This is a genomic window from Polaromonas sp., from assembly GCF_030680935.1.
GTDB lineage: Bacteria > Pseudomonadota > Gammaproteobacteria > Burkholderiales > Burkholderiaceae_C > Polaromonas.
The window spans coordinates 1-48936 of the sequence record NZ_JAUXUP010000039.1; the positions used below are offsets into that span (position 1 = coordinate 1).

The 48936-nt window shown below is 60.9% G+C and carries 42 protein-coding genes and 1 tRNA gene; 36 read left to right on the forward strand and 7 right to left on the reverse strand.

Annotated elements, in window-relative coordinates; all coding sequences use genetic code 11:
- Both Q8L50_RS10320 and msbA read right to left on the reverse strand, forming a co-directional pair.
- A partial coding sequence (locus tag Q8L50_RS10320) for a glycosyltransferase (protein WP_305348587.1) occupies positions 1-868 on the reverse strand: 868 nt, incomplete at its 3' end.
- Entirely contained in the window at positions 865-2778 is a 1914-nt protein-coding gene (msbA, locus tag Q8L50_RS10325) for a lipid A export permease/ATP-binding protein MsbA (RefSeq protein WP_305348588.1), read from the reverse strand. The genes Q8L50_RS10320 and msbA, both read right to left, overlap by 4 nt.
- 108 nt (positions 2779-2886) lie before the next feature.
- Between msbA and Q8L50_RS10330 the strand changes: the two genes are divergently transcribed.
- The 8 genes from Q8L50_RS10330 (at position 2887) to Q8L50_RS10365 (ending at position 11126) form a co-directional block, all read left to right on the forward strand.
- Positions 2887-3651: a glycosyltransferase family 2 protein gene (locus Q8L50_RS10330; protein ID WP_305348589.1), complete on the forward strand. Its 765-nt coding sequence runs from the start codon at positions 2887-2889 to the stop codon at positions 3649-3651.
- A 52-nt stretch (positions 3652-3703) separates the two neighbouring features.
- Positions 3704-4954 carry a Tol-Pal system beta propeller repeat protein TolB gene (tolB, locus tag Q8L50_RS10335; RefSeq protein ID WP_305348590.1) on the forward strand — a complete coding sequence of 417 codons (1251 nt, stop codon included), beginning with the start codon at positions 3704-3706 and terminating at the stop codon, positions 4952-4954.
- Positions 4955-5006: 52 nt separating this feature from the next.
- The gene (gene pal, locus Q8L50_RS10340; protein WP_305348591.1) at positions 5007-5552 is read left to right on the forward strand and encodes a peptidoglycan-associated lipoprotein Pal; all 546 of its coding nucleotides are present in this window, start codon (positions 5007-5009) and stop codon (positions 5550-5552) included.
- 15 nt (positions 5553-5567) lie between these two features.
- Complete coding sequence (ybgF, locus tag Q8L50_RS10345; protein WP_370869781.1) at positions 5568-6341, forward strand: tol-pal system protein YbgF; 774 nt, start codon at positions 5568-5570, stop codon at positions 6339-6341.
- Positions 6342-6464: 123 nt separating this feature from the next.
- Positions 6465-7580, forward strand: a complete 1116-nt coding sequence (locus tag Q8L50_RS10350; RefSeq protein WP_305348592.1) for a YeeE/YedE family protein — start codon at positions 6465-6467, stop codon at positions 7578-7580.
- Positions 7580-8353, forward strand: a complete 774-nt coding sequence (locus Q8L50_RS10355; RefSeq protein WP_305348593.1) for a tRNA threonylcarbamoyladenosine dehydratase — start codon at positions 7580-7582, stop codon at positions 8351-8353. The genes Q8L50_RS10350 and Q8L50_RS10355 overlap by 1 nt, the downstream gene beginning before the upstream one ends.
- 89 nt (positions 8354-8442) lie before the next feature.
- Positions 8443-8518: transfer RNA gene (locus Q8L50_RS10360), tRNA-Lys, on the forward strand.
- Positions 8519-9173: 655 nt separating this feature from the next.
- Positions 9174-11126, forward strand: coding sequence for a propionate--CoA ligase (locus Q8L50_RS10365; protein ID WP_305348594.1), 1953 nt, complete (start codon positions 9174-9176; stop codon positions 11124-11126).
- 97 nt (positions 11127-11223) lie between these two features.
- Here the strand turns inward: Q8L50_RS10365 and Q8L50_RS10370 are convergent, their stop codons facing one another.
- Complete coding sequence (locus tag Q8L50_RS10370; RefSeq protein ID WP_305348595.1) at positions 11224-13344, reverse strand: glycosyltransferase family 41 protein; 2121 nt, start codon at positions 13342-13344, stop codon at positions 11224-11226.
- A 55-nt stretch (positions 13345-13399) separates the two neighbouring features.
- On the opposite strand from Q8L50_RS10370, the gene Q8L50_RS10375 reads away from it, so the two are divergent.
- Entirely contained in the window at positions 13400-14419 is a 1020-nt protein-coding gene (locus Q8L50_RS10375; RefSeq protein ID WP_305348596.1) for a glycosyltransferase, read from the forward strand.
- Here Q8L50_RS10375 and Q8L50_RS10380 read toward each other — a convergent pair.
- Positions 14409-15806, reverse strand: a complete 1398-nt coding sequence (locus tag Q8L50_RS10380; protein ID WP_305348597.1) for a FecR family protein — start codon at positions 15804-15806, stop codon at positions 14409-14411. The two genes, Q8L50_RS10375 and Q8L50_RS10380, sit on opposite strands and share 11 nt — an antisense overlap.
- 78 nt (positions 15807-15884) lie before the next feature.
- A complete protein-coding gene (locus tag Q8L50_RS10385; RefSeq protein ID WP_305348598.1) occupies positions 15885-17222 on the reverse strand; it encodes a porin family protein in 1338 nt (445 codons plus the stop codon).
- A gap of 259 nt (positions 17223-17481) precedes the next feature.
- On the opposite strand from Q8L50_RS10385, the gene Q8L50_RS10390 reads away from it, so the two are divergent.
- The 13 genes from Q8L50_RS10390 (at position 17482) to Q8L50_RS10450 (ending at position 32232) form a co-directional block, all read left to right on the forward strand.
- Positions 17482-17877, forward strand: coding sequence for a helix-turn-helix transcriptional regulator (locus tag Q8L50_RS10390; RefSeq protein WP_305348599.1), 396 nt, complete (start codon positions 17482-17484; stop codon positions 17875-17877).
- Positions 17878-17895: 18 nt separating this feature from the next.
- The gene (gene soxC / locus Q8L50_RS10395) at positions 17896-19221 is read left to right on the forward strand and encodes a sulfite dehydrogenase (protein WP_305348600.1); all 1326 of its coding nucleotides are present in this window, start codon (positions 17896-17898) and stop codon (positions 19219-19221) included.
- Positions 19205-20344: a c-type cytochrome gene (locus tag Q8L50_RS10400; protein WP_305348601.1), complete on the forward strand. Its 1140-nt coding sequence runs from the start codon at positions 19205-19207 to the stop codon at positions 20342-20344. The genes soxC and Q8L50_RS10400 overlap by 17 nt, the downstream gene beginning before the upstream one ends.
- Positions 20345-20459: 115 nt before the next feature.
- Complete coding sequence (gene soxY, locus Q8L50_RS10405) at positions 20460-20927, forward strand: thiosulfate oxidation carrier protein SoxY (RefSeq protein WP_305348602.1); 468 nt, start codon at positions 20460-20462, stop codon at positions 20925-20927.
- 36 nt (positions 20928-20963) lie between these two features.
- The gene (gene soxZ / locus Q8L50_RS10410) at positions 20964-21275 is read left to right on the forward strand and encodes a thiosulfate oxidation carrier complex protein SoxZ (RefSeq protein WP_305348603.1); all 312 of its coding nucleotides are present in this window, start codon (positions 20964-20966) and stop codon (positions 21273-21275) included.
- 30 nt (positions 21276-21305) lie between these two features.
- Positions 21306-22106 (forward strand): sulfur oxidation c-type cytochrome SoxA, encoded by an 801-nt coding sequence (soxA, locus tag Q8L50_RS10415; protein ID WP_305348604.1) that lies wholly within the window; start codon positions 21306-21308, stop codon positions 22104-22106.
- Between the two features lie 16 nt (positions 22107-22122).
- A complete protein-coding gene (soxX, locus tag Q8L50_RS10420) occupies positions 22123-22770 on the forward strand; it encodes a sulfur oxidation c-type cytochrome SoxX (RefSeq protein ID WP_370869782.1) in 648 nt (215 codons plus the stop codon).
- Between the two features lie 108 nt (positions 22771-22878).
- Positions 22879-24594 carry a thiosulfohydrolase SoxB gene (gene soxB, locus Q8L50_RS10425; RefSeq protein ID WP_305348628.1) on the forward strand — a complete coding sequence of 572 codons (1716 nt, stop codon included), beginning with the start codon at positions 22879-22881 and terminating at the stop codon, positions 24592-24594.
- 242 nt (positions 24595-24836) lie between these two features.
- Complete coding sequence (locus tag Q8L50_RS10430; RefSeq protein WP_305348606.1) at positions 24837-27713, forward strand: 2-oxoglutarate dehydrogenase E1 component; 2877 nt, start codon at positions 24837-24839, stop codon at positions 27711-27713.
- A gap of 57 nt (positions 27714-27770) precedes the next feature.
- The gene (gene odhB, locus Q8L50_RS10435) at positions 27771-29036 is read left to right on the forward strand and encodes a 2-oxoglutarate dehydrogenase complex dihydrolipoyllysine-residue succinyltransferase (protein ID WP_305348607.1); all 1266 of its coding nucleotides are present in this window, start codon (positions 27771-27773) and stop codon (positions 29034-29036) included.
- A gap of 10 nt (positions 29037-29046) precedes the next feature.
- A complete protein-coding gene (gene lpdA / locus Q8L50_RS10440; protein WP_305348608.1) occupies positions 29047-30474 on the forward strand; it encodes a dihydrolipoyl dehydrogenase in 1428 nt (475 codons plus the stop codon).
- 19 nt (positions 30475-30493) lie between these two features.
- Positions 30494-31591, forward strand: a complete 1098-nt coding sequence (zapE, locus tag Q8L50_RS10445; protein ID WP_305348609.1) for a cell division protein ZapE — start codon at positions 30494-30496, stop codon at positions 31589-31591.
- Positions 31588-32232: a hypothetical protein gene (locus Q8L50_RS10450; RefSeq protein WP_305348610.1), complete on the forward strand. Its 645-nt coding sequence runs from the start codon at positions 31588-31590 to the stop codon at positions 32230-32232. The genes zapE and Q8L50_RS10450 overlap by 4 nt, the downstream gene beginning before the upstream one ends.
- 2 nt (positions 32233-32234) lie before the next feature.
- Here the strand turns inward: Q8L50_RS10450 and Q8L50_RS10455 are convergent, their stop codons facing one another.
- The gene (locus tag Q8L50_RS10455; protein WP_305348611.1) at positions 32235-32993 is read right to left on the reverse strand and encodes a PP2C family serine/threonine-protein phosphatase; all 759 of its coding nucleotides are present in this window, start codon (positions 32991-32993) and stop codon (positions 32235-32237) included.
- 84 nt (positions 32994-33077) lie between these two features.
- Here Q8L50_RS10455 and Q8L50_RS10460 point away from each other — a divergent pair, with 84 nt between their 5' ends.
- Positions 33078-33281 (forward strand): DUF465 domain-containing protein, encoded by a 204-nt coding sequence (locus Q8L50_RS10460; protein WP_305348612.1) that lies wholly within the window; start codon positions 33078-33080, stop codon positions 33279-33281.
- Positions 33281-35332: an ATP-dependent DNA helicase gene (locus Q8L50_RS10465; RefSeq protein ID WP_305348613.1), complete on the forward strand. Its 2052-nt coding sequence runs from the start codon at positions 33281-33283 to the stop codon at positions 35330-35332. The genes Q8L50_RS10460 and Q8L50_RS10465 overlap by 1 nt, the downstream gene beginning before the upstream one ends.
- Here Q8L50_RS10465 and Q8L50_RS10470 read toward each other — a convergent pair.
- Entirely contained in the window at positions 35250-36071 is an 822-nt protein-coding gene (locus Q8L50_RS10470) for an outer membrane protein assembly factor BamD (protein ID WP_305348614.1), read from the reverse strand. The genes Q8L50_RS10465 and Q8L50_RS10470 overlap by 83 nt on opposite strands.
- Before the next feature lie 17 nt (positions 36072-36088).
- On the opposite strand from Q8L50_RS10470, the gene Q8L50_RS10475 reads away from it, so the two are divergent.
- From Q8L50_RS10475 to der, 12 genes are all read left to right on the forward strand, one after another.
- Positions 36089-37126, forward strand: coding sequence for an RluA family pseudouridine synthase (locus Q8L50_RS10475; protein ID WP_305348615.1), 1038 nt, complete (start codon positions 36089-36091; stop codon positions 37124-37126).
- A 114-nt stretch (positions 37127-37240) separates the two neighbouring features.
- Positions 37241-37930: an SMC-Scp complex subunit ScpB gene (gene scpB / locus Q8L50_RS10480; protein WP_305348616.1), complete on the forward strand. Its 690-nt coding sequence runs from the start codon at positions 37241-37243 to the stop codon at positions 37928-37930.
- Between the two features lie 10 nt (positions 37931-37940).
- Positions 37941-39623, forward strand: coding sequence for a pseudouridine synthase (locus tag Q8L50_RS10485; protein WP_305348617.1), 1683 nt, complete (start codon positions 37941-37943; stop codon positions 39621-39623).
- Between the two features lie 307 nt (positions 39624-39930).
- The gene (ndk, locus tag Q8L50_RS10490; protein WP_305348618.1) at positions 39931-40356 is read left to right on the forward strand and encodes a nucleoside-diphosphate kinase; all 426 of its coding nucleotides are present in this window, start codon (positions 39931-39933) and stop codon (positions 40354-40356) included.
- A 19-nt stretch (positions 40357-40375) separates the two neighbouring features.
- A complete protein-coding gene (gene rlmN / locus Q8L50_RS10495) occupies positions 40376-41521 on the forward strand; it encodes a 23S rRNA (adenine(2503)-C(2))-methyltransferase RlmN (protein WP_305348619.1) in 1146 nt (381 codons plus the stop codon).
- Complete coding sequence (gene pilW / locus Q8L50_RS10500; protein ID WP_305348620.1) at positions 41518-42330, forward strand: type IV pilus biogenesis/stability protein PilW; 813 nt, start codon at positions 41518-41520, stop codon at positions 42328-42330. The genes rlmN and pilW overlap by 4 nt, the downstream gene beginning before the upstream one ends.
- Entirely contained in the window at positions 42323-43303 is a 981-nt protein-coding gene (locus tag Q8L50_RS10505; protein ID WP_305348621.1) for a helix-turn-helix domain-containing protein, read from the forward strand. The genes pilW and Q8L50_RS10505 overlap by 8 nt, the downstream gene beginning before the upstream one ends.
- A complete protein-coding gene (gene ispG, locus Q8L50_RS10510) occupies positions 43303-44571 on the forward strand; it encodes a flavodoxin-dependent (E)-4-hydroxy-3-methylbut-2-enyl-diphosphate synthase (protein ID WP_305348622.1) in 1269 nt (422 codons plus the stop codon). Before Q8L50_RS10505 ends, ispG begins: the two co-directional genes overlap by 1 nt.
- Before the next feature lie 8 nt (positions 44572-44579).
- A complete protein-coding gene (gene hisS, locus Q8L50_RS10515; RefSeq protein WP_305348623.1) occupies positions 44580-45881 on the forward strand; it encodes a histidine--tRNA ligase in 1302 nt (433 codons plus the stop codon).
- A gap of 57 nt (positions 45882-45938) precedes the next feature.
- The gene (locus Q8L50_RS10520; RefSeq protein ID WP_305348624.1) at positions 45939-46625 is read left to right on the forward strand and encodes a tetratricopeptide repeat protein; all 687 of its coding nucleotides are present in this window, start codon (positions 45939-45941) and stop codon (positions 46623-46625) included.
- Entirely contained in the window at positions 46622-47788 is a 1167-nt protein-coding gene (gene bamB, locus Q8L50_RS10525; protein ID WP_305348625.1) for an outer membrane protein assembly factor BamB, read from the forward strand. The genes Q8L50_RS10520 and bamB overlap by 4 nt, the downstream gene beginning before the upstream one ends.
- A gap of 197 nt (positions 47789-47985) precedes the next feature.
- A partial coding sequence (gene der / locus Q8L50_RS10530; protein WP_305348626.1) for a ribosome biogenesis GTPase Der occupies positions 47986-48936 on the forward strand: 951 nt, incomplete at its 3' end.

The following is a 48936-nucleotide window of genomic DNA, read 5'->3' on the forward strand; positions in this document are numbered from 1 at the left end:
CCACCAGCTTGAAGTGTTTGCGGCTGAAGTCCAGGCCGCTCCACAACTCCAGCCTGCGCATCAGGTGGTACTTGTTTTCCTTGCGGGTAGGCCGGTAAGCCGGGTCTATGCGCAGCTCCTGCTCGGCACCGGTTTGCAGCCATGCCTGCACCGCCTGCGGGTGTGTGCCGGTGAAAGCCTCCAGCGCCCGTGCGTCGAACTGGCTGTACTGAATTTTCAGCGTGGTCGAGCTTGCCCAGTATTTGCTGACCTGATCCAGCTTTTTCTGCATGTCCTCGTTGCGCCGGATCCAGCCGTAGTGGTAGATGTGGGCGTTGGCCAGCGCCGCCTGCGGGTTGCGGGGTCGTTTGTGGTCGGTGGTCACCAGCCAGTACTGGCCGTCGGGCGCGTAGCTGCGGATGGTGTTTCTGATCAGGCGGCACTCGCGCCGGTACCAGCCGGGACTGACCGAGACCCACTGGGCAGAGCCGTAGAAGTGGTGGTAGTCAAACACCAGAGCTTCCACCGCTGGATTGCCATGGTGCTGCTCCACACTGGCGCGTATCGCGGCCAGGTCCTCCTCGTGCACCACCTCGTCGCCTTCCAGATAAAAAGCCCAATCGCCGGTGCAGGCGTACTGGGCGATCATTTTTTGCTGGGCATACACAAACCCCCGGTCGGCCATGCGTTCGTTCCAGAGGGTTTCAATCACGCGGATTTTGGGATCACCAATGGCCAGCACCCGCGCCAGCGTGTCATCGTTGCCACGGCCCACGGCCACCACAAACTCGTCGACCAGCGGCAGCAGCGAGCGGATAGAAGCCTCAAACGGAAAACCCAGTTCGACACCGTTGCGGATAAAGGTAAAACCACTGATGGAAATTGTCATGACAGTTGCGCTGTAACCGGTTTCTGCGAAAGATCTGCGTCGTACAGACCGAGCTTGTACAGGCGGGAGTAGGGGCCGTCGCGTGTGATCAGGCCGGCATGTGTGCCGGTCTCGACAATCCGGCCTGCGTCCATCACCACAATCCGGCTGGCATGCTGAACGGTGGACAGCCGGTGCGCAATCACCAGCGTGGTGCGGTCGCGCATCAGGCGCTGCAAGGCTTCCTGTACCGCACGCTCCGACTCGGTGTCCAGTGCCGAAGTGGCCTCGTCCAGAATGAGGATGGGCGCGTCCTTGTACAGCGCGCGGGCAATCGCCAGGCGCTGGCGCTGGCCCCCTGACAACTGGGTGGCGTTGTGGCCGGCCAACGTGTCTATGCCGCGCGGTAGCTCGGCCACAAAACGCTCCAGGTTGGCGGCCTTCAGGCAGGCCAGCACCTTGTCCCGGTCAATTTCCAGGCCCAGTGCCACATTGGCGGCCACCGTGTCATTGAGCATCACCACATGTTGGCTGACCAGTGCAAACTGGTTGCGCAGCGAGTCGAGCTGCCAGTCACGCAGTTCGTGGCCATCGAGCGCAATCAAGCCGCCACTGGGTTCAATGAAACGTGGCAGGAGGTTGACCAGGGTGGTTTTGCCGGCACCCGATGCGCCGACCAGTGCTACCGTTTCCCCAGGCGCAATCTGCAGCGTGAGAGAGTCAACGGCAGGTGCGCCGTCTTCGCTGAAGGTCACACGTACGTTCTCAAACCGGATATCGCCGCTGGCCCGCACTTTGGAGAAATCACCGCCGGGCTCGTCTGGCGTTTTTTCCATCAGGTCCAGGCCGCGTTCCAGTGCCGCCAGCCCGCGTGTGATCGGGCTGGCAACCTCTGACAGATGTTTGATGGGCGCCACCAGCATCAGCATGGCGGTGACAAAGGCCACGAAAGAGCCGACCGAGGTATCGTCGCTGGCGCTTTGCAGCAAGGCGACCGATATCACCGCGGACAAGGCCGCAGCCGCCAGCATTTGTGTGGCGGGTGTCATGGCGGCCGATGCGGCAATTGACTTCATCGACAGCCTGCGCAGTGCATCGCTGAGCTGGGCAAAGCGCAAGGCCTGCCCCTCCTGCGCGCCATGCAGCCGGACATCGCGGTGCGCCAGCACGTTTTCTTCCACTACGTAAGCCAGTGAGTCGGTGGCAGCCTGACTGGCCTTGGTCAGGCGGTACAGGCGGCTGGACAGCACCCGCATCACCCAGGCAATGGCAGGTATGAGCAGCGTGACGATGAGCGTGAGGCGCCAATTCAGATACAGCAGGTAACTCGACAGCGCCAGCAAGGTCAGGGTATCGCGGGTCAAGCCCATGACCGAAGTGACCAGCATGGAGGAGCCGTTTTGCACCTCGTACACCACGGTATTGGCCAGCGTGCTGGCGGACTGGCTGGAAAACAGGTCCAGCCGCGCGGTCAGCAGCTTTTTGAACATGGCTCGTCGCAGTTCCAGCAAGCCAAGATTGGTGACCTTGGCCAATGCAATTTGTGCCAGAAAACCGGCAAAGCCGCGCACTCCGAACAGCAGCATCAGCGACACCGGCACCACCCAGATATCAATGCCGCCCTTGCGGAAACCCTTGTCCAGCAAGGGCTGCAGCAGGGCTGGTATCAAGGGCTCGGTGGCCGACGCGACCACGGTGGCGCCAATGGCAACGGCCCAGGCGCTGGGGGATCGGCTGAAATAGGGCCAGATACGGCGCAGGCGTTGGCCTATGGGCGCCGGCGAAATATTTTCGCCAGCCGGCGTGCCGGTGCTCGTCAAGCGGCAGACCCTGACAGAGCCGCCGGGGCGCGGGTAAAACAGGCTGATAAAGCTGACATCGAAGTTGGCATGGAATCCGCCGGAGGCCCGGTAGAGTAAGCAAGCCTGCATTATCGTGGAACAATTGGCGGCCAATTCCTACAAACCAGCCTGGGTCCGGCTCCCACAATGGGACGTGATCACCAATGTGGCTCCGGGCTCAACCACAGCACCCCACCCATGAGCCTGTCCGTCATCATCATCACCAAAAACGAAGAGGCCAATTTGCAGGCATGTCTGGAGTCCGTCAGTTTCGCCAACCAGTGGGTTGTGGTTGACAGCGGCAGCAGCGACAACACGCGCGAAATTGCCACGGCGTTCGGCGCAGAAGTGACCCAGACCCAGACTTGGCCAGGTTTCGGCGCACAAAAAAATCTCGCCCTGAGTCTGGCCACTGGTGAGTGGGTGCTGTCGATAGACGCCGACGAACGTGTCACGCCCGAGCTGGCCGTTGAGATCCTGCAAGCCATTGCTGATCGCGGTACAGATGCGCTGGAGATCCCTCGCCTGACACAGTTCTGCGGGCAGTGGATTCACCACTGCGGCTGGAACCCTGACTTTGTGCTGCGACTGTTTCGGCGCGGGCAGGCGAGGTTCAGCGACGACCTGGTGCACGAGCGCGTGCTTTTGAGTTCGGGTGCGCGTGCGCGCCTGAAGGGACGCCTGCTGCACTACAGCTACCCGACCCCCGCACACTACTGGCGAAAACTGGAGCAATACAGCATGGCCTGGGCCCAACAAGCCCACGCGCGCGGCAAGCCCAGCTCCATGCCACGGGCGGTAATATCGGGGCTGATCGCGTTCATCAAAAGTTATTTTTTCCGGCTTGGTTTTCTCGATGGCAGCATGGGCTTTGCCGTGTGCGCCATGCAGGCCCAGGCCGCCTTTGGCAAATACTTCACTCTTTACTGCCTGAATCAGCAACATGTATCCAAAAAATCCTGACCTTTATTTGTGGACCCGACTGCCGTCGAGGCGACGCGGCTTTCTTGCTGGCATGTCAGGGGGTGTGGGCGCCCTGGCAGCGCTGCCCGCCTGGTCCCAATTCCGGGTCGAGGTGTCGGGCGTGGGCTTGACCCAGTTGCCCATCGCCATTGCCCCCTTTCGGGGAGACCCGCAATCGCTACAAAAAATCGCTGCGATTGTGCAGGCCGATCTGGAGCGCAGCGGCCAGTTTCGCGCGGTCGATGCCAGCGGTAACACCCTCGATGAAAGTGCCAGACCCGATCTCTCCCTTTGGCGCCAACGCGCTGCCGACTCCTTGCTGACCGGGAGCGTGACGCGGCTGGCCGACGGCCGCTTTGACGTACGCTGCCGTCTGTGGGATGTAGTGCGTGGCGCCGACCTGGGGGGGCAGAGTTACGTGGTGCCCCCGGGGGATTTGCGTTTGTCGGCGCATCGCATCGCGGATTTTGTGTACGAAAAACTGACCGGCGAGAAGGGCGTTTTTTCCACCCGGATTGCCTACGTCACCAAGGCAGGTCAGCGGTTTAACCTGTGGGTGGCCGACTCTGACGGCGAGGGGGCGCAGTCCGCGCTAACCAGTCCCGAGCCCATCATTTCCCCGGCATGGTCACCCAACGGTGCCCAACTGGCCTATGTGTCTTTCGAATCGCGCAAGCCGGTGATTTATGCCCACGATGTGGCCTCCGGCAAGCGCAGGCTGCTGGCCAATTTTCGCGGTTCCAACAGCGCACCGGCCTGGGCACCCGACGGCAACCAGCTGATCGCCACCTTGAGTCGTGACGGCGGCTCGCAGCTGTATGCGATTTCCGCAGCCGGAGGTGAGCCGCGCCGCTTGACCCAGTCCTCCAGCATAGACACCGAGCCGGCCTATTCGCCGGATGGGCGATCGGTTTACTTTGTCAGCGACCGGGGCGGATCGCCGCAGATCTATCGCATGAGCGCCAGCGGCGGAAATGTGGAGCGCGTGACCTTTACCGGGAGTTACAACATATCGCCTGCCGTCAGCCCTGATGGGCGCTGGCTCGCCTATATTTCACGCATAGGTGGCGCTTTCAAGCTGCATCTGATGGAGCTGGCCAAGGGAACTGCGGTGGCCATCACCGACACCAACGCCGACGAAAGTCCGAGTTTTGCGCCCAACAGCCGGCTGATTGTTTATGCCACCCAGCAGCAGGGCAAGGAAGCACTGCTCACCACCACGCTGGACGGCAAGATCAAAGCCCGTCTGACAGGCGCCATCGGCGACATCCGCGAACCTGACTGGGGACCTTTCCAGAGGTAGCCCATGCACATCTGGCTCCATCCTTTTATTTTCTTTGAAGAAAGAGTTCCTCATGAAACGCATCCTCCTTTCCCTCGCCAGTACCCTTGTCCTCAGCGTCGCCGTGGTTGGTTGCAGCTCGGGCGTCAAACTCAATGAGACCCCTGTCGAAAACAGGACGGCCACCGCTGTCACACCAGCGGGCGGAGGCGATTCGACCGGCGTAGCTGCGCGCGACGTGGCACCCGTGCTGATTGGCGCTACCGACCCTTCCCTGGCTGGGCCGGCCGGCGCCGCCAAGGTGATCTACTTCGATTACGACAGCTTCGTCATCAGGCCAGAAGCGCAGGGTACGGTCGAAGCCCATGCCCGTTTTTTGAGTTCCAACAAAACCAGAAAACTGGTCATTGAGGGCAGTACCGACGAACGTGGGGGGCGCGAGTACAACCTGGCGCTCGGTCAAAAGCGTGCAGAGGCCGTGCGCCGTGCGCTGGCGCTTCTGGGTGCCGCCGACAGCCAGATCGAAGCCGTGAGTTTTGGCGAGGAGAAGCCTGCGGTGTCGGGCTCCGACGAGGATGCGTTCGCCAAGAACCGCCGCGCCGAGTTCAACTACCGCTAAGCCGGAGCATTGATCTTGAAGACCTTACGGAGCACCTTTGGCGCAGTTGCCTGCGCGCTGGCATGTACCGTGTCGCCGCTTGCCCACGCCGGCCTGTTCGAGGATGACGAGGCCCGCAAGGCCATTCTGGATATGCGCCAGCGGCTGGACGCCTCGCAGCTTCGCCTGACGGAAGAACTGCGCAAATCCAATGAAGACAATGCGCAGCTACGCCGCAGCATGCTGGACTTGTCCGGTCAGATCGAGATGTTGCGCGGTGAACTGGCCAGAATGCGCGGCCAGGGTGAGCAGTACGCGCGCGAGCTCGCTGAGGTCCAGCGGACGCAGAAGGATCTGTCGCAAGGCGTGGACGCCCGGCTAAGCAAGTTCGAGCCCTCCAAAATTACGGTGGACGGCAGGGAGTTTGTGGCCGATCCGGCAGAAAAGCAGGAGTTTGACGCCGCGCTGGCGGTGCTGCGCAAGGGTGAATTTGGACCCGCGCAAACGGCGTTCCTCAATTTTTTGAAGCGTTATCCGCAGAGCGGCTACAAGGCTCCAGCCCTGTTCTGGCTTGGCAATGCGCAGTACGCTTTGCGCAATTACAAAGACGCAATCACCAATTTTCGTTTGCTGGTGGCCACCGACTCAGAGCACGTGCGCGCGCCTGAGGCGGTTCTGGCGATTGCCAATTGTCAGGTCGAGCTCAAGGACACCAGGGGCGCCCGCAAGACCCTGGAAGACCTGATCAAGGCCTACCCCCAGTCGGAAGCCTCGTTGGTGGCCAAGGACCGCCTGACGAAGCTGAAATAGAGCCCCAACGCTTGTCGCTTCGCGTGCCTTCGGCGGTCGTGGCGCCTTGCACGACGAAGAGGGGCGCCGCGATGGGAAGGCAGTTGTGGCGCATCGCCGATAGACAGCCCCTAAAATCGGTGGATGGACATTACCCAGCTCAATACGCTTACCACCCAGGTTCTCTGGGCGGCCTTCATTCTTGCCGCACTGTTTGGCGCGATTGCACAACGCACGCACTTCTGCACCATGGGCGCCGTCAGCGACATCCTGAACATGGGCGACTGGACGCGCATGCGCATGTGGGGCATGGCCATCGGTGTCGCCATGATTGGTTTTTACGGCATGGCTGCGGCCGGGCTGATTGACCCGTCCAAAACCCTGTATGCCTCAAACCGGTTTATCTGGCTGTCGGCGCTTGTGGGTGGCGGAATGTTCGGCTTTGGCATGGTGCTGGCATCGGGCTGCGGCAGCAAGACATTGGTGCGCATAGGTGGCGGTAGTCTCAAGTCACTGGTGGTTTTCGTGGTGATGGGTGTGGCGGCGTTTGCAACCCTTAAGGGCATCACGGCTGTGCTGCGTGTCGCCACGGTGGACCGTGTTGCGATTGATTTCTCCAGTAACGCTGCTCTGTCCAACTGGGCCGCCGCGGTGTCTGGCTGGTCGCCGGCGGTGGCGGGACTGGTCATCGCTCTGGTGCTAGGTGGGGGATTGATTGTCTGGGCCCTGGCAGGCCCGGATTTCCGCCGCCCGGACAATCTGCTCGCAGGTTTGGGTATTGGCGCCGTGATTGCCGGGATGTGGTGGGTCAGCGGCCACCTGGGTTATGTGGCCGAGCACCCCGATACCTTGCAGGAGGCTTTCCTCGCCACCAATTCCGGTCGCATGGAAGCGTTGAGTTTTGTCTCGCCCGTGGCCTATACAGTGGACTGGTTCATGTTTTTCAGTGACAAGGCCAAGCTCTTGACCATTGGCATCGTGTCTGTGTTTGGTGTGGTTGTTGGCTCGGCGCTTTATGCGCTGCTGTCACGCAGCTTCCGCTGGGAAGGTTTCCGTGATGCCGAAGACACCGGCAACCATCTCGTGGGTGCTGTCCTGATGGGCGTAGGCGGCGTCGCAGCCATGGGTTGCACCGTCGGGCAAGGCCTGTCCGGTATTTCGACGCTGAGCGCCACCAGCTTTGTCGCGGTGGCAGCGATTGTGGCCGGCTGCGTGGCCGGTGTGCGTTATCAGGTGTGGCGCCTTGAGCGCAGTGTCTAGTGGATGCTGATCTGGAGCGCCGCTTCGGCGGGCTGGCGCGCCTTTACGGCGCAGTGGGCGCACAAAAAATTCGCGCATCGCACGTGGTGGTGGTGGGCCTGGGCGGGGTCGGCTCCTGGGCTGCTGAAGCCCTGGCGCGCAGTGGCGTGGCGCGGCTGACGCTGATTGACCTGGACCACATCGCGGAGTCGAACATCAACCGGCAGATCCACGCGCTCGACACCACTGTGGGCCAGGCCAAGGTGCTGGCCATGCAGGAGCGTATCGCCCACATCCACCCTGGTTGCGAAGTCTGTTGTGTGGAAGAGTTTGTGGATGCGACCAACTGGCCGGCGCTGGCCGGATTGACAGTTGGTGCCGAAATTTCAGTGATCGACGCCTGTGACCAGGTCAAGGCGAAAGCCGCGTTGGCCGCCTGGGCTATCCAGAACAAAATCAACTTCATCAGCGTAGGCGCTGCAGGCGGCAAACGGCACGCGCACAAGGTTGATATTGAAGACCTGTCATTGGTCACGCACGATCCCCTGCTGGCGCAATTGCGCTACCGCCTGCGTAAAGAGCAGGGCGCTGCACGCACCGGAAAAATCGGCGTTGCCTGCGTATTCAGCCGCGAGGCCGTCATGCAGCCAGTGGCGTTGGCGGAATGCGAGGTCCCGGATGGTGCACAAGTCGACGGTAGCCTCAATTGTCACGGCTATGGATCGGTCGTCAGCGTGACGGCCACCTTTGGTCAGTGTGCAGCGGGGTGGACCTTGTGCAAAATTGCAGAGTGAGTTTGCAAAGCACCAAAAAATGACGCTATAATTCAAGGCTTTGCTGCACACGATGCAGCAAGAACCGGACTCATCCAACGATGAGTCTCGGGGCCTTAGCTCAGTTGGTAGAGCAGCGGACTTTTAATCCGTTTGTCGTGGGTTCGACCCCCGCAGGCCCCACCAATAAAATCAATGGCTTAGCCGCAAGGCTAGGCCATTTTCTTTTTTCGGATCTGAGAAAAACATGTCCAAGTTGACCATGTTTTATCGCGGGCCCGCTGGATCCGGTTTGCAGCGAAATCCAGATGTTCCGTCGCGTATTTCGCATCGGCCTACCATCAGTCTTGCCTTCCAGTCCTCAGGTCCTTGATCGCATCGCAAGACGTTCCTGCCTGACGTGTTTCGAAGGCCAGGTTGGCGCAAATCGTGAAACCGAAAATCCTCAATGCCAGCGGCCTTAAATGAGCTTGTACTACGAAGCCGTGCTGTTTGTCGCTCTTTGAATCGGCGCACTCCTTAAGGTAAGAAAAGTTGCGGGTTCTTTCCTCGCTGCTGTTCCAATACTTTCATCACAGCTTGATGGGGTTCTGCTGGGGTCAGTGCGGTCATTGAAGTTGGGGCAGCGACGCACCTGCGCCGCAAAGGGGCGCGCACGGCTGGGGAACGTGCCAGCGTTTGTCGCGAACGGGGCGTCAGTCCAGTGAAAGCCTGTTATTTATAATTATAAATTCAATTCATTCATGCTAAATATTGAAACTTCACAATCTCGCCCGATGCCATACGCTGCAAAGGTTGCGGCTCTGTATTGGGGACGGGCTGCGACTGAGCGCGCGCCCTGGTGAAGATACATGCAGCAAAAAAAGCAAACCGGAGACACCCGATGACAAGCTACGCCGACTTCTACCGCCAATCCATTGAAGAGCCTGACGTCTTCTGGACCGAGCAGGCCAAACTGATTGACTGGCAGCAGCCTTTCACGCGGGTGTGCAACAACGGCAAACCGCCGTTTGTGCACTGGTTTGAAGGGGGTACCACCAACCTGTGCCACAACGCGGTGGACCGGCACCTGAAGGACAGGGCTGATCAGGCGGCCCTGATTTATGTCTCGACCGAAACCGGTATCGAGAAGACCTACAGCTTTGCCGAGCTACACGCAGAGGTTCAGCGCATGGCGGGCAGCCTACAGGCGCTGGGCGTGCAAAAGGGAGACCGGGTGCTGATCTACATGCCCATGATTGCCGAAGCGGCGTTTGCCATGCTGGCCTGCGCACGTATTGGCGCCATTCATTGCGTGGTGTTTGGCGGCTTTGCCAGCGGTTCGCTGGCCTCACGCATTGAAGACGCCACACCCAGGGTGATTGTCAGTGCCGACGCGGGCTCGCGCGGCGGCAAGATCGTCCCTTACAAACCGCTGCTGGATGAGGCGATCCGCCTGTCCAGCCACAAACCCGAGTCGGTGCTGCTGGCCGATCGCGGCCTGTCGCCTATGCAGCTGGTGGCAGGCCGTGACCACCTGTGGTCAGACCTGCGCGCGCAACACCTGGATGCGAAAGTGCCTTGTGAGTGGCTGCAATCCACCGACATCAGCTACACGATTTACACCAGCGGCACCACCGGCAAGCCCAAGGGTGTGCAGCGCGATACCGGCGGTTATGCGGTGGCGCTGGCCGCCAGCATGAAACACATCTTTGACGGCCGTGCCGGCGAGACCTACTTTTCTACCAGCGACATTGGCTGGGTGGTAGGCCACAGCTACATCATTTACGGCCCGCTGATTGCCGGCATGGCAACCCTGATGTACGAGGGCCTGCCGACCCAAGGCCTGGACAAGCAGCCCGACGGCGGCATCTGGTGGCGCCTGGTCGAAAAGTACAAGGTCACCGCCATGTTCAGCGCGCCCACGGCGGTGCGCGTGCTGAAAAAACAGGACCCGACGCTGTTGAAAAAATACGACCTGTCCAGCCTGCGGGCGCTGTTCCTGGCCGGCGAACCGCTGGACGAACCGACGGCGCGCTGGATCAGCGAGGGTTTGAATGTGCCGATCATTGACAACTACTGGCAGACTGAAAGCGGCTGGCCGATTTTGACGATTGCCAACGGGGTCGAGAAAAAAGCCAGCAAGTTCGGCAGCCCTGGCATACCTATGTACGGCTACAGGATCAAGCTGGTGCACGAGTCCACCGGGGAAGAGCTGACCCAGCCGAATGAAAAAGGCGTGGTGGTGCTGGAGGGGCCTACACCCCCGGGTTTCATGCAAACAATCTGGAAAGACGACGCGCGTTTTGTCAACACCTACTGGAAAAGTGTGCCCGGCAGGATGGTGTACAGCACGTTTGACTGGGGCATTCGCGACGAAGACGGTTATTACTTCATCCTGGGCCGCACCGACGACGTGATCAATGTGGCCGGGCACCGGCTGGGCACACGCGAGATTGAGGAGAGTATTTCAGGGCATGCGGGCGTGGCTGAGGTGGCGGTGGTAGGTGTGGCCGATGCGCTCAAGGGCCAGGTGGCCATGGCTTTTGTGGTGCCCAAAGACGGCAGCGTGCTGGCCGACAGCGCCGACGCGCTCAAGCTCGAAGGCGAGATCATGAAACGCGTAGACCAGGACCTGGGGGCCTTGGCGCGGCCCGCCAGGGTGCGTTTTGTGTCGGTGCTGCCCAAAACCCGCAGCGGCAAACTCCTGCGCCGCGCAATTCAGGCCGTGTGTGAGGGCCGCGATGCCGGCGATTTGACGACGCTGGATGATCCGGCGGCTTTGCAGCAGATCAGGGAGCTGATGACCGCCTGATATGATTGATTAGTTTAAATTGGCATCCAGCCCTTGCTGCATATGGGCAAGCAGCTATAAAATGTATAGCGACGTGAAGGTTTGAGGCGCTTTCTGATCAGTCGGGGTCAAGCTCCAGCCGGCAAGGTGGCAACCCAGCGCGGGCACGGTCAACCATGGCGGTCCAAGCTGCCTCGCAATCGCTCAGTCGCGCCTGCAGGTCAAACAGGGGCGCAGTGTTTTGCGCAGCTTGCAGCTGCGCGCGCAGGGCGGTCAGTCGCGGCGGATCGCGCAGGAGCGCCAGCGCAGTGGCCAGATAGCTGGCCCTGTCGTGGGTCACTCCTTCGGACAGACCGGCCGCATGCAACATGCTGACGCCCAGTCGCATGGCACCATGCTGGCCAGCGCAACTGACGGCTGGCAGCCCGCTGTGAAGCGCTTGCGCGAGGTAGCGGCCGCCGCATATTCGCAATGGGTCCAGAAACAAATCGGCAAGCGGCAGCAGCGCACTGGAGGGGTGGGCCGATTGCGCGCTGACAAAAACCAGGCGAGCAGGGTCCACGCCCTGCAACTGCGCCGCCGCCTGGAGGTGTTGCCGGGTTGCCGCTGCAAAGGCGGGCAGCCACAAGACCGCGTCAGGCTGGTCCAGCAGCAACTGCAGCCACAGATCCAGGGTGTCTGGGTCTATGTGCAGGGCGGGCACAAAGGCACACAGAACGGGTGCGCTGTCAGGAAGACCCAGGCCCCGACGGTGCAATACCGGCCCTGGCAAAGCTCGGATGAAACCGTCCATCCAGCAGGTGTAGGGCGGCCGCACCAGCGCACTGGAGGTGCTGCCTGGCTGCGCACCAGCATGAATGATCCGGTCGGACAGCGCATAGTCAAATGGTCCGCCCGGTACGTGCCCCTGCCAGGGGAGAAGCTGGACCTGCACCGGTGCGACACGCCGCAGCGCGATGTTTGGCCGCCACCAGGGCGTGCCAAACGTCGAGTCGATCCACAAATCAAGGCGGTCGAGCCGGATGCGCTGCGCCGCCTCGTCGTCGCTGAAGTGCGCTATTTCGACGACGCTGTGCGCCATCAGGGGCTCGGCCAACACGGCTTGCGGCTGCGGCGTGGGCGAGTACAGATGAAAGGCAAAACGCGTGGCGTCATGCAGCGCCAGCCGGGCGGCCAGGTTGAGAGTGGCAGCCTGGTCGTGCAGGCTGTGTACGGCCAGGCCGACGTGAATGCGGCTGTCATTTACACGAAAGGATGGTTTGACTGAAAAGGCCGGCAGGGCAGGCCGCTGGTCAGCAGCCAGCCCGGACCACGCCAGCTGGCCGAGGCGCTGCGTTTCTTCTTCTGTCAGCCCCAGTGCCAGGCCGTAATACATCGCCAGGTGAAGCTCTGCCGTGCGTCCGCCGTGTGTCGGCCCGGCGCTCAACTGGCGCAGCAGCGCGGCGGCGCGGGGTGCGCTGCGCCAGTCGCCTTCGTCCATCGCCTCAAACGTCTGCCGAAGAAACAGGCTGCGCGCGTCGGGGCCGTTCTGTCCATGGACATCCGTGTTATGGCTGGCCGCTGAGCCCAAAAACTGTCGCCAGGCAGCGCTTGCGGCGGGATTCAGCCCGGCCAATGCCTGCGCGGCCGCTTCAAAATCGCCGTGGAGCGCCAGGGCCATCACCTGACGGCAGGCGATCTGCGGGTCGTCAGGAAAGCGTTGCAGCGCCTCGCCCATATGCACCAGGGCCTGGTCGGCTTGGCGGGCACCGAGGAGGCAGTCGAGCAGATGCAAGCAGGCATCGGCGCGTTCAGGCGTGGCGGCCACCCATTGTTTGGCGTACTCAATGGCCGTTGGCCAGTTGCCCAGGCGTTGGGCGATCACGCTGTGCTGGGCCAGCGCGTACCAATGATCGGCCTGAAGCGACAGGGCGCGGTCCAGATAGTGTTGCGCGTCCGGCAACAGGCCACAGGCAGCCGCAGCCACCGCGAGGTTGGTGGCGCCCTCGGGATCGCCCAGAAGCAGCGCCTCCACGCGGCGCAAGAGCCGCAGCGCTGCCTGGGGGCGGTCCAGTTCGTGCAGCAAGGCGGCGCAGGCGCAGGCCGCGTGGACGTTTTCTGGTGCCAGCGCCACGGCCGACTGAAACGCCGTCAGGGCCGCAGCGCGATCACCTGCAGCGTGGGCTGTGCTGCCTTGCGCCATCTGCAGCGCAAAAGAAGGTGGCAAGGCATGCGCTTGCAGCGGGGGCGGCGATGTCATGGGGAAATTATGTGACAGACTCAGCCATCCGATTTGTCGCGCATCTTGCCCCCCTATGGACCCGATCGCTCCTGAACCTGCCGCCCCGCCGATTCACCTGGTAGGGCGTTTTGACGACCGTTTTGCGGGCGCCGAGCGGGAGCTGCTGGCCCTGAGGGATGCGCTGCAAGGCTGCTGCGCCCTTCAGCTGTGGTCGGTGGTGCCACCGCATGCGTGGTACGCCGGGCAGGGCGTGCAGGCGGTGCAGCCCTTTGGTGGGCGTTTTCCGCGCACGGGGGTGCTTGTCTGGGGCGGTGCTCATGTAGCTCCCGCTGTATGGCTGAAGTACACGCGTTTTGCGCGGGTCATGCTGCATTGCAACCTTGCCAGCTGGGAGCGCTTTTTTGCGTTGATCGAGATACTCCGGGATAGCACCGCGCTGGACCCCGAACTGGTGTTTGTATCTCAAGCCCTGCGGCTGACAGCGGGTTTGCCCGGCCATGTGGTTTACAGCCCCATGGACATCGAGCCGCTTTTACAGGCCGCGGGGGCCCGCAGGCCGGCGGCGGGTGCACCACTGACCGTGGGCCGGATCAGCCGCGATGCACCGGACAAACACCATCCGCAAGACCCCGACCTCTACCGCATGCTGACAGCAGCCGGTTGGCGTGTACGCATCATGGGTGGCACCTGCCTGGCGCCGCAGCTTGCAGGGGTGGCGGGTGTGGAACTGCTGGCCGCTGGCGCCGAAGAGGTGGCGGATTTTTACCAGTCGCTCGATGTATTTTTCTATCGGACCGGGTCGACGGTCGAGGCTTACGGGCGGGTGGTAGCCGAGGCGATGGCCTCCGGCTTGCCGGTGGTAGCCGGCCATCTGGGCGGTTATGCCGAGGTTGTGAGCCCGGGCGAGACCGGGTTTCTGGTTCAGTCCCAGGAGGAAGCCTGGGAGGCGCTGGACCGGCTGGCGCATGACCCGTCTTTACGCGCCAGCATGGGGCAAGCCGGAATGCGGGCCGCGCAGACCCTGCACGGCGGGGAGGCGCTTCAGACGCTGCGGACGCTTTACTGCGGTGCAGCGCCTTCGCTTACTTCTTGAAGGCCAGAGCGCCCGCAACCGGGCCGGAGCCGAAGTCTTTGTTGTAGGTCATACCGGCAAAAGCGGCGTTGGTGCCAATAAACAGGCCCCGAATGTAGGTGCCCGCGAAATTGGGCGTATTGCCCGTCGCTGAGTCGGTGAAGTTACCGTAAGAGGTGTTGACCGCGCTGCTGACCGTGAACGACGTGGAGGTGAAACTGACTGAAAAAGTCGCGCTGTTGAGCGTGCCGGTACCGCTGCCCCGCGTCGGAGGGGTACTGCCGATGAGGCTGTAGGTGGCGCTGCCCCCAGCCAACATCAGTGTGTTCATTTCGGTCTGCGCAGTGGGGCGCCCAGCCACGTAATGCACATTGCTGAGCAGGGTGGTGCCCAGGTATTCCCGCGTGCCACTGGTCCACATGCCCCAGCCAATGAAGTTGGCGTCACTGACATTACCGCTGGACTTGAAGTTCGCTTCAGCCTGCACCGTGCCGCTTTCGTACCATTTGCCAAAGCCGCCACTGGCGTCCTCCGTCATGAGTAGTTTGTTGTCACTGAATTGTGTGGTGGCACCAGAGTTGCTGGTGATGTTGTAGGCGGTGGAACCGTTGGTACCCACAGCCGCCACCCTGACATCGGTGAAGGTGCGCTTTACAGGCTCAACCACCTTCGTTTCGGTTTTGACCTCCTCTACCTTTTTCGTCTCGACGGTCTTGGTGGTGACGGGTTTGACCTCCTCCACCACCTCTGCCTTGCCAGTCTCCTTGACCTTTTCGCCCGACGCATTCGAGTCCTTAGGCGCAGCAGGCGTGTCGGTTTTGGGCTGTTCACTGGTACGCACGGGCGGCGTTGCGCTGTCCACCACCTTGACCGATTCACCCGCCACGAGACCAATACAGCCGCTCAGGTTACACACCTCAATTTTGTCCAGCTCGCTGGTAATACCCAGGGAACCATCGGGGTTGTAGCCGACCTTGAAGCCGGAACCGCGAATGCCAATGGTGGCGGTGGTGGTGGTGAGTTTGTAGTTGTCGCGGTTGCGTTTGCCAATCAGGCCCGTGATGGCCCGCATGCTGCCACGCAGCAGGTCCACCAGAAAGCGGTCTTGTTTGGGATCATTCTGGTCCACGTAGCTGGCTATCTTGAACTCAGTGTTGGGCTGCAAGGAAACCAGGCCGCCGTCGGTGAACTTGACCTGGGCCCGTCCGTTGGGCCCCGTCACGATGGCGTGGCCGCTGTCGATGTCGCCACCTTTGGTCAATGCCGTGGTGCGGCCATCGGTCTGGCGCAGGTTGACTTCACCGGCAGTGAACTGGGCCACCCCCGCCAGCGCATGTGCCTGCAGCGGGTACACCGCCGATAGCGCGATCAGCAGGGTGGCGTGTTTCAAGGGGAAATGTGTGTTCATGATCAAGGTCTTGCCCGATGGGTGAATCGTCGGAATCCGGATGGTGGCATGGGGGCACCCGGCACGGAAGCAGGGGACCTAAAAATCCTTGCGGACCGTGACAGACAGCACGCGTTTGCTGAAGTCAGAAATGGCGATGTTGGAGCTTGTTTTCATCAAAGACAGTTGCGGCGTGATGCGCCAGCTCACCACCGGAACCCAGTTCAGGCCCAGGTTCAGATTGCTCTGGTCGTCACGCCGGGTCACCAGAAACAGCGGGTCTGCGCCGCCGTAATGGCGTCTTTCAAAGCCCACACTGGCAAACAGGTCCACATCGGCGTTGACCGATTGCTGCACACCAGCGCGCAAGCCTGCCATCCGGTGGCCCAGATGCGGTACGCCAGAAGCGCGCTCGTTTTCGCTGCCAAAGTAACCACCGCCAAACAACACCAGCCCGCCACTCAGGGCAGTGGCGTAGGAAGTGCCCAGCACATAACGATGCGCATTGCGCACAGTTTGCCCCGGGTAACGCAGGCTGGACAGTTGCACATAACTGCTCCACTGACTGGCCTCATCGGGCCGGTAAGTCCATTCACCCACCACGCCGCCCTGATCCCGCACCCCGCGGTTGTCGGCTGAATAGCTACCTACTTGGACAATGGCACTGAATTCATTCTTGTCGAGCCGGTAAACCGCGCCGGCGCTGAGGTCCATCTGGTTGGTGTCAAAGTCGTTGTAATCGTTGTTGAAGCGGAAATTGCCACTTGCACTGGCGATAAGTGACAGTCGCGGATCGATCACATAACGCCCTGAGACTCCCGCGCCCAAGGTGTAAAAACTGTCTTTCAGTTTGACGGCGCTGGGGTTCAGGGTCAACACCAGACCACCCAGGGAGGGCACAGCCACGTTGGCGTTGGTGGGGCCGCTGTTGATGTTGCTGTCGGTGCCATAGCTGGTTTCTACATAGGCCTTGATCGAGGATCGGGCTGCCTCTTCGTTGCGATCAATCGCCAGCAGAAAGTCATCAATTTTTCGAGCGACTTCAGGTGGGATGTTTTCTCGTTTGGCCTCTTGCAGTACCTGCCTGGCGGCCAGGTTGTCTTTCAGGGCAAACAGCGCGCGGCCCAGCTCGGCGCGGGCGCGCGCATTGCCGGGCTGAACGGTCAGGGCGCGCTCCAGAGCAAAAACGGCACGTGTGAACTGCCCCGTATCGTTGGCGGCGATGCCCAGCACGGTGTCGAAGTCGGGGTCGCCAGCGCGTTGGGTTTCTACCGCAGCCAAGCGGTCAAAGGCTTCCTGCGGCTTGCCCTGCTCGACCAGTGCCAGGGATTCGCGCACCAGCGCGTCTACTTCTGCCTGCGCGGGTAGTACCGACAACAGCAGCGTACACGCCAGGCTCAGGCAACAGCGTAAAACGTTTTGGGGCGTAAAAGACATCTTGGTGCGAAAGAGTAACAACCGCTCGTTGCTAGGGGTTTTATAGCATGGTGTATGCCAAAAGTGGGAATTTTTACAGTGACATATGTCGGTGACCCGCCCGGTCGCGTGGCACCGATTTGTACGGATTTGCACCTGAATGTTCGCGATGGGACAGGAGCAAGGGTAAGTCCCGGTGGTTGACCGGCGCGCCCGGATGTCTAATATCAGTAATTGCTTATATATAGATCTATCCCTCCCAAACCGAATGTCCAGCACCATGAACCACATGATCCAGGGCGGAGCCGCATCAGAGCAGGGGCGGGTCTTTGAACTCGCTGCCGAGTTGTTTGCAGTGCTTGCGACGCCGATGCGCCTGCGCATTCTCAGTGCCTTGTGCGAGCGCGAAAAGTCCGTCAATGAACTGTTGCAGGAGATAGACACCACGCAACCCAACTTGTCCCAGCATCTGGCGGTTTTGTTTCGCACCGGCGTACTGGCCAAGCGCAAGGAAGGCACGCAGGTTATTTACCGAGTGCAAAGCGAAAAAGCCGTAGCCCTGTGCCGCAGCGTCTGCACCCAGATTGCGATCGAGCTCGATGAACCAGGCGCACTGCCAGTGTCCGAGAGCCTGACACCCACCCAGATTTCCCGGGTCAACAGTTATGAGATTTAAATCTTGCCAGGACATGCCATGCTGAGTCGCTTTCTGCGGCGCGCGCCCGAAAACTTCCTGAACCGCGATCAGATTCAGGCGGTCAGGTCCGGCCGCCGCGGCTTTCTCGCTGGTGCGGTGGCCGCTGCTGCCGGTGCCCTGGCCACGGATCGGGCCCGGGCTCAGGGTGACCCCGACATATTGAACCTCCCCGCGCACAGCAAGGGCTTGGGCCAGCCGGTGGCGGCGCGTGGCTACGGCGTACCCAGCGAGTGGGAGAAAAATCTGCAACGCCGCGAAAGCCCGGGACTGACCCGCGTGCCGCAGTCCAGCGTCAGTTTTGCGCCGCTGCAGGGTTTGTTCGGCATCATCACGCCCAGCGGTTTGCATTTTGAGCGTCATCACCAGGGCTGGTGGGACATCGACCCCTCCAAACACCGGCTGATGGTCAACGGCTCTGACGACAGTCTGCTCAAACGGCCCATGGTGTTCAGCATGGACGAGCTGATGCGCCTGCCCAGTGTCAGCCGCATGCACTTTATAGAGTGCGGCGCGAACACCGGCATGGAATGGGGCAATGTGGCTGTACCCACCGTGCAATATACCCACGGCATGCTCAGTTGCAGCGAATTCACCGGGGTGCCGCTGCGTACGCTGCTGGAGCTGTGTGGTGCCGATTTCAAACGCGCGGCATTTGTGCTGGCCGAGGGCGCCGATGGTTCCGGCATGACGCGCACCATCCCGATGAACATGGTGATGGACGGTCAAGTGCTTGTGGCTTATGGCCAGAACGGCGAAATGCTGCGCCCTGAAAACGGCTACCCCCTGCGCCTGGTGGTTCCCGGCGTGCAAGGTGTCAGCTGGGTCAAATACCTGCGTCGCATCGAAGTCGGTGACATGCCCTACGGCACCAAGGACGAAACCATTCACTATGTGGACCTGATGCCCAATGGCCTGCACCGCCAGTACACGAGCATCCAGGAAGTCAAAAGCGTGATCACTTCGCCCAGCGGCGGGCAGGTATTGCTTGAAAAGGGCTTTCATACCGTCACCGGTCTGGCCTGGAGCGGGCGCGGCAAGATCCGGCGGGTGGATGTCTCCATCGATGGCGGCAGGAACTGGAAGGCCGCTCGGCTGGAGGGGCCTGTGCTTTCCAAATGTCTGACGCGTTTCAACACCGACTTTGTCTGGGACGGCAAGCTGGCGTTTTTTCAGAGCAGGGCGGTTGACGAAACTGGCCAGATCCAGCCTACCTACGCCGAATTGCGCAAGGTGCGGGCGTCCCGCAGTATTTATCACAACAACGCGATCCAGTCCTGGGCGCTCATGGAAAACGGCGAGGTTGGCAATGTCCAGCTGGTTTAACCCCCGTTCGCCTGTCTGCGCAGTGCTTTTCCTGGCTAGTGCAATCAGCGCTGGCGCGGTGTATGCGCAGGAAAAAAATCCCCAAAAATACCCTGGCATAGGCCGCACCGCCACCGTCCCGGAGGTCAAGGCGTGGGATATTGACGTGCGGCCCGATTTCAAGGGCCTGCCCAAAGGCTCAGGTTCGGTACGCCAGGGGGAGGTGCTTTGGGAGGCCCAGTGCGCCTCTTGTCACGGCAGTTTTGGCGAGTCTTCCGAAATATTCACGCCGATTGCAGGTGGCACTGTGGCCGCAGACCGCACTGCCGGCCGGGTCGCAAGCCTGCTGCCTGGCGCCAACCAGCCGCAGCGCACCACCTTGATGAAGGTGCCAACACTTTCTACCCTTTGGGACTACATCAACCGGGCCATGCCGTGGAATGCACCCAAAACGCTCAGCACCGATGAGGTGTATGCGGTCACCGCTTTCATCCTGAACCTCGGCAATATTGTTCCCGCCGATTTCTCGCTGTCAGACACGACGATCCGTGAGGTACAGCAGACACTGCCCAACCGCAACGGCATGACCACTGCGCATGCGATGTGGCCGGGCACCGGGCTGCCCGGGACCAATGCGAGGCCGGATGTACAGGGCTCTAGCTGCCAGCGCGACTGCAAACAGGAGCCCGCGCTTCAAAGCGCATTGCCCGACTACGCGCGCAATGCCCATGGACAACTCAGCGAGCAGTCGCGCCTGCTGGGTGCCACCCGTGGCGCTGACACCAGCCAGCCAGCGGCCCTGAAGTTTATGCAAAAAACGACTCCAACCCTTGCCAATATTGCGCAAGCAGCTCCTGAAAAAGTAGCAAAACCTACGTTTGGCCAAGCCGGCGCCACGGCTGCGGTCATGCCCTTGCTGCAAAAAAATGCCTGTGTTGCCTGCCATGGCATGGACAGCAAGCTGGTCGGCCCTTCGTTCAAAGCCATTGCTCAGAAATACAAAACCCGCGCCGACGCGGTGAATTATCTCTCGGAGAAAATCAAGGGCGGCGGGCAAGGAGTGTGGGGCAACATACCGATGCCGGCGCAAGCCCTGAACAACGCCGAAGCAGCGCAGCTGGCGCAATGGCTGGTGAATTTTTAGGCAGGCGCAAGTTCACGAGGCTTGCCAGCCTTGGGAGAACTACCCTGTTGGTAAATCGTTTTTTTGTGTCCAATCGTTTTTAGTTGAAGAAGTTATATCCAAAGGAGTTCAAACCATGGAACGTCGTCATTTTCTGGCCACCGGCTCAGGCGCAACCGCGCTGGCTCTGGCCGCTTCCGCCGGTCTGGCGCCAGCTTACGCGCAAACCGCGCCCGTCTGGAACAAGGCTGCTTTTGACAGCAAGACGCTGGCCGAGGCAGCCAAAGCGATGGGCGCCACTGGTGCACCAGTTGAAAGCAAAGACCTGATTTTGCAGGCCCCGGAGATCGCCGAAAACGGCAGCGTTGTGCGCGTCGGGGCGCAGAGCAACATTGCCGGCACGACCCAGATCGCGCTTGTTGTCGAAAAAAATCCCAATGCGCTGGCTGCGTTGTTTGACATTCCTTCAGGTACCGACGCCAACGTGTCGACCAATCTGAAGATGGGACAGTCGTCGAACGTGTATGCGTTGGCCAAAGTTGGCGACAAGTTTTTCTACGCCATGAAGGAAGTGAAGGTCACTCTCGGCGGTTGCGGCGGTTAAGTCCACCCCGAAAAAAGAATCGAAAGGAAATAAATCATGTCAGATCCGATGAGAATCCGGGCCCAGGCCCAAGGCGACAAAACCACCGTGCGCGTGCTGGTGAGCCATGAGATGGAAAGCGGCCAGCGCAAGGATGCTGCTGGCAAAACTGTACCCGCCTGGTTTATCCAGAACATTGTGGCCACGCACAATGGCAAAACCGTCATGAGCGCCCAGTGGGGCCCGGCAGTGTCTAAAAACCCTTACCTGCAGTTCAGCTTCAAGGGCGCCAAAGCTGGCGACAAGCTGGCCGTCAGCTGGACCGACAACAAGGGCGAAAAACGTACCGACGAAGCTGTGGTTTCCTGAGGCCTTGAAGAAAATTACGAGGAACTAGCGATGAAAAAATGGAATCTTCTTGGGTTGGCGGCCTTGAGCCTGTTGCCGTTGGCAGCGGTAGCGCAAAAAACCACGGCGGAGGGTATCGCGGAATACCGCGCCATGCTGGCCGATGGCAATCCGGCAGAGCTGTTTGAGGCCAGAGGCGAAGCCCTGTGGAAGCAGCCCAGAGGACCCAAAAACACCAGCCTGACTCAATGCAACCTGGGCAAGGGGCCAGGGGTGACCAAAGGCGCTTTTGTTGAGTTGCCCCGTTATTTTGCCGATACCGGCCGGGTGCAGGATCTGGAATCCCGCCTGCTGACCTGCATGGAAACCCTGCAGGGTTTCAATGCCGAGGCCATTGCCAAAACCCCCTTTGGCAGGGACGAGCAGAAAACCATGGAGTCGCTGGTGGCCTTCATCTCGGGCGAATCGCGCGGCATGAAGTTCAACCTGCCACAGGCGCATACTCAGGAAAAACTCATGTATGCAGTGGGCAAACAGGTGTTTTACCAGCGCGCAGGTCCATACGATTTTTCCTGCGCATCCTGCCATGGTGAAGACAACAAGCGCGTGCGCCTGCAAGATCTTCCCAACCTCACTAAAAACCCGGGGGCCGGCGACGGCTTCGGTGCCTGGCCGGCCTACCGCGTCTCCAGTGGGGACCTGTGGGGCATGCAGCGCCGCCTGAACGACTGCTACCGCCAGCAGCGTTTTCCGTTTCCCGGTTATGCGTCCGACGCCACCATCGCGCTCGGTGTTTTCATGGGCGTGAACGGCAAGGGGGGCATGTCCACGGCTCCCGCACTCAAGCGTTGACCAGAACACAGGAAACATGATGAAAAAAACCTATAAACAAGCCGGCTTTCTGGCCATGACCCTGTTGCTGGCCAGTTGCGCCACCGGCCCGTCGCCGCAAGATGTGGCTGAAGCCACGCAAAGAGTGCTGAAATCATCCTTCCGCGATCAGGGCATCGCCAAAACCGCCTGGCTGGAGCAGGACGCATCCAACAAGGCCTGCTCCGAGTCACAGGGAGCTGCACTGGACGACAAACTCGCGAAGTCCATCGAAGAAGCCAATCTCAAGACCGTGAAAATGCCCACCAGCGGCAAGTTCATCGGTGACTGGAAAGAGGGCGAAAAAATTGCCCAGAACGGCAGGGGCATGACCTGGACCGATGCCGCCGGCTCCGCCAACGGTGGCAGCTGCTACAACTGTCACCAGATCAGCAAGGAAGAACTGTCTTTTGGCTCCATTGGGCCCAGCCTCTACCACTACGGCAAGTTGCGCGGCGTGGCCGACCCGGCCGCTGCAGGCAGCAAACCAATTGTGGATTACACCTGGGGCAAGTTGTGGAATTCCAAAGCCTACAACGCCTGTTCCGGCATGCCGCGTTTTGGTCACGCGGGCATTCTCACTGAGACCCAGTTGCAGCATGTGATGGCGCTGTTGCTCGATCCCCAGTCGCCTGTCAATAAATAACTTGATGGTCATTTCTGCCTGCGGCCCCTACCCGACGGGCGCAAGCAGCTATAAAAATAGTAGCAAATTCAAAACATGCCCGCTTTTGCGGGCAGGATGAACAACGCCATGAATCTGTCTCGACGAGAGTTTTCCAGTGTGCTGGCCGCAGCGCTGGCTGCGGGTTTTCCGCTACACCGTGACGCCAGTGCCCAGCAGGCTGCAGGCTTGTACAACGTGCCGCGTACCGGCAACGTGCATCTGCTGCACATGACCGATTGCCATGCGCAGTTGATGCCCACCTATTTCCGTGAGCCATCCGTCAACCTGGGCGTGGGCAGCATGCAGGGCCGTCTGCCGCATCTGGTGGGCAAGAACCTGCTCAAGGCCGCGCACCTAAAAGCCGGCAGCCCAGAGGCCTACGCCTTCACCTTTCTGGACTTCGAACGCGCCGCGCGGCAGTACGGCAAGGTGGGTGGTTTTGCCCATCTGGCCACGCTGGTCAAGCAGCTCAAGGCCGGACGGCCGGGTGCGCTGTTGCTGGATGGCGGCGACACCTGGCAGGGCAGCGCCACGGCCCTGTGGACGCAGGGCCAGGACATGGTGGATGCGGCCAAGCTGCTGGGCGTCGATGTGATGACCGGACACTGGGACTTCACCTATGGCGAAGAACGCATCAAGACGATTGTTGAAAAAGACTTTGCCGGCAAGGTCGATTTTGTGGCGCAAAACGTCAAGACCAGCGACTTTGGCGACCCGGTTTTCAAGCCTTTTGTCATCAAGGAGATGAACGGTGTGGCCGTCGCCATCATCGGCCAGGCCTTTCCCTACACGCCGATTGCCAACCCCGCCTGGCTCACGCCGAACTGGACCTTTGGCATCCGTGAAAACGAGATGCAGGAGACCGTCAACGAAGCGCGTGCCAAAGGCGCGCAGGCGGTGGTGCTGCTCAGCCACAACGGCATGGACGTCGACCTGAAGATGGCATCACGCATCAGCGGCATCGACGCCATTCTGGGCGGCCACACACACGACGGCGTGCCGGTACCGGTGATCGTCAAAAACCCGGGCGGCCAGACCATCGTTACCAACGCGGGCAGCAATGGCAAGTTTTTGGGCGTGCTGGATCTGGATGTCAAAGACAAAAAGGTGGTGGGCTTCAAGTACCGCCTGCTGCCGGTGTTTTCGAAGCTGCTGCCCGCTGACCCCGCCATGACCGCCTTGATTGCCGGGCTCCGCGCTCCGTATGAGGCTAAATTGGGAGAAAAACTCGCCGTAACCGAAGGTACTTTGTACCGCAGGGGAAACTTCAACGGCACGTTTGACCAGCTCATTCTTGACGCCATGATGGACGTCCGGGGCGCGGAAATCGCCTTTTCGCCCGGTTTTCGCTGGGGCACATCGCTCCTGCCGGGCCAGACCATCACGCGCGAACACCTGATGGACCAGACCGCCATCACCTACCCCTGGACCACGCTGACCAACATGCGTGGCGACATGATCAAGACCATCCTCGAAGATGTCGGCGACAACCTTTTCAACCCAGACCCCTATTACCAGCAGGGCGGTGACATGGTGCGCGTCGGCGGGCTGAGCTACCGCTGCGAGCCGGGTGCCAGGATGGGCTCACGCATCCTGGACATGCGCTTGAAGGGCAAGCGCATTGAGGCGGACAAAACCTACAAGGTGGCCGGCTGGGCGCCTGTGCAGGAGGCCAGCAAAAACGCCGGCCCCCCGGTCTGGGAAGTGGTCGAAACTTACCTGGCTGCCAATAAGGTGCTCAAGCCGCGCCGCCTCAATCTGCCGGGCCTGATTGGCACCGCCGGCAACCCCGGCGTAGCCTGAGTCCTTTGGCCTGAAATACAGGCCAAATAGTGACCGCATGATGACAAAACCGGGTGCCGGCAAGGCGCCCGGTTTTTCTCGTTTGTGCATTCGGTGGCACAATCAAGCTTGTTTCTGAAGGCCCTTCCTTGCCACAGTCGCATCCGCCAATCGGTCAAGCCGTGATCGCGGAAGGTTAATCAACCAGCCACATCCCGTTGTGGCCAGCTAATGTTTCCCAAAGGGAAACGGAGGTCAGCGTAATGAGTTCCCAACCGGCGGCATCGTCCGTCTATACGGCCTATCAAGGCAACACCTATCTCTTCGGCGGCAATGCGCCGTATGTCGAAGAGATGTACGAAAACTACCTTGCCAACCCCGGCAGCGTGCCGGATAACTGGCGCGAGTATTTCGATGCCTTGCAACATGTCCCCGCTTTGGATGGCAGCAATGCCAAGGACGTGCCGCATCTGCCGGTCGTCAACGCTTTTGCCGAGCGCGCCAAGCTGGGCCAGACCAAGGTGGTCATGGCGAGCGCCGACTCCGAGATGGGGCGCAAGCGAACAGCGGTGCAGCAGCTCATAGCCGCTTATCGCAACGTCGGCGCCCGATGGGCCGATCTGGATCCTCTCAAGCGCACCGAGCGCGACCACATCCCGGAACTGGATCCGTCCTTTTACGGTTTCACCGATGCCGACCAGGAAACGGTGTTCAATACCAGCAACACTTTCTTCGGCAAAGACACCATGAGCTTGCGCGAGCTGCTCAATGCGCTGCGCGAGACCTACTGCGGCACCATTGGCGCCGAGTACATGTACATGACCGACCAGAACCAGAAGCGCTGGTGGCAACAGAAACTGGAAAGTATCCGCAGCAAACCCAATTTCACACCGGAGAAAAAGCGCCACATTCTGGACCGTCTGAGCGCGGCCGAGGGTCTGGAGCGTTTCCTGCACACCAAATACGTCGGCCAGAAACGCTTCTCGCTGGAAGGCGGCGAGAGCTTTATTGCCAGCATGGACGAGCTGATCCAGCGCGGCGGCAGCATTGGCGTCAAGGAAATCGTCATCGGCATGGCGCACCGGGGCCGTCTGAATGTGCTGGTCAATTCATTGGGCAAAGTACCGGCCAACCTGTTTGCCGAGTTCGACCACACGGCGCCCGAAGACCTGCCCAGTGGGGACGTCAAGTACCACCAGGGCTTCAGCTCGGACGTCACCACCCCTGGCGGCCCGGTCCATTTGAGTCTGGCCTTCAACCCCTCCCACCTTGAAATCGTCAACCCGGTGGTCGAAGGCTCGGTTCGTGCCCGCATGGACCGCCGTGCCGACCCCAAAGGCCTGCAGGTGCTGCCGGTGCTGGTGCACGGCGACGCCGCGTTTGCGGGACAGGGCGTGGTGATGGAAACGCTGGCGCTGGCCGAGACGCGTGGTTATTCCACCGGCGGCACGGTGCACATAGTCATCAACAACCAGATTGGCTTCACCTCCAGCGACCCGCGCGACAGCCGCTCCACGCTGTATTGCACCGATGTCGTCAAGATGATTGATGCACCCGTGTTGCACGTCAACGGCGACGACCCGGAAGCCGTGGTACTGGCCACGCAGCTGGCGCTCGAGTTCCGCATGGCCTTCCAGAAGGACGTGGTGGTGGACATCATCTGCTTCCGCAAACTTGGCCACAACGAGCAGGACACACCGGCGCTGACGCAGCCGCTGATGTACAAAAAAATTGCCCAGCACCCCGGTACGCGCAAGCTGTATGCCGACAAGCTGTCCGCGCAGGGCATGGGCGAAACGCTGGGTGACGACATGGTCAAGGCGGTACGCGCCGCACTGGATGCTGGCAAAAGTACGTTTGACCCGGTCATCACCAACTTCAAAAGCATGTATGCGGTGGACTGGAGTCCTTACCTCGGCAAAAAGTGGACGGATGCCGGCGATACCGCCATTCCCATGGCCGAGTGGAAGCGCCTCGCCGACAAGGTCAGCACCATCCCGCCTAGCGTGACGGCGCATCAGCTGGTCAAGAAGGTGTACGACGACCGCGCTGCCATGGGCCGTGGCGATATTCCCGTGGACTGGGGCATGGGTGAACACATGGCTTTTGCCTCGCTGGTGGCCAGCGGTTACCCGGTGCGTCTGTCGGGCGAAGACTGCGGACGTGGCACTTTCACCCACCGGCACGCGGTCATTCACGACCAGAGCCGCGAAAAATGGGATACCGGCACCTACGTGCCTCTGCAAAACGTCGCCGACAACCAGGCGCCGTTTGTGGTGATTGACTCCATCCTGTCGGAAGAGGCCGTGTTGGCCTTTGAGTACGGTTATGCGTCGAATGACCCGAACACCCTGGTGATCTGGGAAGCGCAGTTTGGCGATTTCGTCAATGGTGCCCAGGTCGTGATTGACCAGTTCATCGCCTCGGGTGAGGTCAAGTGGGGCCGGGTCAATGGCATCACGCTGATGCTGCCGCATGGCTACGAAGGCCAGGGGCCGGAGCACAGCTCGGCGCGGCTGGAGCGCTTCATGCAGCTGTCGGCCGACACCAATATGCAGGTGGTACAGCCTACTACGGCCAGTCAGATTTTCCATGTGCTGCGTCGGCAGATGGTACGCAACCTGCGCAAGCCGCTGATCATCATGACGCCCAAGTCACTGCTGCGCAACAAGGACGCCACATCGCCCCTGTCCGAGTTCACCAAGGGAAGCTTCCAGACGGTGATCCCTGACAGCGGCACGCTCAAGGCCGACAAGGTCAAGCGGGTGATTGCCTGCTCCGGCAAGGTGTATTACGACCTGGCCAAAAAGCGCGAGGAAAAAAGCCTGGACGACGTGGCCATCCTGCGCGTGGAGCAGCTGTACCCCTTCCCGCACAAAGCCTTTGCCACCGAACTCAAGAAGTACCCCAACCTCGCCGAGATCGTCTGGTGCCAGGATGAGCCGCAAAACCAGGGCGCCTGGTTTTTTGTTCAGCACTACATCCACGAAAACATGGCAGAGGGCCAGAAACTCGGTTACTCCGGCCGCGCGGCGTCGGCTTCGCCGGCTGTCGGCTATTCGCACCTGCATCAGGAGCAGCAAAAGGCGCTTGTGGACGGCGCTTTTGCCAAGCTCAAGGGCTTCATCCTGACCAAATAAGAGCCGACCGGACGCAATGGCGTTCCTGCCCCGAACTCAAAAATTGAAAGAATTCACATGGCTACCGTAGAAGTTAAAGTCCCCCAGCTGTCCGAATCCGTGGCCGAAGCCACGATGCTGCAGTGGAAGAAAAAAGTTGGCGACTCCATCGCCATCGACGAAATCCTGATCGAGATCGAGACGGACAAGGTGGTGCTGGAAGTGCCCGCGCCAGCGGCAGGCGTGCTCGCCGAAATCCTGGTGGCCGATGGCGCTACCGTGATGGCCGAGCAGCTGATTGCAAAAATTGACACCGAGGGCAAAGTGGCTGCCGCAGCGGCTGCACCTGCCGCAGCTACAGCAGCTGCGCCTGCATCGGCTCCAGCCCTTGCCGCCGCCTCAGGCGGCAGCATGGCCGGTGTGGCCATGCCCGCCGCCGCCAAACTGATGGCCGACAACCAGCTCGCTGCGGGCTCCGTCGCCGGCAGCGGCAAGGATGGCCGTGTCACCAAGGGTGATGTGCTGGGCGCGGTTGCCGCAGGAGTCGCTCCTAAATCAGTAGCTGCCAGCGCAATACCCACAGGGGCTCCAACCACTTCCTTGCCTCAAGTGGCGGCGCCAGCGAAGGTCGGTGACCTGGGCGATCGGCCGGAGCAACGCGTGCCCATGAGCCGCCTGCGTGCGCGTATCGCCGAGCGTTTGCTGCAGTCCCAAGCGACCAATGCCATCCTGACCACCTTCAACGAGGTCAACATGGCGCCGGTGATGGAGATGCGCAAGCGCTTTCAGGAAAAGTTTGAAAAAGAGCATGGCGTGAAGATCGGTTTCATGAGCTTTTTCGTCAAGGCAGCGGTCCATGCGCTGAAAAAGTACCCGGTGCTCAACGCCTCGGTGGATGGCAATGATGTCGTCTACCACGGCTACTTTGACATCGGCATCGCCGTCGGGTCGCCGCGCGGTCTGGTGGTACCAATTCTGCGCAACGCCGACCAGATGAGTTTTGCCGATATTGAAAAGAAAATCGCCGAGTACGGCGCCAAGGCACGCGACGGCAAGCTGGGCATTGAAGAGATGTCAGGCGGCACCTTCTCTATCTCCAACGGCGGCGTTTTCGGCTCCATGCTGTCCACCCCCATCATCAACCCGCCGCAGTCCGCGATTCTGGGTGTGCATGCGACCAAAGACCGCGCAGTGGTCGAAAACGGCCAGGTTGTGGTGCGCCCGATCAACTACCTCGCCATGAGTTATGACCACCGCATCGTGGACGGCCGCGAAGCCGTGCTCGGCCTGGTGGCGATGAAGGAAGCGCTAGAAGATCCGGCTCGTCTGTTGTTTGACATCTAAGGAGACCTGCATGTCCAAACAATTTGACGTGATCGTCATTGGCGGCGGTCCTGGTGGCTATATCGCCGCAATTCGCGCAGCCCAGCTGGGTTTTAACGTGGCCTGTATCGACGAATGGAAAAACGCCAAGGGCGGCCCGGCGCTGGGTGGCACCTGCACCAACGTCGGCTGCATTCCGTCCAAGGCCTTGCTCCAGTCGTCCGAGCATTTCGACCATGCCAGCCACCACTTTGCCGAGCATGGCATCGAGGTCAAGGGTCTGGGTCTGGATATCGCGAAGATGGTGGGCCGCAAGGACACCGTCGTCAAGCAGAACAACGACGGCATTGTTTACCTGTTCAAGAAAAACAAGGTCACTTTTTTTCATGGCCGTGGCTCTTTTGCCGCGGCAAAAGACGGCCTGTACGAGATCAAGGTGGCGGGTGCTACTGAAGAAACCATCGCCGGTAAACACGTCATCGTGGCCACCGGCTCCAATGCACGCGCCTTGCCGGGTGCGCCGTTCGACGAAGAAAATATTCTGTCGAACGACGGTGCCTTGCGAATCGGTGCCGTTCCTAAAAAGCTCGGTCTGATCGGCTCAGGAGTGATTGGCCTGGAGATGGGCTCGGTCTGGCGCCGTCTGGGCGCTGAAGTGACCGTACTGGAAGGTCTGCCGGTGTTTCTGGGCGCAGTCGATCAGCAGATTGCCAAAGAGGCGCACAAGGCCTTCGTCAAGCAGGGCCTGAAAATCGAGCTCGGTGCGAAGGTGGGCGAGATCAAGAACGGCAAACAGGGCGTGTCTGTCGCCTGGACCAATTCCAAGGGTGAAGCCCAGACGCTTGAGGTGGACAAACTGATTGTGTCGATTGGCCGTGTTGCAAACACCATTGGCCTGGCGCCGGACGCCGTTGGCCTGAAGCTCGACGAGCGCGGCGCGATTGTGGTCGATGGGGACTGCAAAACCAACCTGCCCAACGTCTGGGCGGTCGGTGATGTGGTGCGCGGTCCGATGCTGGCGCACAAGGCCGAGGAAGAGGGTGTGGCGGTGGCTGAGCGTATCGCCGGCCAGCACGGTCATGTCAACTTCAACACCATTCCGTGGGTGATTTACACCAACCCCGAGATTGCCTGGGTGGGTCAAACTGAGGAGCAGCTCAAAGCTGCGGGCCGTGCCTACAAGGCCGGCACCTTTCCCTTCATGGCCAACGGCCGGGCCCGGGCCCTGGGTGACACCACCGGCATGGTGAAAATGCTGGCTGACGCTGCCACCGATGAAATTCTGGGCGTGCACATTGTTGGCCCCATGGCCAGCGAGCTGATTGCCGAATGTGTGGTGGCCATGGAGTTCAGAGCCAGTTCCGAGGACATCGCCCGGATTTGCCATGCGCATCCTTCGCTCAGTGAGGCGACCAAGGAAGCTGCCTTGGCCGTCGACAAACGCACGCTGAACTTCTGATCGCGCGCTCAAGACCACGATGTCCGTAAGCTCCGAGTATGCGTCTGAACTCAAAGCGCGGGGCTACACCAGTGACCCCGCCCAGTTACGCGCAGTTGAGGCTCTTGAACGTTGCGCCACGGAGTGGGCGGCCTTCAAGGAGAAGCGCTCCAACCCACTGAAAAAACTCATCAACCGGCCTGATATCCCGCGCGGCGTCTACATGCACGGCGGGGTGGGGCGCGGCAAAAGCTTTTTGATGGACTGCTTTTACAACGCGGTTCCCTTGCAGCGAAAAACCCGTCTGCATTTTCATGAGTTCATGCGCGAGGTGCACCGTGAGTTGCGTGACCTGCAGGGCACAGTCAATCCGTTGGATGAACTGGGAAAACGCATTGCCAAGCGTTACCGGCTGATCTGTTTTGACGAGTTTCATGTGGCAGACATCACAGACGCGATGATTCTGCATCGCCTGTTGTCGGCGCTGTTTGACAATGGCGTCGGTTTTGTCACCACCTCCAACTTTCGTCCGGATGACCTGTACCCGAACGGTCTGCACCGGGACCGTATCCTGCCGGCCATCGAGTTGCTCAAGCAGCATCTGGAGGTGCTCAGTGTGGACAATGGCACCGATTACCGGCGGCGCACCCTGGAGCGGGTCAAGCTGTACCACACCCCGCTGGGGCAGCAGGCTGACGCCGAGATGGCAGAAACTTTCGCGCGACTGGCTGAGTCCCATGACGAGTCGCCGATTCTGCACATTGAAGAGCGCAAGATTCATGCACGGCGCAAGGCTGGCGGACTGGTTTGGTTCGATTTCAAGACCCTGTGTGGGGGGCCACGGTCACAAAACGATTATCTGGAGATTGCCACCCAGTTCCACACCGTGCTGCTCAGCGATGTGCCGCGCATGCCGCTGCGCATGGCGTCCGAGGCACGGCGCTTTACCTGGCTGATAGATGTTCTTTACGATAGGCGTGTCAAATTGATCCTGTCGGCAGAAGTAGCGCCCGAAGCGTTGTACACAGAAGGCCCATTGGCGCACGAGTTTCCCCGCACGGTTTCCCGGCTCAACGAAATGCAGTCCTCTGAGTTTCTGGCACTGGAGCGCAGAACCGTGGACACCACCTTGACATGAAAAAACGCATTATTTCCCTGCTGCTTTCCACCCTCGCCCTGGCTGCGGCCAGCCAGACTGGCGATGAACAGGTGTTGGCCGCCGTCACAGCGGAGCGGACCCGCGTGTTGACCGAAAGAGTCGCCCAGGAAGCGAAGTTCGACACACTGGAAGCAGCGTGTTACAAAAAATTCTTTGTCAACAACTGCCTGAACGAACTGGCGCCGCAACGGCGCGACATCATGAAGGACCTGAAAAACCGCGAAGTCGTGCTGGACGCCAGGGAGCGCCAGATCAAGGCTGCCGAGCAGATTCGCAAGACCGAGGAGAAGTCCTCCCTCGAGGCCCTGCAACAGGCGGCTGAGCGTCGCGCCAAGGCGCTGGAGGACACGCGGGCACGGGAAGAGCAGTCGCGCCTGAAGATCCAGGACAGGATCGACCTGAAAGCGAACGAAGGTTTGAGCGCCTCAGAGGCCGCCAAGCGCGTTGCTGGGTCGCAGGAAAAAGCCCAGTCCCGGGTTCAAAAACAGGCCGCCAGTGCCGATGAGTTACAAAAGTTCAAAGACAAGCAGCAGGAGGTGGCTGAGCGCAAAGCCACTCGCGAGAAAAGGCTGTTGGAGCAGAAAAAACCTGCGGCCGCTCCTTTGCCCGAAGTCCGGTGAGGTCAGTCCAGCGCTTCCAGCTTGACGATGACCAGTGACAGGTTGTCGCCGCCGCCGCGGGCGCGCGATCTGGCCTTCTGGATCAAAAATTCCGTCGCTTCGCGCGGTGCGAGCATCGATAGGGCGGAGCCCATTTCGTTGGGGCTGAAATAGTGCCAAACGCCGTCGCTACAGGCGATCAGCGAGTCGCCAGGCTTCATCTGGGGAATAAAGTGCTGGCTGATGGGCGGACCTTCTTCGGTGCCGAGGCAACCCATCAAAATATTCGATTGCGGATGCACATTCGCTTCGTCTTCTGTGATTTCCCCTTTGTCCACCAGGGTCTGCACATAAGAGTGGTCGGTGGTGCGCTTGAGCATCTTGTTGCCATGAAAATGGTAAATGCGTGAATCGCCGGCGTGTACCCAGTGGCAGTCGCCGCTGGGGTTGATTAAAAATGCGGCCAGCGTACTGTGTGGTTCCTGCTCCGCCGAGATGGCCGTCAGCTTGATCACCGTGTGGGCTTCTTCCACCAGTTGTTTGAGCATGGACACCGGGTCGTCCGTGGCGGGAGAGTAACGCTCAAACAGCTGTCTGGCCGTCATCATCACCTGGTCCGAGGCCTTGCGTCCGCCGCTTCGCCCGCCCATGCCGTCGGCCACGATGCCCAGCATGCACTCGGCAACGTGGGGGTGACTGAGCAGTGCCACCTGGTCTTGCTGGTAGTCGCGATCACCCTTGTGGATGCCCGTAGACGCTGTGATTCGATAACCTTTGGACATTTTCAATGGCCGAGCCATGGGGACTCGATTTATCTCCGTAACCAACGTATTATCAGATGAAGCAGCACGCCCGATAGTAATACCTTGGACCTTAACCTACATTCTCCGGAGCGGCGCCTGATTGAACTCAAAATCGAACATGCTGATCTCAATGCCCTGGTGGATATTGCCTCGCATGCTGTTCCGATTGATGAGTTGACGCTACGGCGGCTAAAAAAGCGCCGCTTGCTTCTGCGTGACCAGATATCCCAGCTTGAACTGGCGCTGCAACCTCCCGAACCTGCCTGATGACACTTGAGTTTCAAGTCCTGGAGGCGTTTGGGCCTGACGGCGCGATAGCGCGTGCCACGGATCATTTCGCGGCCAGGAGCGGCCAGACAGAAATGGCGGTTGCCGTTGCGCGCGCCATCGAGGGCGCTTATCCGCTGGTGGTTGAAGCCAGTACAGGGGTAGGAAAAACATTTTCTTACCTGGTTCCGGCTCTGCTCAGTGGTGAACGGGTGTTGTTATCCACCGCCACCAAGGCGCTGCAGGATCAGCTTTTTGGCCGCGACCTGCCGATGCTGGTCAAGGCACTGCGCGTACCAGTCAGCACGGCCTTGCTCAAAGGGCGGGGCAGCTACCTGTGTCTGCACCGCATGGAGATGGCCCGGCACGATGCCGGTTTTCCGGAGCGCAGCGCACTCCGTACCCTGGCCAAAATTGAAGAATGGGCGCGCCTGACCGTCAGTGGCGATCTGGCAGAACTCCCCGGCCTGGACGAACGTTCCCCGGTCATTCCCTGGGTGACTTCCACCCGTGAAAACTGCCTGGGTGCACCGTGCCCGAGGTTCCGTGCCTGCCATGTCAACCACGCCCGCCGAGAGGCGCTGGCGGCCGATGTCGTGGTGATCAATCACCACCTGTTTTTTGCGGACATGGCGGTGCGCGAATCCGGCGTGGCTGAGCTGTTGCCAACGGTGCGTATTGCGATCTTTGACGAGGCGCACCAGCTTAATGAAACCGGGGTCCAGTTTCTCGGAAAAAATCTTTCCACCGGGCAACTGCTGGATTTCTCTCGCGACATGCTGGCGACCGGTCTGCAACTGGCCCGTGGCCTCGCCGACTGGCAGGCACTGGCCGGTGCGGTGGAACACACAGCCCGCGAGCTGCGCCTGAATGTGGGCCAGGCCTACCCAGGCAGCAAGTTGCGTTGGACTGACGCTACGCCCGAGGGGCTGCATGAGAAGGAATGGGCCAGTGCGTTGTCAAGCCTGTCTGCATGCCTGGATGTTGCGGGCAAAGCCCTCAACACGGTCAGCGAAATAGCGCCGGACTTTGTGCGCTTGAACGAGCGCGCGACTGAGTTGGCGGAGCGGGCATTGGGCTTTTCCTGCGCTGCCGATCCGGGCGGCGTGCGGTGGCTGGAGGTTGGCACGCAGTTGCGGCTGGTAGAGGCCCCGCTGGATATTGCCAAATCGATTGCCGCTATCGTCTTTCCAACCGATCAGGAGGCCGCCAAATCCTGGATATTTACTTCAGCCACGCTGGGCGACGATGAGAGGTTGAGCTGGTTCACGCGACCGTGCGGCTTGGCAGAAGCGGAGTTGCTTCGTGTGGGCAGTCCTTTTGACTACGCGCGACAGGCCGCTTTTTATGTTCCGAAAAATTTCCCTAAGCCCGGCGACCCGGCGCACCTGGCGGCCGTGGCAGTATCTGCGGCGGACTGGGCGCGGCGTCTAGGTGGCCGGACCATGGTGCTCACCACCACCTTGCGTGCCCTTCGCAGCATAGGTGATGCCTTGCAGGCCACGTTCGAAAATTCAACCGACATGCAAGTGCTGGTGCAGGGAGCGATGCCCAAGCGCGCCCTGATCGAGCGTTTTCGCCAGGCGGATCAACACGGAAGCCGTGGGTGTGTGCTGGTCGCGTCAGCCTCGTTTTGGGAGGGTATTGATGTGCCCGGAGATGCGCTGCAACTGGTCATCATTGACAAGTTGCCTTTTCCGCCACCGAATGATCCCATGGTGGAGGCACGTTCACGCCTGCTGGAGGCGGCTGGAGGCAGCGCGTTCAACGACTATTTTCTGCCTGAGGCCGCAGTGGCCTTGAAACAGGGCGCCGGGCGCCTGATACGCCGCGAGACCGATCAGGGCGTGCTGGTTGTCTGCGACGGCCGCCTGGCGACCATGGGTTATGGCAAGCGCCTGATGCGTGCACTGCCCGCGATGCAGCGCCTGGTGTCCGAAGAAGAACTCTTTGAGCGGCTGGACCTGCTTACCAGAACCTGTACCACGGCCCATCCACCGTCTTGGAGCCCTTGGACAGGTACTCGCTCTGGGGATAGTTCTTCTCCATGACCCGCCGCGTGTCGTCGCGCAACTGGGTCATGCTCAGGGCGTCGTAAGACTTGTACAGGATGAACAAGGCCTCTTCCAGGGCTGGCACATCGCGAAACTCCGTGATCGCGGTTTGTGCACGGTTGATGGCAGAGATGTAGGCGCCCCGCGTGTAGTAGAAGCGCGCGACGTGGACTTCATACTGGGCCAGCGAATTGACGATGTAGGTCATGCGCAGGCGGGCATCGGCGGAATATTTGGACTCGGGGAACTGGTTGACCAGATCCTTGAAGGACTCGAAAGACTCTTTCGCCGCTTTCTGGTCCCGCTCGGACAGGTCCTGCTTGTATAAAAAGCTGAACAGACCCAGGTTTTCATTGAAGTTGACCAGGCCTTTGAGATAGAGGGCATAGTCGAGGGCGGGGCTGGACGGATGCAGCTTGATGAAGCGGTCCAGCGTGGCCAGTGCCTGAGCCTGCTCACCCCCCTTGAATTGGGCGTAGGCTTTCTCCAGCTGGGCTTGCTGTGCCAGCGGCGTACCAGCGGCTCGGCCTTCGAGTTTTTCAAACAGTGGAATGGCTTTGTCGTAAGCGCCAGAATCTGCTTCGTCCTTGGCCTCGGCATAAATCTTGTTCGGACTCCAGCCGACAGTGGGGTCCTTGACGGTGGACGAACAGGCCGAGAGGAGGATCAGGCAGGCCAGCAAGGCCGCGCTGGAAGGCAAGTTGGCTGGAACAACCGATAATTTGGTGGGAAACATCGCAATTGATCCTCTTGATGACTGATTCAGTACAAAGCAAACCGATTATATCGAGCGCCATGCTGCCGGGCGTTCTTGCAGACGAGGTCCTGGAGGATGCAGAGGCTGGCGCAGAAGATTCCGCAGAAGGCGAATGGCGTCAGGTCAGTGTTCCCGCAGCCAGTCACGGCGAGCGTCTTGACCGCGCACTGGCAGGCATCGTGCCCGAGTTCTCGCGAAGTTATCTGCAGCAGCTGATAGCCGCCGCAGCTGTGGAGCTCAACGGCCTTGCACTCACCAAGGCTTCGGCCAAGGTCAAGGCGGGCGATGTTCTCAGGATAGAACTCAAGCCAACCCCGCAAAGCCAGGCGTTTAAACCGGAAGTGATGGCGCTGGACGTGGTTTTCGAAGATGAGTACCTGCTGGTGATCAACAAGCCTGCCGGTCTGGTGGTACACCCGGCGCCGGGCAACTGGAGCGGCACCCTTCTGAACGGGCTGCTGGCGCGGGATCCGCAAGCCGCGTTGCTGCCGCGTGCAGGTATTGTGCACCGGCTGGACAAGGACACCAGCGGTTTGATGGTCGTCGCACGCAAGCGTCAAGCCATGGACTCGCTGGTTTCGATGATTGCCGAGCGCAGCGTTCACCGCGAATACCTGGCGCTGGCGCATGGCGCCTGGCAAGGCCCGGCCAAGCGCCAGGTCGATGCACCCATGGGCCGCGATCCGCGCAATCGCTTGCGCATGGCTGTGGTTGATCTGGAGAAAAATGCAGGCAAAACGGCATCGACAGGCATTGCCTTGCTGCAAAGCGAAGGTGCCTTCTGCCTGGTCAAGTGCAAATTGCAGACCGGTCGGACCCATCAGATTCGCGTCCACATGGCCTCCATCGGCCACCCGCTTGTTGCAGACGAGGTGTATGGTGGCAAGCCTGCCGCCGGTCTGGATCGACAGGCCCTGCATGCCTGTCGGCTTGCATTTGCGCATCCGGCAACAGGGCAGCCACTGGAATTCAAGTCGCCGCTGCCGGCCGACCTGGCGGCGGCGGCGGCCAGCCTGGGCCTGAGATACAATTAAGTGCAGTAGTTTTCTTCTACCCGCCGCATGGCGCTCCCCCGACCGGGTGGTTGCCCATGAATGTGACCGGCGCCGACCGGCGCCTTTACCTCGAATCATTTCGGAATCAAGACCATGAATACGACGGATGCCAAGCGCGTCCTCGAAACGGCTCTTATTTGCGCTCAGCAGCCGCTGCCGGTGCGCGATATGGGGGTTTTGTTCAACGGGGCGGTGTCGGCCGACACACTCAAACTTCTGCTTGAAGAGTTGCAAGACGACTGGACCGGTCGCGGGGTCGAATTGGTTCATGTGGCCAGCGGCTGGCGTTTTCAAAGTCGGCCGCAAATGCGAGAGTTTCTTGATCGTCTGCACCCTGAAAAACCGCCGCGATACACCCGCGCCACGCTGGAAACACTGGCCATCATTGCCTATCGCCAACCTGTGACCCGGGGCGATATGGAAGATATCCGTGGCGTGACCATCAACAGCCTGATTCTCAAACAACTCGAAGACCGCGGCTGGGTCGAGGTGATCGGGCACCGGGAGACCGTCGGCCGGCCCGGGCTTTACGCCACCACCCGACAGTTTCTCGATGACCTTGGGGTCGAATCGCTGGATCAGCTTCCGGCCATGGACACGACGGCGGGACAGGCGGCCATGCTGGGGCAGATCGAGTTTGGCTTGAATGCTTCAGCGGATACCGATGTGCGGGCCGCGCAGGATCCAGCCCCGCAGTCGGCTGACAGCCCCGAAGACGATGTGTTTGCGCCAGCGAACCCTAACTTGGCCGACAGCACCGCGGCCATCCTTCCCAACGCCTGAACGCCACCGCATGAATCCACAAGACAACCCGGCTCCGGCCGAGCCGACAGCCCCGGTTGAGGCAACAAATCCGCCCTTGGCCCTGGAGGAGCAAGCGCAAGCAGCTATTAAACTGATAGCGGATCAAGGGCCGGATGCGACCGAAGTGGACATCGATCCTGCCCAACTGCGGGGTGGACAGGAGCGCCCAGCGCCCGCGCCACAGTCGCAGGCCCGATTTGACGACGTGGTCACGGGCCAATTCGATGCCGATGAGGAAGACCCTGCAGTCGAGTTGCCCAAGCGCGTCCTGTCGGCGCAGCCGGAGACGCCCAAGCTGCACAAGGTGCTGGCCCAGGCGGGGCTTGGTTCGCGGCTGGAGATGGAGCAGCTGATTCTGGAAGGACGGATATCCGTCAATGGCGAGCCCGCCCACATCGGCCAGCGTATCCAGTTTGGCGACACGGTCAAGGTCAATGGCAAGCCGGTGCGGGTGCGGGTTGACCCGCCGCCGCCGCGCGTGATTGCTTATCACAAGCCTTCGGGCGAGGTGGTCTCGCATGACGATCCGCAAAATCGCCCCACTGTATTTCGCCGTCTGCCCAAGTTGTTTCAGGGTAAGTGGCAGTCGGTGGGACGCCTCGACCTGAACACCGAGGGCCTTTTGCTGCTGACCAGCTCGGGTGAGCTGGCGAACCGGTTGATGCATCCGCGTTTTGGTCTGGAGCGCGAGTATGCGGTGCGTGTCCTGGGCGCCTTGAGCAACGAAGAAAAAAAGCGCCTGCTCGACGGTGTGCAACTTGACGACGGCATGGCCCAGTTCAGTTCCCTTGAAGCTGGCGGAGGTGAGGGCGCGAACTGCTGGTATCGGGTGACGATTTCCGAAGGCCGCAACCGAGAGGTGCGGCGCATGTTTGAAGCGGTGGGCCATGCGGTCAGTCGCCTGATCCGCATCCGTTACGGCGCGGTGGTGCTGCCGCGCGGTCTCAAGCGCGGCGCCTTTGTCGAGCTCGATGACAGGGACATTCTGGCCCTGACCGGTGCGGTCAGCCGTTCTGAGTCGCGCGCCGATCCGCGCGGCGCCAACCGGGGCAGCGCTGATGGGGGCGCCGGTGGACCTGGCGAGGCCAGGGAGGGCCGTGGCCCCAGGCGCAATGAGCGCTCCAGGGGTGGTCGCGGTCGCGCGGATGCTGGCCAGGGCACGCGTGCCACACCGGGAAACGTCGAGCTGCGCGACCCGTCAAGCCAGGACGATCAGGAAGGTCACGATCCGCGGGACTTACAGCCGCCACTGAACCGCAACGGTGGGTCACAAGGCGGAAACCGCCGCCGGGGTAACAAGGGCGGGCGAGGCAGCGGTGGGAGTGGCGGAGCAGGCCCGAGATCCGGCCTCCCGGGCCAGTTTGGCGGTAACGGTGCTGGGCAGGGGCCAAAACGCCGTGACGACCGGGGCGACAGAGGTGATAAGGGCCCGGGTGGCGCACAGCCCGATCCCATGAAGACCTCTTTCGGCTACATCGGCGCCGACACCTTCACCCGGCAGCGCCAGGGACCAGGACAAGGGCAGCGGCGCGGCGGTGGGGCTGGCGCTGGCGGAGGAGGCGGGGGCGGCAATGCCAGCGGCAACGCAGGTGGGGGCCAGCGCCGAGGGGGCGGTGGCGGCAACCGGGGCGGCGGCAATCGCGGTGGCGGTAACCGGGGCGGAAACCGCTAGGAGTCTGAGCGGCAGATGGCGTCGGAGCGAAAAGTGACCCCGGCGAGGACAGTTTTTGTGGGGTTTGCATAGCCATAGCCATAGCCATGGCGCCAAAAGCTGGCGGAAAGTGGACCGTCTCGGTCGCTTTGCAGCCGACGTCCCTTCGGCCGCCCAGGCGGCTGGAGCCTGTTCACAGTACGACTGCTCGATGGAAAGGATGGCCATTGTTTGCTCAGGGCCGTTGGCAGCGGGTTAAAATCAGAGGCTTTATTCGTTTTGAATAGATCCGGAAAAATCCAAAAATATCCAAGGTTAAGGAACCCCCATGGCGATCGAACGCACTCTCTCCATCATCAAACCCGACGCAGTGGCCAAAAATGTCATCGGTCAAATTTACGCTCGTTTTGAGGCTGCCGGCCTGAAAGTGGTGGCGGCTCGTCTGGCGCATCTGTCACGCGGCGAAGCCGAGGCTTTTTACGGTGTGCACAAAGACCGTCCTTTCTTCAAGGATCTGGTCTCATTCATGATTTCCGGCCCGGTGATGATCTCTGCGCTCGAAGGTGAAAATGCCATCCTGAAACACCGCGATCTGATGGGCGCCACCGATCCGAAGAAGGCGGCCGCCGGTACCATCCGGGCCGACTTTGCTGAAAGCATTGACGCCAATGCCGTTCATGGCTCTGATGCCGTGGAAACTGCCCAGGTGGAGATCAGCTTCTTCTTCGCGGGCATGAATATCCATTCGCGCTAGATCGCGAGTTTCTGACCCGATGACAGCCAACCTGCTTGATTACGATCTGGAAGGTCTGGCTGCGTTTTGCGAGGGGCTGGGGGAAAAACGCTTCCGCGCAACCCAGCTTTTTCGCTGGATTCACCAGAAAGGCGCGACCGATTTCAGCCAGATGACTGATCTGGCCCGGTCGCTGCGCGAAAAGCTGCCCGCTTCTGCGCACATTCAGGGGCTGAAGGTGGTTTCTCGTCACGACTCGGCCGACGGGACCATCAAGTGGCTGTTCGATGTGGGGGCGGGCGACGTCATTGAAACCGTCTTTATTCCCGAATCAGATCGCGGAACGCTGTGTATTTCGTCGCAGGCCGGTTGCGCTGTCGGCTGCCGTTTTTGTTCCACCGGCCACCAGGGCTTCAGCCGCAACCTGACAACGGCAGAAATCATTGGTCAGCTCTGGTTTGCAGAGCACTTCCTGCGCGCGCACCTGGGCAAGAATGAGCGTGTTGTCTCCAACGTGGTGATGATGGGCATGGGTGAGCCACTGCAAAATTACGCGCAGTTGTTGCCGGCCCTGCGCATGATGCTGGACGACCACGGTTATGGGCTGTCGCGCCGCCGCCTGACGGTATCCACCTCTGGCGTGGTACCCATGATGGACCGTCTGGCGCAGGATTGCCCGGTCGCGCTCGCAGTGTCGTTGCATGCGCCCGATGACGAGCTGCGCAGCAACCTGGTGCCGTTGAACAAGAAGTACCCAATTGCCGAACTGCTGCAGGCCTGTAGCCGGTACCAGCAGGCTGCACCCAGGGATTTCATGACCTTCGAATACTGCATGCTGGAAGGCGTAAACGACCAGCCGGAGCAAGCGCTACAGCTGATTTCGTTGGTGCGTCATCACGCCGCCCAGGGTTTGTCCTGCAAGTTCAACCTCATCCCCTTCAATCCGTTTCCGGCTTCCGGCCTGAAGCGCTCTGCCATGCCACAAGTGATGGCCTTCGCAAAAATCCTGATGGACGCCGGTATCGTGACCACTGTCCGCAAAACCCGGGGCGACGACATCGACGCCGCCTGCGGTCAACTGGCCGGCGACGTGCAGGATCGCACGGGTGTACAGCAGCGCATGGCGACACAGCGGCAGGGTATGCTCAAGGGCATCAAGATTGTCACCCGGGAGGTCGGTGTATGAAATTCGTCCGCATTGCGACGCTGCTTTTGGCCTGCGCTGCAGCGTTGCTGCTTTACGGCTGCGCCGGCAATCCCGGTGCGGCAGTCGGGGCCAATGGCGCGCGAGCGGAGATCATGACCGAGTCCGACGAACCCGACAACCGCAAGCGTGCGCGCATTCGCCTTGAATTGGCCGCCAACTACTTCCAGCAGGGGCAGACCAATGTGGCGTTGGACGAACTCAAGCAGGCCCTCATCGCCGACCCGACCTTCGCCGATGCCCACAACTTGCGCGGGCTGGTTTACATGCGGCTCAACGACAACGCGCTTGCTGAAGAGAGTTTTCGCCGAGCGATGACTTTGAACCCTCGTGATGGCGATGTGCTGCACAACTACGGCTGGCTTTTGTGCCAGCAAAATCGCTACAGCGAGTCCACTGCCATGTTCGCTCGCGCGATTGCCTTGCCGTCTTACGGCGCACAGCCTAAAACGCTGATGACGCAGGGTCTGTGCCAGATACGTGCCGGGCAGATGGCAGAGGGCGAGCGTAGCCTGCTCCAGTCTTACGAGCTCGACGCAGGCAATCCTGTCACCGGCTACAACCTGGCCGATGTCCTGTTCAAACGCGGCAATTTAACGCAGGCCCAGTTCTATATACGTCGCCTCAACAACAGCAACCTGGCCAATGCGGAAACCCTCTGGCTGGGCATCAAGGTCGAGCGTGGCCTTGGCGACCGTGAAGCGATGGCACAGCTGGCCAATCAACTCAAGAAGCGCTTCGCCCAGTCGCGTGAGGCATCTGCTTATGACCGAGGAGCTTTCAATGACTGAACTTGCCAGCCACTTGGCCGACGGTCCCGGGCTGACGCACCCGGAAAGCACCGACGACCCTGTGGACCATGTCGAGTTGGCCGAGATCGGCGTCAGCGCTGGTTTGCTGTTGCGACAAGCCCGCGAGGCGGCTGGCCTCCACATTGCTGCCTTGGCGGTTTCCTTGAAAGTGCCTGTCAAAAAGCTGGAGGCGCTGGAGGCCGACCGTCTCGATCTCCTGCCGGATGCAGTGTTTGTGCGTGCGTTGGCGGCCAGTGTTTGCCGTACCCTCAAAGTCGATCCCAGCCGGATTCTCGCCCTGTTGCCACAAACCGGCACGCCGCGCCTGGGTCAGCCGCAAACCGCCATCAACACGCCGTTTCGGGCCCCCGGGGATGGCCCGGCGCCCTCCCTCTGGGCGCAAGTTTCCAGGCCTGCTGTGCTGGCGGGTCTCTTGCTGGTGATGGGCGCGCTGGTGCTGATATTCATACCCACGGCCCAGCAACGCGGGGCATTGTCGCTGGTGACCGCAGGCAGCACGGCGGTGACCAGCAGCCCGGCTTCATCTGCCGCTGCCCTGCCACCGCAGCCGACAAACGAAGTCGCTTCTCCCGCGCCTGTTGCGGTGGCTGAGACCCCGGCGTCGCTCGCAGCGCCGTCCGTCGCTCCGGCGCTGGCCCCCACGTTGTCCTCCGCTACAGCGCCGGTTTTGCCGGTGGAAGCAGCGGTGCCAGCTGTTGCGGCTTTGCCAGTTGCGCCTGGAATCATCGTGTTCAGGGCCAGCGGCGAGTCCTGGGTGGAGGTGACAGATGCCAAAAATGTGGTGGTGCTGCGGCGCACGCTGGCGGCTGGCGAAGAAGTTGGCGCCACCGGGGTTTTACCGCTGTCGGCGGTCGTTGGCCGGGCCGATGCGACGCGGGTGCAGGTGCGCGGCCGGGCCTTCGATCTGACAACAGTCAGCAAAGACAACGTCGCGCGTTTCGAGGTGAAATAGTGGAGTCATCTGGTCCCATTGAATCGGCTGCGCCGAAAGCGCGTGTCTCGTTGCAGGCGCGTGTGAGTTGGGGCTCGCGGGTTGTGACCGTGGGTGGTGATGCGCCGGTGCGTGTCCAGTCCATGACCAACACCGATACCGTTGACGCCATTGGCACCGCCATCCAGGTCAAGGAGTTGGCCATCGCCGGTTCGGAAATGGTGCGTATCACCGTCAATACGCCAGAGGCTGCTGCGCAGGTGCCCTATATTCGCGAGCAACTCGATCGCATGGGTATTGATGTGCCCCTGGTTGGCGACTTTCATTACAACGGCCATCGCCTGCTGACTGATTTCCCGGCCTGTGCAGAGGCTCTGTCCAAGTACCGCATCAATCCCGGTAATGTGGGCAAAGGCGACAAACACGACCGCCAGTTTGGACAGATGATTGAAGCGGCCATGCGCTGGAACAAGCCAGTGCGCATAGGTGTCAATTGGGGCAGCCTGGACCAGGAGTTGCTGGCCGGCCTGATGGACGAGAACAGCCGTCGCGACCAGCCCTGGGATGCAAAGCAGGTCATGTACGAGGCGCTGATCACCTCGGCCATCGGATCCGCCAAGCTGGCTGAGCAGATGGGCCTGGAAAAAAGCCAGATCATCCTTTCCTGCAAAGTCAGCGGTGTGCAGGACCTGATCTCGGTTTACCGGGAGCTGTCGAAACGTTCACGCTACGCACTTCACCTGGGTCTGACCGAAGCGGGCATGGGTACCAAGGGAACGGTGGCATCCAGCGCTGCGCTGGCGGTGTTGCTGCAGGAGGGCATTGGCGACACCATCAGGGTCTCGTTGACGCCTCAGCCCGGCGAGGCGCGTACCCAGGAAGTGCTCATCGCCTCCGAAATTCTGCAGGCCCTGGGGCTGCGCAGCTTTGTGCCCAGCGTCACGGCCTGCCCGGGCTGCGGCCGCACCACCAGCACCACCTTCCAGGAATTGACCAAGGAAATTGATGATTTCCTGAGGGCGCAGATGCCTGTGTGGCGCGAGCAATACCCTGGTGTGGAAAAACTCAAGGTCGCGGTGATGGGATGCATCGTCAATGGGCCTGGTGAAAGCAAACATGCCGACATCGGTATCAGCCTGCCGGGTTCTGGCGAAGCGCCAGCCGCGCCGGTGTACATCGATGGCGAAAAAAGTATCACGTTGCGCGGTGACCGCATCGCGCAGGAGTTCCGCGTGATTGTTGAAAACTACATCGAAAAGCGCTTTGGCAAACAGGCCCAGGCTGCTTGAACTCCTCCATGGTTGAAAAATTAGTTGCCGTCAAAGGCATGAATGACATTTTGCCGCCCGCGTCAGCGGGTTGGGAGGCGCTTGAGGAAACCGTGCGTGCCTTGATGGCGCGTTACGCCTACCGCAACATTCGCACACCCATCGTCGAGCCGACAGCGCTGTTTGTGCGTGGCCTCGGCGAGGTGACCGATATTGTCGAAAAAGAGATGTACTCTTTTGAGGACAGGCTCAATGGGGAGGCGCTGACCCTGCGGCCCGAAAATACGGCCGGTGTCGTACGTGCGGTTGCCGAGCACAATCTGCTGTACGAAGGTGGAAAGCGCCTGTACTACATGGGGCCGATGTTCCGGCATGAGCGACCTCAGCGCGGGCGATATCGGCAGTTTCACCAGATTGGCGCAGAGGCGTTGGGTTTTGCGGGCGCCGAGGTCGATGCCGAAATTATTCTGCTGGCGCAAGCCCTGTGGCAAGAGCTCGGCTTGAAAGATGTGCGGCTCGAACTCAACAGTCTCGGTGAGCCCGCAGAACGCAAGTTGCACCGTGCCGCCCTGATTGAATACCTGGAGGCCAACCGCGACCAGCTCGACGAGGAGGCCAGGCGCCGCTTGCACACCAACCCTCTTCGTATCCTGGATACCAAAAATCCCAAGATGCAGGCCTTGGTGGAAAGTGCACCCCGGCTAATGGACTTTCTGGGTGAAGCCTCACTGGCGCATTTCAGCCGCGTCACGGCCATGCTGGACGCCAACGGTCTGGCTTACCGCATCAATCCCCGGCTGGTACGAGGCATGGACTACTACAACCTGACGGTGTTTGAGTTCATCACCGAAAGTCTGGGGGCGCAGGGCACGATCTGCGGCGGCGGGCGTTACGACTACCTGATTGAACAGGTCGGCGGCAAGGCAGCACCGGCGGTCGGCTGGGCACTGGGCGTGGAACGGGTGCTTGAGCTCATCAGTGAGCAGGGCCTGGCGACCGCGCCTGCCGTGCCGGATGTCTATGCCATTGTTCCCGAAGCTGCGGCGCTGCCGCTGGTGCTGAAAACCCTTCAGGCCTTGCGTGCGCGGGGGATCAGCGTACAGATGCATTCGGCCGCCGGTGCAGCGGGGGAGGGCATGGGCAGCATGAAATCGCAGTTCAAGAAAGCCGATGGCAGCGGTGCCCGCCATGCGCTGATCTTCGGTGAGGTTGAATTGGCTCAGGGGTGCGTCGCAGTCAAGAGCCTGCGTGGTGAAAAGCTTGATGTCGCCAAGGCCCAAACACTGCAGCCTCTGGACGCGGTGGCGTCATGGGCCGACAGCTTGCGGTAGGGCGGCGAAACCCGCCCCCTACAATCAACATTCATTTGGTGGACTAGACAAAGCTTTATGGCAAAACATCTCGATTTGGAAGAACAGGAACAGCTTGACGAACTCAAGCATTTCTGGAAGCAATATGGCAACCTGATTACCTGGGTTTTGATTGCGATTCTGGGCACGTTTGCAGCCTGGAACGGCTACAACTACTGGAAGCGCGACCAGGCTGCCAAGGCCGCGCTCATGTACGACGAAGTGGAACGTGCAGCCGCGTCGGGTGAGATCAACCGCCTCGATCGTTCACTGGCCGACATGAAAGAGCGCTTTGCCGGCACTGCGTTTGCCCAGCAGGCCGGACTGCTGGCCGCCAAGGTTTATTACGACAAGGGCAATATCGATTCGGCCAAGGCATCTTTGGCCTGGGTGGCGGGTAAAAGTGCCGACGAAGGCTACCAGGCTATCGCCCGGCTGCGTCTGGCCGGTCTGCTGCTTGAAGCCAAGGCCCATGACGAGGCGGTGCAAATGCTGGCCGCGCCATTCCCCAAAGACTTCGTTGCGCTTGCAGCGGATCGTCGGGGCGATATTCTGGCCGCGCAGGGCAAGCGCGCCGAAGCGCGGGCCGAGTACGAAAAAGCCTTCAAGGCCATGGATGAGCGTGCCGAATACCGGCGTCTGGTCGAAGTCAAGCTCAATGCGCTTGGCTTGAACCCGTCCGCAACCGCTGCCCCTTCATTGTCCAAACCGGAGGTCAAGCCGTGATTTTCAATTCTTTTCGGCCACTGGCCCATACCCTTCGCACGCCAGCAGCTATTATTTTGATAGCGGTTTTGACGGGCTGTTCAGCCGTCAGCGGGTTTTTTGGCAGCTCCGTGAAAAAGCCCCAACCGGCTGAACTGCAACCGGTGGTGGCCCTGGTGCCGGCCCGACAGGTCTGGAGTGCGCGCATTGGTGAGGTGGCGTTTCCCCTGCAGATGACGGTTGCTGGTGATACGGTTGTTGTTGCCAGCAGCGACGGCACAGTGGCCGCGCTGGAGGCGCGCAGCGGCCGCGACCGCTGGCGAACAAACGTGGGTACACCGATCGCCGCCGGCGTCGGCAGCGACGGCAAGTTGGCCGCGGTCGTCACGCGAAGCAATGAAGTTGTTGCGCTGGACAACGGTCGTGAAATCTGGCGCCAGAAACTGGCCGCCCAGGCTTTTTCCTCACCTTTTGTTGCGGGGGGGAGGGTATTTGTGCTGGCGGCGGACCGCTCGGTCAATGCGTTTGACGGGCAGACCGGGCGCAAGCTCTGGACCCAGCAACGTCCCAGCGAACCGCTGGTTCTGCGCCAGGCGGGCGTGATGCTTGCAGTCGGCGACACGTTGGTGGTCGGCCTGGCCGGACGCCTGAGTGGCATCAATCCGCTCAACGGCAGCATCCGCTGGGAGGCGCCGATTGCATCTCCGCGCGGCATCAATGATGTGGAACGCCTGGTCGATCTCGTGGGCAGTGTGAGCCGTGTGGGTAGCTCCGTCTGCGCCCGTGCTTTCCAGGCCAGCGTGGGCTGCGTCGATGCCCAGCGCGGCGCATTGCTCTGGACCAAACCGGCCAATGGTGCACAGGGTATTGCGGGGGACGACCGTCTGGTGTTTGGCACCGAAGCCGACGGCAGGGTCATCGCATGGCTGCGTGCCGATGGTGAAAACGCCTGGAGCACCGACAGTTTGCGTTATCGCAGCCTGGGCGCTCCTGTGGTTGTGGGTCGCTCGATTGCCATCGGTGACGCCGCCGGTTTTGTACACCTGTTGTCGCGTGCGGACGGCTCAACGCTGAACCGGCTCTCCACCGACGGTTCTGCGGTGGCTGCTACCCCCGTGTTATCGGGCAACACCCTGATTGCCGCGACGCGGTCCGGGAACGTGTTTGGCTTCGCACCTGAATAAATGTTGGCCCCCACGCTCCTCGCTTCGCGTGCCTTCGGCGGTGCGCTGCCCCTTGCACCAGGAAGAGGGGCGCTGCGCCTGCGGCCCGGCCCTTCGTCAGGCTCAGGACAGGCCAAGACCGGTTCCGCAGCCCGTGTCGGTAAAACCCGTCCATATTGCCCCAAGGGGGCTGATTTCCCCGTCTTGAATGCCATCTCGTGAAACCTGTTATCGCCCTGGTCGGTCGCCCCAATGTGGGCAAATCGACCATCTTCAACCGCCTGACCAAGTCGCGTGACGCGATTGTGGCCGACTATGCCGGCCTGACCCGGGACCGCCACTACGGCAACGGCAGGCTGGGCGCACAGGAATTCATCGTCATCGACACCGGCGGCTTTGAGCCCAAGGCGGCCGATGGCATCTACAAGGAAATGGCCAAGCAGACCCGGCAGGCCGTGGCCGAAGCCGATGTGGTGGTTTTTGTGGTCGATGCACGTGCCGGGGTCAACGCCCAGGACCACGACATCGCCAAATACCTGCGCAAGCTGGGTAAACCAACGGTGCTGACCGCCAACAAGGCCGAAGGCATGACCGAGGGTGTGCAGTTGTCCGAGTTTTTTGAGCTGGGTCTGGGAGAGGTGCTGGCCGTTTCGGCATCTCACGGCCAGGGCATGCGCACGCTGGTGGACATGGCGCTGGCGCCCCTGAACTTGCCGGACCCGGAGGAGGAGGGTGAGCCCGCCGACCCGACCGTGATCAAGCTCGCGGTCGCCGGGCGCCCCAACGTCGGCAAATCGACGCTGATCAACACCTGGCTGGGTGAGGAGCGGCTGGTCGCATTCGACCAGCCGGGCACCACGCGCGATGCGATTTCCGTCCCTTTTGAAAAGGCCGGGCAGAAGTTCGAGCTCATAGACACCGCCGGCTTGCGCCGCAAGGGCAAGGTGTTCGAGGCGATTGAAAAGTTTTCCGTGGTCAAAACCCTGCAGGCCATCGAAAGCGCCAACGTGGTGCTGCTGCTTCTCGACGCCACCCAGGGCGTGACCGATCAGGACGCCCACATCGCCGGCTACATCCTGGAAAGCGGCCGCGCTGTGGTGCTCGCGGTCAATAAATGGGATGCGGTGGACGCCTACCAGAAGGAGCTGCTGGAACGCTCTGTAGAAACA

Excerpts from the sequence above, each read along its gene's own strand:
- msbA (WP_305348588.1), bottom strand. The coding sequence starts at position 2,778 with ATGCAGGCTTGCTTACTCTACCGGGCCTCCGGCGGATTCCATGCCAAC.
- Q8L50_RS10330 (WP_305348589.1), top strand. The coding sequence starts at position 2,887 with ATGAGCCTGTCCGTCATCATCATCACCAAAAACGAAGAGGCCAATTTG.
- tolB (WP_305348590.1), top strand. The coding sequence starts at position 3,704 with ATGTCAGGGGGTGTGGGCGCCCTGGCAGCGCTGCCCGCCTGGTCCCAA.
- pal (WP_305348591.1), top strand. The coding sequence starts at position 5,007 with ATGAAACGCATCCTCCTTTCCCTCGCCAGTACCCTTGTCCTCAGCGTC.
- Q8L50_RS10350 (WP_305348592.1), top strand. The coding sequence starts at position 6,465 with ATGGACATTACCCAGCTCAATACGCTTACCACCCAGGTTCTCTGGGCG.
- Q8L50_RS10370 (WP_305348595.1), bottom strand. The coding sequence starts at position 13,344 with ATGACATCGCCGCCCCCGCTGCAAGCGCATGCCTTGCCACCTTCTTTT.
- Q8L50_RS10375 (WP_305348596.1), top strand. The coding sequence starts at position 13,400 with ATGGACCCGATCGCTCCTGAACCTGCCGCCCCGCCGATTCACCTGGTA.
- Q8L50_RS10380 (WP_305348597.1), bottom strand. The coding sequence starts at position 15,806 with ATGAACACACATTTCCCCTTGAAACACGCCACCCTGCTGATCGCGCTA.
- Q8L50_RS10385 (WP_305348598.1), bottom strand. The coding sequence starts at position 17,222 with ATGTCTTTTACGCCCCAAAACGTTTTACGCTGTTGCCTGAGCCTGGCG.
- Q8L50_RS10390 (WP_305348599.1), top strand. The coding sequence starts at position 17,482 with ATGAACCACATGATCCAGGGCGGAGCCGCATCAGAGCAGGGGCGGGTC.
- soxC (WP_305348600.1), top strand. The coding sequence starts at position 17,896 with ATGCTGAGTCGCTTTCTGCGGCGCGCGCCCGAAAACTTCCTGAACCGC.
- Q8L50_RS10400 (WP_305348601.1), top strand. The coding sequence starts at position 19,205 with ATGTCCAGCTGGTTTAACCCCCGTTCGCCTGTCTGCGCAGTGCTTTTC.
- soxY (WP_305348602.1), top strand. The coding sequence starts at position 20,460 with ATGGAACGTCGTCATTTTCTGGCCACCGGCTCAGGCGCAACCGCGCTG.
- soxZ (WP_305348603.1), top strand. The coding sequence starts at position 20,964 with ATGTCAGATCCGATGAGAATCCGGGCCCAGGCCCAAGGCGACAAAACC.
- soxA (WP_305348604.1), top strand. The coding sequence starts at position 21,306 with ATGAAAAAATGGAATCTTCTTGGGTTGGCGGCCTTGAGCCTGTTGCCG.
- soxX (WP_370869782.1), top strand. The coding sequence starts at position 22,123 with ATGATGAAAAAAACCTATAAACAAGCCGGCTTTCTGGCCATGACCCTG.
- soxB (WP_305348628.1), top strand. The coding sequence starts at position 22,879 with ATGAATCTGTCTCGACGAGAGTTTTCCAGTGTGCTGGCCGCAGCGCTG.
- Q8L50_RS10430 (WP_305348606.1), top strand. The coding sequence starts at position 24,837 with ATGAGTTCCCAACCGGCGGCATCGTCCGTCTATACGGCCTATCAAGGC.
- odhB (WP_305348607.1), top strand. The coding sequence starts at position 27,771 with ATGGCTACCGTAGAAGTTAAAGTCCCCCAGCTGTCCGAATCCGTGGCC.
- lpdA (WP_305348608.1), top strand. The coding sequence starts at position 29,047 with ATGTCCAAACAATTTGACGTGATCGTCATTGGCGGCGGTCCTGGTGGC.
- zapE (WP_305348609.1), top strand. The coding sequence starts at position 30,494 with ATGTCCGTAAGCTCCGAGTATGCGTCTGAACTCAAAGCGCGGGGCTAC.
- Q8L50_RS10450 (WP_305348610.1), top strand. The coding sequence starts at position 31,588 with ATGAAAAAACGCATTATTTCCCTGCTGCTTTCCACCCTCGCCCTGGCT.
- Q8L50_RS10455 (WP_305348611.1), bottom strand. The coding sequence starts at position 32,993 with ATGTCCAAAGGTTATCGAATCACAGCGTCTACGGGCATCCACAAGGGT.
- Q8L50_RS10465 (WP_305348613.1), top strand. The coding sequence starts at position 33,281 with ATGACACTTGAGTTTCAAGTCCTGGAGGCGTTTGGGCCTGACGGCGCG.
- Q8L50_RS10470 (WP_305348614.1), bottom strand. The coding sequence starts at position 36,071 with ATGTTTCCCACCAAATTATCGGTTGTTCCAGCCAACTTGCCTTCCAGC.
- Q8L50_RS10475 (WP_305348615.1), top strand. The coding sequence starts at position 36,089 with ATGACTGATTCAGTACAAAGCAAACCGATTATATCGAGCGCCATGCTG.
- scpB (WP_305348616.1), top strand. The coding sequence starts at position 37,241 with ATGAATACGACGGATGCCAAGCGCGTCCTCGAAACGGCTCTTATTTGC.
- Q8L50_RS10485 (WP_305348617.1), top strand. The coding sequence starts at position 37,941 with ATGAATCCACAAGACAACCCGGCTCCGGCCGAGCCGACAGCCCCGGTT.
- ndk (WP_305348618.1), top strand. The coding sequence starts at position 39,931 with ATGGCGATCGAACGCACTCTCTCCATCATCAAACCCGACGCAGTGGCC.
- rlmN (WP_305348619.1), top strand. The coding sequence starts at position 40,376 with ATGACAGCCAACCTGCTTGATTACGATCTGGAAGGTCTGGCTGCGTTT.
- pilW (WP_305348620.1), top strand. The coding sequence starts at position 41,518 with ATGAAATTCGTCCGCATTGCGACGCTGCTTTTGGCCTGCGCTGCAGCG.
- Q8L50_RS10505 (WP_305348621.1), top strand. The coding sequence starts at position 42,323 with ATGACTGAACTTGCCAGCCACTTGGCCGACGGTCCCGGGCTGACGCAC.
- hisS (WP_305348623.1), top strand. The coding sequence starts at position 44,580 with ATGGTTGAAAAATTAGTTGCCGTCAAAGGCATGAATGACATTTTGCCG.
- Q8L50_RS10520 (WP_305348624.1), top strand. The coding sequence starts at position 45,939 with ATGGCAAAACATCTCGATTTGGAAGAACAGGAACAGCTTGACGAACTC.